Annotated in this window: 44 protein-coding genes (1 of these 44 running past the window's edge); 24 read left to right on the top strand and 20 right to left on the bottom strand. The window is 50.8% G+C overall.

Annotated elements, in window-relative coordinates; genetic code table 11:
* Together SE18_RS10425 and SE18_RS10420 are read left to right on the top strand one after the other, a co-directional pair.
* On the top strand, window positions 1-46 hold the 3' end of the coding sequence (locus tag SE18_RS10425; RefSeq protein ID WP_160319494.1) for a TetR/AcrR family transcriptional regulator. It extends 563 nt beyond the left edge of the window; the window shows 46 of its 609 coding nt (coding positions 564-609); its start codon lies off the left edge, out of view; it ends in the stop codon at window positions 44-46.
* Between the two features lie 59 nt (window positions 47-105).
* Entirely contained in the window at window positions 106-1059 is a 954-nt protein-coding gene (locus SE18_RS10420; RefSeq protein WP_054534395.1) for an NAD-dependent epimerase/dehydratase family protein, read from the top strand.
* 69 nt (window positions 1060-1128) lie between these two features.
* On the opposite strand, the gene SE18_RS10415 is transcribed toward SE18_RS10420, so the two are convergent.
* The gene (locus tag SE18_RS10415) at window positions 1129-3177 is read right to left on the bottom strand and encodes a S9 family peptidase (RefSeq protein ID WP_054534394.1); all 2049 of its coding nucleotides are present in this window, start codon (window positions 3175-3177) and stop codon (window positions 1129-1131) included.
* 240 nt (window positions 3178-3417) lie between these two features.
* On the opposite strand from SE18_RS10415, the gene SE18_RS10410 reads away from it, so the two are divergent.
* From SE18_RS10410 to SE18_RS10400, 3 genes are all read left to right on the top strand, one after another.
* A complete protein-coding gene (locus SE18_RS10410; protein WP_054534393.1) occupies window positions 3418-6828 on the top strand; it encodes a glycosyl hydrolase in 3411 nt (1136 codons plus the stop codon).
* Between the two features lie 152 nt (window positions 6829-6980).
* Window positions 6981-10463, top strand: a complete 3483-nt coding sequence (locus SE18_RS10405; protein ID WP_083469826.1) for an ATP-binding protein — start codon at window positions 6981-6983, stop codon at window positions 10461-10463.
* Between the two features lie 181 nt (window positions 10464-10644).
* Window positions 10645-12894 (top strand): glycoside hydrolase family 3 C-terminal domain-containing protein, encoded by a 2250-nt coding sequence (locus SE18_RS10400; protein WP_054534391.1) that lies wholly within the window; start codon window positions 10645-10647, stop codon window positions 12892-12894.
* Between the two features lie 139 nt (window positions 12895-13033).
* On the opposite strand, the gene SE18_RS27135 is transcribed toward SE18_RS10400, so the two are convergent.
* Window positions 13034-13327 carry a hypothetical protein gene (locus SE18_RS27135; RefSeq protein ID WP_152976607.1) on the bottom strand — a complete coding sequence of 98 codons (294 nt, stop codon included), beginning with the start codon at window positions 13325-13327 and terminating at the stop codon, window positions 13034-13036.
* A complete protein-coding gene (locus tag SE18_RS10395) occupies window positions 13324-13926 on the bottom strand; it encodes a DUF6896 domain-containing protein (RefSeq protein WP_054534390.1) in 603 nt (200 codons plus the stop codon). The genes SE18_RS27135 and SE18_RS10395 overlap by 4 nt, the downstream gene beginning before the upstream one ends.
* 759 nt (window positions 13927-14685) lie before the next feature.
* On the opposite strand from SE18_RS10395, the gene SE18_RS10390 reads away from it, so the two are divergent.
* Window positions 14686-16104: an aldehyde dehydrogenase family protein gene (locus tag SE18_RS10390; protein ID WP_054534389.1), complete on the top strand. Its 1419-nt coding sequence runs from the start codon at window positions 14686-14688 to the stop codon at window positions 16102-16104.
* 269 nt (window positions 16105-16373) lie between these two features.
* Here the strand turns inward: SE18_RS10390 and SE18_RS10385 are convergent, their stop codons facing one another.
* Both SE18_RS10385 and SE18_RS10380 read right to left on the bottom strand, forming a co-directional pair.
* Window positions 16374-19949 (bottom strand): PAS domain S-box protein, encoded by a 3576-nt coding sequence (locus SE18_RS10385; protein WP_054534388.1) that lies wholly within the window; start codon window positions 19947-19949, stop codon window positions 16374-16376.
* A gap of 232 nt (window positions 19950-20181) precedes the next feature.
* The gene (locus SE18_RS10380; protein ID WP_054534387.1) at window positions 20182-23340 is read right to left on the bottom strand and encodes a bifunctional cytochrome P450/NADPH--P450 reductase; all 3159 of its coding nucleotides are present in this window, start codon (window positions 23338-23340) and stop codon (window positions 20182-20184) included.
* Between the two features lie 176 nt (window positions 23341-23516).
* Here SE18_RS10380 and SE18_RS10375 point away from each other — a divergent pair, with 176 nt between their 5' ends.
* Window positions 23517-24119: a TetR/AcrR family transcriptional regulator gene (locus SE18_RS10375; RefSeq protein WP_054534386.1), complete on the top strand. Its 603-nt coding sequence runs from the start codon at window positions 23517-23519 to the stop codon at window positions 24117-24119.
* On the opposite strand, the gene galA is transcribed toward SE18_RS10375, so the two are convergent.
* Both galA and SE18_RS10365 read right to left on the bottom strand, forming a co-directional pair.
* Window positions 24116-26890 (bottom strand): beta-galactosidase GalA, encoded by a 2775-nt coding sequence (gene galA / locus SE18_RS10370; RefSeq protein WP_054534385.1) that lies wholly within the window; start codon window positions 26888-26890, stop codon window positions 24116-24118. The two genes, SE18_RS10375 and galA, sit on opposite strands and share 4 nt — an antisense overlap.
* Before the next feature lie 550 nt (window positions 26891-27440).
* Window positions 27441-28088, bottom strand: coding sequence for a class I SAM-dependent methyltransferase (locus SE18_RS10365; protein WP_054534384.1), 648 nt, complete (start codon window positions 28086-28088; stop codon window positions 27441-27443).
* A gap of 95 nt (window positions 28089-28183) precedes the next feature.
* Between SE18_RS10365 and SE18_RS10360 the strand changes: the two genes are divergently transcribed.
* Window positions 28184-29734 (top strand): glycoside hydrolase family 43 protein, encoded by a 1551-nt coding sequence (locus tag SE18_RS10360; protein WP_054534383.1) that lies wholly within the window; start codon window positions 28184-28186, stop codon window positions 29732-29734.
* Window positions 29735-29836: 102 nt separating this feature from the next.
* Window positions 29837-30778 carry a TrmH family RNA methyltransferase gene (locus SE18_RS10355; protein ID WP_054534382.1) on the top strand — a complete coding sequence of 314 codons (942 nt, stop codon included), beginning with the start codon at window positions 29837-29839 and terminating at the stop codon, window positions 30776-30778.
* A 237-nt stretch (window positions 30779-31015) separates the two neighbouring features.
* Here the strand turns inward: SE18_RS10355 and ruvA are convergent, their stop codons facing one another.
* The 3 genes from ruvA to SE18_RS10340 form a co-directional block, all read right to left on the bottom strand.
* On the bottom strand, window positions 31016-31609 hold the full coding sequence (gene ruvA / locus SE18_RS10350) for a Holliday junction branch migration protein RuvA (RefSeq protein WP_054534381.1): 594 nt from the start codon (window positions 31607-31609) through the stop codon (window positions 31016-31018).
* Between the two features lie 139 nt (window positions 31610-31748).
* A complete protein-coding gene (locus tag SE18_RS10345) occupies window positions 31749-32807 on the bottom strand; it encodes an LLM class flavin-dependent oxidoreductase (RefSeq protein ID WP_054534380.1) in 1059 nt (352 codons plus the stop codon).
* Window positions 32808-32922: 115 nt separating this feature from the next.
* On the bottom strand, window positions 32923-33168 hold the full coding sequence (locus tag SE18_RS10340) for a response regulator transcription factor (RefSeq protein WP_054534379.1): 246 nt from the start codon (window positions 33166-33168) through the stop codon (window positions 32923-32925).
* Between the two features lie 26 nt (window positions 33169-33194).
* Here SE18_RS10340 and SE18_RS28135 point away from each other — a divergent pair, with 26 nt between their 5' ends.
* Entirely contained in the window at window positions 33195-33326 is a 132-nt protein-coding gene (locus SE18_RS28135) for a hypothetical protein (protein ID WP_269083553.1), read from the top strand.
* 84 nt (window positions 33327-33410) lie between these two features.
* On the opposite strand, the gene SE18_RS10335 is transcribed toward SE18_RS28135, so the two are convergent.
* A complete protein-coding gene (locus SE18_RS10335) occupies window positions 33411-35324 on the bottom strand; it encodes a cellulose binding domain-containing protein (protein WP_054534378.1) in 1914 nt (637 codons plus the stop codon).
* A 167-nt stretch (window positions 35325-35491) separates the two neighbouring features.
* Window positions 35492-37903, bottom strand: coding sequence for a tetratricopeptide repeat protein (locus SE18_RS10330; protein ID WP_054534377.1), 2412 nt, complete (start codon window positions 37901-37903; stop codon window positions 35492-35494).
* Window positions 37904-38339: 436 nt separating this feature from the next.
* Here SE18_RS10330 and SE18_RS10325 point away from each other — a divergent pair, with 436 nt between their 5' ends.
* From SE18_RS10325 to SE18_RS10285, 9 genes are all read left to right on the top strand, one after another.
* Entirely contained in the window at window positions 38340-38807 is a 468-nt protein-coding gene (locus SE18_RS10325; protein WP_054534376.1) for a response regulator, read from the top strand.
* A 137-nt stretch (window positions 38808-38944) separates the two neighbouring features.
* Entirely contained in the window at window positions 38945-40531 is a 1587-nt protein-coding gene (locus SE18_RS10320) for an adenylate/guanylate cyclase domain-containing protein (protein WP_054534375.1), read from the top strand.
* A gap of 17 nt (window positions 40532-40548) precedes the next feature.
* Window positions 40549-40938: a hypothetical protein gene (locus tag SE18_RS10315; protein WP_054534374.1), complete on the top strand. Its 390-nt coding sequence runs from the start codon at window positions 40549-40551 to the stop codon at window positions 40936-40938.
* 63 nt (window positions 40939-41001) lie between these two features.
* Entirely contained in the window at window positions 41002-42006 is a 1005-nt protein-coding gene (gene mvaD / locus SE18_RS10310) for a diphosphomevalonate decarboxylase (RefSeq protein ID WP_054534373.1), read from the top strand.
* 11 nt (window positions 42007-42017) lie between these two features.
* On the top strand, window positions 42018-43082 hold the full coding sequence (locus SE18_RS10305) for a sortase (RefSeq protein ID WP_152976606.1): 1065 nt from the start codon (window positions 42018-42020) through the stop codon (window positions 43080-43082).
* Between the two features lie 7 nt (window positions 43083-43089).
* Window positions 43090-44256: a tetratricopeptide repeat protein gene (locus SE18_RS10300; protein ID WP_054534372.1), complete on the top strand. Its 1167-nt coding sequence runs from the start codon at window positions 43090-43092 to the stop codon at window positions 44254-44256.
* Window positions 44257-44329: 73 nt separating this feature from the next.
* Window positions 44330-45088, top strand: a complete 759-nt coding sequence (locus SE18_RS10295) for a class I SAM-dependent methyltransferase (protein WP_054534371.1) — start codon at window positions 44330-44332, stop codon at window positions 45086-45088.
* Window positions 45085-45594 carry a hypothetical protein gene (locus tag SE18_RS10290; RefSeq protein ID WP_054534370.1) on the top strand — a complete coding sequence of 170 codons (510 nt, stop codon included), beginning with the start codon at window positions 45085-45087 and terminating at the stop codon, window positions 45592-45594. The genes SE18_RS10295 and SE18_RS10290 overlap by 4 nt, the downstream gene beginning before the upstream one ends.
* Window positions 45595-45668: 74 nt before the next feature.
* Window positions 45669-46241 carry a hypothetical protein gene (locus tag SE18_RS10285; RefSeq protein WP_054534369.1) on the top strand — a complete coding sequence of 191 codons (573 nt, stop codon included), beginning with the start codon at window positions 45669-45671 and terminating at the stop codon, window positions 46239-46241.
* 99 nt (window positions 46242-46340) lie between these two features.
* On the opposite strand, the gene SE18_RS10280 is transcribed toward SE18_RS10285, so the two are convergent.
* Together SE18_RS10280 and SE18_RS10275 are read right to left on the bottom strand one after the other, a co-directional pair.
* Window positions 46341-47156: a TIGR02452 family protein gene (locus tag SE18_RS10280; protein ID WP_054534368.1), complete on the bottom strand. Its 816-nt coding sequence runs from the start codon at window positions 47154-47156 to the stop codon at window positions 46341-46343.
* Window positions 47153-47935, bottom strand: coding sequence for a GNAT family N-acetyltransferase (locus tag SE18_RS10275; protein WP_054534367.1), 783 nt, complete (start codon window positions 47933-47935; stop codon window positions 47153-47155). The genes SE18_RS10280 and SE18_RS10275 overlap by 4 nt, the downstream gene beginning before the upstream one ends.
* A 169-nt stretch (window positions 47936-48104) precedes the next feature.
* Here SE18_RS10275 and SE18_RS10270 point away from each other — a divergent pair, with 169 nt between their 5' ends.
* Window positions 48105-48557, top strand: a complete 453-nt coding sequence (locus tag SE18_RS10270; protein WP_054534366.1) for an Hsp20/alpha crystallin family protein — start codon at window positions 48105-48107, stop codon at window positions 48555-48557.
* Window positions 48558-48588: 31 nt separating this feature from the next.
* A complete protein-coding gene (gene lon / locus SE18_RS10265) occupies window positions 48589-51036 on the top strand; it encodes an endopeptidase La (RefSeq protein ID WP_054534365.1) in 2448 nt (815 codons plus the stop codon).
* Between the two features lie 56 nt (window positions 51037-51092).
* On the opposite strand, the gene SE18_RS10260 is transcribed toward lon, so the two are convergent.
* The 5 genes from SE18_RS10260 to SE18_RS10240 all read right to left on the bottom strand — a co-directional run bounded on the left by SE18_RS10260 (window position 51093) and on the right by SE18_RS10240 (window position 54703).
* Window positions 51093-51479, bottom strand: a complete 387-nt coding sequence (locus SE18_RS10260; RefSeq protein ID WP_054534364.1) for an STAS domain-containing protein — start codon at window positions 51477-51479, stop codon at window positions 51093-51095.
* A gap of 30 nt (window positions 51480-51509) precedes the next feature.
* Window positions 51510-51974, bottom strand: coding sequence for an ATP-binding protein (locus SE18_RS10255; RefSeq protein WP_054534363.1), 465 nt, complete (start codon window positions 51972-51974; stop codon window positions 51510-51512).
* 10 nt (window positions 51975-51984) lie between these two features.
* Window positions 51985-52449, bottom strand: coding sequence for an ATP-binding protein (locus tag SE18_RS10250; RefSeq protein WP_083469822.1), 465 nt, complete (start codon window positions 52447-52449; stop codon window positions 51985-51987).
* Window positions 52450-52622: 173 nt separating this feature from the next.
* A complete protein-coding gene (locus SE18_RS10245) occupies window positions 52623-53165 on the bottom strand; it encodes a YaeQ family protein (RefSeq protein WP_054534362.1) in 543 nt (180 codons plus the stop codon).
* A gap of 8 nt (window positions 53166-53173) precedes the next feature.
* Window positions 53174-54703 (bottom strand): hypothetical protein, encoded by a 1530-nt coding sequence (locus tag SE18_RS10240; protein ID WP_054534361.1) that lies wholly within the window; start codon window positions 54701-54703, stop codon window positions 53174-53176.
* A gap of 604 nt (window positions 54704-55307) precedes the next feature.
* Here SE18_RS10240 and SE18_RS10235 point away from each other — a divergent pair.
* Both SE18_RS10235 and SE18_RS10230 read left to right on the top strand, forming a co-directional pair.
* Entirely contained in the window at window positions 55308-56186 is an 879-nt protein-coding gene (locus tag SE18_RS10235) for a deoxyribonuclease IV (RefSeq protein ID WP_054534360.1), read from the top strand.
* Window positions 56187-56696 (top strand): DUF5679 domain-containing protein, encoded by a 510-nt coding sequence (locus SE18_RS10230; RefSeq protein ID WP_054534359.1) that lies wholly within the window; start codon window positions 56187-56189, stop codon window positions 56694-56696. It begins immediately after the preceding gene.
* A gap of 208 nt (window positions 56697-56904) precedes the next feature.
* On the opposite strand, the gene SE18_RS10225 is transcribed toward SE18_RS10230, so the two are convergent.
* Window positions 56905-57111: a type II toxin-antitoxin system HicB family antitoxin gene (locus SE18_RS10225; protein ID WP_054534358.1), complete on the bottom strand. Its 207-nt coding sequence runs from the start codon at window positions 57109-57111 to the stop codon at window positions 56905-56907.
* Between the two features lie 87 nt (window positions 57112-57198).
* Here SE18_RS10225 and SE18_RS10220 point away from each other — a divergent pair, with 87 nt between their 5' ends.
* Window positions 57199-57558, top strand: a complete 360-nt coding sequence (locus SE18_RS10220) for a hypothetical protein (protein WP_054534357.1) — start codon at window positions 57199-57201, stop codon at window positions 57556-57558.
* Window positions 57559-57671 lie beyond the last annotated feature (113 nt).

Below are 57671 nucleotides of genomic sequence, written 5' to 3'. Positions count from 1 at the left end.
CACAACCCAAGCCTTGTTACAGGGCTTATTAATGACCACCACCTAATTTTTTTGAGCCTTATCGAACAATGTTCGATTATTGAATAATGTACAAGGAGTGTTGAAATGAGTTCATTGCATGTTATTTTTGGGACTGGCCCAGCTGGGAGTAGCCTCGCCGAGGAATTGTTGCGCCAAGGCCAGCAGGTACGCTGTGTGAATCGGAGTGGCAAGGCCAATCTGCCAGCAGCGGTTGAGGTGGTTGCTGGCGATTTGTTGAATCAAGCCCAAATCAACGAATTGTGCCAAGGCGCGAATGTTATTTATCACTGCGCGAACGTTCATTATGCTGAACAGACCAAAATTATGCCGCAATTTCAGCAAACGATTATGCAGGCAGCAGCCACTGTTGGCGCGCGTTTGGTCGTGCTCGACACGCTCTACGTCTATGGTTCGAGCCAAGGCCGCCCATTGACTGAAGCCACGCCGTTTGCTCCACATACGCGCAAAGGCCGCATGCGCGCTGCGTTGGTCGAAACCTATTTGGCGGCGCAGCGGGCTGGCACGCTAGAGGTGACGATTGGGCGGGCAGCCGATTTCTTTGGTCCACAGGTTTTGAATTCAACCTTGGGCGATCGAGTGTTTCCAATGTTGTTGCAACATAAGCCAGCTCAATTGTTGGGCAACATCGATTTGCCGCATAGTTTTAGCTATATCGGCGATGTTGCGCGCGGCTTGGCATTGTTGGGTCAGCATCCGGCGGCCTTGGGCCAAGCATGGCATTTGCCAGTTGCGCCGCCATTAACCCAACGGGCGATGTTGCAAACAATTGGCCAATTGCTGGGCTACCCTGTGCGCAGCATTGCCCTGCCCAAAATGGCGATTCGGGCCTTTGGCCTGATGGATTCGTTTATGCGCGAGTTTGTTGAGATGTTTTATCAATATACCGAGCCGCAAATTGTCGATGCTCAAGCGATTGAGCGTGAGCTTGGCTTGGAGGCAACGCCGTTGGAGCAAGCGTTGCAAGCAACGATTGCCTGGTATCGCGGCCAACAAACCAAACAAAAAGCCGCTGCCTAAAGCTGGCAACGGCTGTGGATTAAATTATTTGGGCTGCGCTGATCGATTCAGATTAGCGCAGCTGTTGATCTATTGGGTGCTTTGCCATTCGCCTGCCACGCTGCGCCGAAATTGATCGGCGGGCGTGAGGTCGTGGCCTTGCAAATAGTGGCCGAACCAATCGAGAATGTATTCAATACGTGCGATGCGATGTAATGGCTCGCCGCTACGCGAAAGTTCGTGGCCTTCACGTGGGAAGCGCACAAAGCGCACAGGTTTGTCGAGCACTTTGAGCGCGGTATACAGCTGCTCTGCTTGCTCAACTGGGCAGCGATGGTCTTCATCTGAATGCAAAATTAACAATGGCGTATTAATTGAATTGACATAACGAATCGGTGAGCGTTCCATAAATTTATCGATATTAGCCCAAGGCTGGCCGCCAAATTCATCTTCGCCGAAGTACGGCCCAATATCCGATGTGCCGAAGAAACTCATCAGATTGGAGATACAGCGCTGGGTGTTGGCGGCAGCAAAACGGTCGGTATGGCTAATGATCCAGTTGGTCATGTAGCCGCCATACGAGCCACCGAGCACACCCATGCGTTTGCTGTCGATCCAATCCCAGCTTTCGGCCAAATCGGCGGCAGCCATGAGATCACGATAATCATCGCCGCCAAAATCTTGGCGTACCAAGGCGCGGAAGCGTTGACCATAGCCCGTGCCACCGCGCGGGTTGGTGTAAATCACGCCATAGCCAGCAGCGGCCAGCACTTGAAATTCGTGCATAAAATTATGGCCGTAGGCGCTGTGCGGGCCACCATGAATGTAGAGCAATGATGGATATTGCTGGCCTTCAGTAAAGCCAACTGGCTTGATTGCCCAACCTTCAATCTCCAAACCATCAAAACTGTTGTAGCTAAAGCGTTCTGGCTCGATCGTTTGCATGCTTGCCAGCAAGCTAGCGTTTGGATCATAGAGCAAATTAATGCTGCCATCCGCATCGCCCATATACAGGCATTCGAGTTGGGTGGCGGTGCCTGCGGTAAAGGCGGTGCGCTTATTTAACGATTGGCTGTAGCCTGAAATGCTGGGATTATCCTCAGGCGTGAGTTCATGCATTGTGCCGTCGCTGTAGCGATAGGCGCGGGTGCGGGCGGCGCGGGTTGCCAAACAATAAATGCCGTTATCGCGCCAATAGGGCCGATAGGGAAACCGCCCGATGCGGGCATCGCTGATGATGCTATTTTCTAGCCCATGCTCAAAGCCAACGCTCAGCAAACGGGCATCGCCGCCAGCTCGACTGACACACCACAAAGCCTCGTTTGAAGCGTTGCCTGTGTGTTGATCGTGGCCGATATAGGCGATTTGGCTGCCATCAGGCGACCATGTTGGGTGATAAACCGGCCCAAGCGCGTTGGTCAAGCAGCGTGATGTGCCAGTATCAACATTTAAAAGATACATATCTGCTTGGCGAGTGTGCTCTAATTCTGCCCGCGAAACCGTAATAAACGCCAATTCGCTGCCATCAGGCGACCATGCTGGATCGGCGTGATCAAAAGCTTGGTCGGTAATTTGGCGCGGTGCTTGGCCAAGCTCCACCAACCAAATTTGGGCATATTCTGGCTGCAAATAGCCAACGCCATCGAATTTAAACGGCAAGCGCTCGATGATTTTTTCGTCGCGCAAGCTTTCGACGTGCGGCTGTTCTTTGGCTTTGGCGCCGCGTGAAATGAAAGTTAAAGCTTGACTATCTGGCCGCCAGTTGATTTCGGCCACGCCATAGCCAAGGCTGGTGAGTTGCTGGGCCTCGCCACCACGAGCCAAATCGAGCACAAATAATTGGGCTACGCCTGCATCGCGGGTTGAGATAAAGGCCAATTTGCTGCCATCTGGCGACCAGCGCGGCGAGCTATCGCGGCCAGAAACGCTGAAGGTCATGCGTTGCGGCGTGCCACCATCGGCCTGAATCAGCATAATTGCCGAGCGATAATCGGGCTTGCGCGGGCCATTCTTGCTCGCGGTTTCCTCGATCCAAGTTTCAACAAACGCAATCTGCTCGCCATTGGGCGCAATTTGGGCATCGGAGATAAAACGTAACTCCAACAGACTCGTGGCCTGCCAGGTTTGCAACTCTGCCATGCGTGGTTCCTATTCTCTATATGCAATTCTGCGCATAGTAGCATAGAACGATTAACTATTTAACTAGCCTTTGGAAGCATTTGCCATTCTAAATGACTTATTTTAGTCATTGAATAATAGTTAGAAAAAAATTAAAATGGCAGTATATGGATTCTTTGATCGAAGGAGGTTGCTTGATTCATGCGACGAGGAGTTCATAACATTTCGGCTATCGACGTTGATTAGTACACGAGGATGTGCATGAATACACAACAGTTACCTAATCGCTCAAGACGATTACCATGGCTCGCAGGAACCCTGCTTACCTTTCTAACCACGAGTTTGTTCTTTTCTCCCACCCAACCTGTTGCCAACGCTGATCAAGCTGGGCTTGGCAGTTACACCACCAACTTGCCAGCGGGCGCGAAAGTTCCCGATGATTTTAATGGCAATCCTGTTTCGCCCAAACGCACTGCCAACGTTACTGGCGCAATGCCCACCAACGACTGGTGGAGTTCACTTGGCTGGCAGCGCTTCCCTGGCAATCCCTATTCGGAAAATATGACGGCCTTGCCGTTGATTGTCAAAGCCAAATCTGCTGGCTTGGGCGTAACTTTCCCCACGATTCCCGCAATTTCAACTGGCTCGCCCAACTACATTGGCGAATTTCATTATAACGCTTCCGAAGACCTGAACCTTGGTTTGGTAGGCTTGAACTCGCCCGATGCCAAAGTTGACGGCTACTCGGATTGGACGGTCACGGCCTATTGGAATGGTGGCGGTACACTGCGCGCAACCTTTGGCCATGGTATGCCATTCGTCTATTTGACCAAGAGCGGCGGCGATGCCTTGATTAGCGCGGCTGCTCCGCCAAGTGTCTGGACTGGCGCTGGCACCAATGCCCTTGGCATCACGGTCAACGGCCATCACTACGGTATTTTTGCCCCAACTGGCGCTACTTGGAGCCAATCGGGGAACAATTTTCAATCAAATTTGGCGGGCAAGGATTATTATTCGGTGGCGGTGCTGCCTGATAATAGCGTGGCAACCTTTAATTTCTTCAAAGCCCGCGCCTATGCGTTTGTAACCAACACCACCGCCAGCTGGAGCTACGACCAAGCGACGGCTAGCTTGAACACCACCTTCAGCGCCACCACGGTTGCCAAAGAAGGCTCAAATACCAACACCGTGTTGGGCTTGTATCGCCACCACGCGATCAACTCATCGACGGCGTTGACTAACTACAGCTACCCCACGGCGCGCGGCCAAATTCGCTTGCGCGATGGCAATTCGTTTACCACGTCAATGCGCTTCAACGGTGTGCTGCCAGCCTTGCCAGATGCAGGCGATTACAACCGCACCACGCTCAACAATCACTTGAATGATGTTGCTTTCGAAGCCAGTCACTTTGGCGGTGCTGATACCTACTACACTGGCAAGGCACTCTTACGGTTGGCCAATTTGATTCCGATTGCTGAACAATTGGGCAATACCAACGCCCGCAACTCGTTGATCACCGCCGTGCGCAACCGTTTGCAAGAATGGTTTACCGCCAGCGCTAATGACACCAACGGCCAGTTCTACTACAACAGCAATTGGGGCACGGTCATCGGCTATCCAGCTTCATTCGGCTCGGATACCGAATTGAACGACCACCACTTCCACTACGGCTACTACATCTACGCTGCGGCAATCTTAGCCCAATACGATCCAAACTGGGCGCTTGATAGCAACTGGGGTTCGATGGTCAAGTTGTTGATCAACGACGCTGCTAACATTAGCACCGCCAACGATCCACGCTTCCCCCGCTTGCGCACCTTCGACATCTACGAAGGCCACTCATGGGCTTCGGGCCACGCTGGCTTTGGCGCTGGGAACAACCACGAATCATCGTCAGAAGCGATGATGTTCAACACTGCTGTGTTGTTGTGGGGCGCAAACACTGGCAACACCCAATTACGCGACCTTGGGATCTTCATGTATACCCATGAAACCCATGCGATTGAGCAATATTGGTTCAATGTTGATAACGCTGTGTTCCCTGCTGGCTTCACCGCCAACAACAACCACCCAGCAGTGGGTATGGTTTGGGGCGATGGTGGCAGCTACGCAACTTGGTTCAGCGCCAACCCAGAAATGATCCATGGCATCAACTTCTTGCCATTCCACGGTGGTTCGTTGTACTTAGGCCGCAATCCAGCCTACGTCAACAAAAACTACAGCCAAATGCGCAACAACATTGGTGGCGCAGAACGCTATTGGCTCGATATTATTTGGCAATTCCAAGCTTTTGGTGATGCTGCAACCGCAGCAACCAAGTTCGATACCGTCCCCTTTACGCCAGAAGAAGGCGAAACCAAAGCCCACACCTACCACTGGATTCGCAACTTGAAGCAGTTGGGTTCGATCGATACCTCGATCACCGCCAACACGCCAACCTATGCTGTGTTCAACAAAAACGGGGTTCGTACCTATGTTGCTTGGAATCCAACTGGTAGCCCATTGAGCGTAACCTTCTCAAATGGTGTGGTGTTGAATAGCATTCCAGCGCGCAGCATGGCTCGCAGCACTGGCACAACTCCACCACCAACGGCAACGCCAGTCAATCCTAACCCAACGGCAACGCCAGTCAATCCGACGGCGACGCCAGTCAACCCAACAGCGACTCCTGTTCAACCAACTGCCACGCCAGTTGCAGGCTGTTCAGCAGTCAGCTTGGATGCCAATGCCTACTATCGCGTAACTGCTCGCCACAGTGGCAAAGCCTTGGATGTCGATGCAGTTTCAACCGCTGATGGTGCCAATGTGCATCAATGGAGCTATGTCGGTGGCTTAAACCAACAATGGCGCTTCGAAGGCGTTGGCAGCAATTACTTCAAAGTGACCGCTCGCCATAGTGGCAAGGCGCTTGATGTGGCTGGCGGCGTAACCGCAACTGGCAACGGAGTCAACATCCATCAATGGCCATATGGCAACACCAGCAACCAACAATGGTGTTTGCGTGATGTTGGCAACGGCTACTATGCGATTATTGCCCGCCATAGTGGCAAGGCGCTTGATGTGGCTGATGCTTCAACCGCCGATGGCGGCAACGTTCACCAATGGGAATATGTCGGCGCAACCAACCAACAATGGCAATTGACCAAGATCGATGCTGGTGGCGGTGGTAACACCTTGCACGTGATCGACGGCGCTGCCCAAAATGTGGCTGGTACGTTGAGCTTGAGCGCAGGCGCTGGAGCCAACAGCGACAGCATTCCATCAGCTGGCGGAGCCAATTACGACGGTACGCCAACCAACGCCTTGGTTTACACCATCTCAGGCTTGACCCGCAGCTACAACAGCCAAGCCACCCAATTCAAGTTGTTCGTCGATTCCAACACCGCTGTGGGCAACGGGGTTCAAGCTCGTATTTCCTACGACTGGACTGGCGATGGCAGCTATGATCGCACCGAAACCTACAACTACTTCCCAACCGATCCGGTGGCTGGCTTCGAGCAATATAGCCAAAGTTCTGGTCTCAAGAGCAGCAGTGGGGCTTGGGCCAACTTGAGCAATGGTCGGGTACGGATTGAAATTTGGAACGCAATTGGCAATGGCTCGGCGAGTGTTCGCACCAGCGCCACCAACGCCCAAGGCCAACAATCCACCATCACCTTGCCATTCAACTAGAATCCAATAGTTTTGGTTGCAAACCCGTCACTCGTGGATACGAGTGACGGGTTTTTGGCACTATTCAGATAAACTTCTAGTAAACATTTGTTTCAAAAAGAGTAAAATTAACGCTATAATGGGGCAATATTTTTGCGCCGAGTACACCGCCTATGCAATGTACAGAATGTCTCAACCTCAACCCTGCCAGCGCACGTTTTTGCTCGCAATGTGGCCGTATGTTGGCCGATGCGCCCTTGCCCCGTAGCGAACGGCGGCGGGTTACGGTGATGTTCGCCGATTTGGTGGGCTTTACCTCAATTGCTGAACAGCTCGACGCTGAGGCGGTACATCGCTTAATTAATACCTGTTTTGACCGTTTGGTGCCGATTATCGAGCACTACGGCGGAGTCGTCGATAAATTTATTGGCGATGCAATTATGGCGATTTTTGGCGCACCCCTCGCCCACGAAGATGATCCGATTCGCGCCGTGCACGCTGCAAGTGCCATGCTCGCTGCAATTGCTGAACTTAGCCAACAGGAAGGGCTTGAATTAGGCTTGCACATTGGCATCAACACTGGGGTGGTGATTGCTGGCGGCATTGGCTCGCTCGGGCGGCAGCAATATTCGGTCATCGGCGATGCAGTTAATTTGGCTGCGCGCTTGCAAGATTTGGCTAGCAATGCTGAGATTTTGGTTGGCCCAGAAACCCAACGCATGACTGCCCATGTCTTTGATTATGCAGCCCTCGGCGAAAAAGCTATCAAAGGGCGCTCTGAACATGTGGCGGTCTTCAAGTTGCGTGGCCTTAATCCGCGACCCTCATCTGGCCGTGGCATCAAAGGCCTGCAAAGCCCAATGGTTGGCCGCCATGGCGAACTCGAAAGTTTGTTGGCAGTCACCGCTGATCTCAGCAAACAGCGCGGACGGGTGGTGATGGCGGTTGGCGAAGCAGGAATTGGCAAAAGTCGGCTCTTGACCGAATGGCGTAATCAAAGTTTTGAGCAATTGCCCCAAGTTGTTTGGTACGAGGCCCGCTGCCTCTCCTACACTCAAGAAAGTGCCTACGCCTTGCTGCGCGATTTGGTCCGCTCATTAATTGGCGTTTCAATCAACGATGGTGAAGATGATATGGCAGCGGCCTTGCATCAAATCGCCACGGCACTGTTGTTAGATCAAGCTGATCAGGTGATTCCAGCGCTGAGCCATTTGTTGTTGCTGCCAGCTTCGCGCCGCTTCGATGAACTCAGCCCGCAAGCGTTGCAAGCCTTGTATATCAGCGCTGTGCGGCGTTTGGTGCTGGCCCAAGGCCAACATACGCCCGTCATTTGGTCGATTGAGGATATTCACTGGGCTGACGAGGCTTCGGTTGATGTGCTGCAAAACCTTTTACAATTGCACAACGACATTCCGCTCGTAATTTTGGCCACCTCACGGCCTGATCGCGAAGTGGTGGGCTGGCGCTTGGTCGAATCAGCGCGCGATTTAAGTGGCCTCGAATTGAATTTAGCGCCCTTGTCGTTGGCCAATGGCCGCGAACTAATCGCCAATTTGCTGCATTTTGATGGCTTGCCCGAGCATTTGCGCACGGCGATTCTCAACAAAGCCGATGGCAACCCCTTCTTTGTTGAGGAAGTGATTCGCACATTAATTGATCGCGAAGCGATTATGCACGATGGTAATAGTTGGGTGGCGCTGGAAGCAATTAATCACATTGAATTGCCTGATAGCGTGCATGGCTTGTTGGCGGCGCGAATCGATCGTTTGCCCAGCGAGTTGCGCCAGCTATTACACATTGCTGCGGTGATTGGGCGGCGCTTTGCGATTCGCGTGGTGGCCGAGGTGCTTGGCTCAACCGCCGAAAAAATGACCAATTCAATCGATTTGTTGGTCGATCGCGAGTTATTACGGCGTGATCGCACGAATCCCAATGGCTATTTGCGTTTTCGCCATGCTTTGGTCCATGAAGTGGTGTATAGTACGACCTTGCAAACCGAGCGGCGGCGTTTGCATGGCGTGGTTGGCGAAACCTTAGAAGCGTTGTATCCCTCACGGCGCGAGGAATTGGCAGCGGCCTTGGCCAACCACTTTATGCATGCAGAGCATCCCAAGGCCTTTGAATATGCCTTGCTTGCTGGCGACGTGGCCTATCGCCAATATGCCTTGCGCGAGGCAATTCGCCATTACGAACGCGCCCACGATTTGAGCCATCATTACGATTTGCCCTTGAGCGTGGTGCGCGGCTTGTATTTGAATTATGCGCGTGCTACCGAGTTAATTGGCGAAACCAAGCAAGCGCTCGATTTATACCAGCATGTGCTTGAGCGCTGCGAGAGCGAACATGATACCGAATCGTTGATTATTGTCTTGATTGAGCATGCACGTTTGTTGATGCTGCCAAGCCACCATCGCGACCTTGATCGTAGCCGCAGCGAAACCACGCGCGCCCTAGAACTGGCCACCCAACAAGGCGATCGCCAATCGGAGGCCCGTTGTTATTGGCTTTTGGCCTTGATCGAAGGCCACCTTAGCCGCTTTACTGCTGCCGAGCCGTGGGGTGAAAAAGCCCTGAGTTTGGCCCGCGAGTTGGGCATGCGCGAGCTGCAAGCCTATTGTCTCAACGATTTCCACCGCGTTGCAATCAACAATGGCCAGCCAGAATTGGCTGAACGCATGTTGCGCGAGGCGATTGAACTTTGGCGCTCGTTGAATAACCTGCCAATGTTGGCTGATAGCCTTTCGGGGATGGCCGATTTCTACTATTCGCGCCGCGATTTGGATCAAGCTGTGCGCTATGCCCGCGAGGCTGAGCGGTTGGCCTTGATGATTGGCAACGCCTGGAATTTGGGCTTTTCGCGCTCGGTGCTCGGTGGCATTGCGCTTGAAACTGGCGATATTCAACAAGCCTTGCATATGTTTCAATCGTCAATCGAGCAATCGAGCCTTTCAGGGCCGATTATGCTGAATATGTATGGGCGCACTGAGCTCATTCGGCTCTATCGCATGCTCGGCGATTATCAAGCGGCGCTGGATGTGCTGGAAGCTGGCGAAGCATACATTGAACAAGTTAACGATGAAGCGTTAATTGCATTGCGCCAATTGTTCATTGCCATGCGCTTGCTGATAACGATCGAGCAAACTAGCCAAGATCCAGCAGAGCTGAGCGAAACGATTCGGCATATTTTGAGCTTTGAACTTGGCGAGCAACAAGTTGTGGCTGGGGTCATGTTGCGGGTTATTCATATTGAATTGTGCCTGAAACTTGGCGACTATGGCCATGCAGAGCGCTTAGTTGCCGAAATTGTCGAGCAACTTTCGGCGTTGTGGTTTGGTGGCTCGTTGGTTTCCAACTATCGCGCCCGTTTGGCTGCGGCCCAAGGCAAATTGGCTGAAGCGATCGAATTTAGCGAGGTCTTGATCAACGAACAGCCAGCTGGTGATATTCATGATCTGTGGCGTTTTCGGGCGTGGCGCGCTGAATGGCTCGAAGCACAAGGCCAATTTACGTTGGCAGTAAGCGAACGCCAACATGCTCAACGCTTGATTCAGCATATTTCAGGCAACATTCTGCGCGATGAATTGCGCGAGCGCTTTTTGGGGCTTCCATTGGTTCAAGCGACGCTGCAAGAACCAAGCTCAAGCTTTATTATTTAGCAATTATTGGCTTACGATCGATAGTTTGAGAACAGGTGTGATAGCCTTTCTGATCAAGTGAATTAGGAATGCGACGCAACGGGGCGTTGGCTCATGGATGGGTATCCAATGCCCGTCCATGCTGCGCTGTTGCACTGGTTCTCGTAGATGCTGCATTTTGTAGCAAGGAAAGGTCGAATTCATGACCGCGAGCGATCAACAAATCAACGACTTGTTGACTCAAATGACGTTGGAAGAAAAAATTTCGCTGACCATTGGCCAAGATATGTGGAGCACGCACCCCGTCGAACGCTTGGGGCTTGGCTCGATTAACATGAACGACGGCCCGCATGGCTTGCGCAAACCCCCAGAAAATTCCTCAATTGGCATTGTCGATGCAATTCCTGCCACATGTTTTCCTACCGCCGCCGCTGTAGCCTCAACCTGGGATGTTGAGCTGGCGCGCGCGATTGGTGCAGCGATTGCCCAAGAATGCTTGGCCAACAACGTCCAAATTGTGCTTGGGCCTGGCATCAACCTCAAACGCACGCCGCTTGGTGGCCGCAACTTCGAATATTATTCCGAAGATCCGGTGTTGGCTGGCGAATTGGGTGTGGCGTTTGTGCAAGAAGTGCAAGAGCATGGCGTTGGCACATCACTCAAACATTTTGCCTGCAACAACCAAGAATTCGAGCGCATGACCATTAGCGCCGAGGTTGATCAACGCACGTTGCGCGAGTTGTATTTGCTGGCTTTCGAGCAAGTCGTTAAGCGTGCCCAGCCTTGGACAATTATGGCGGCCTACAATAAAATCAATGGCACCTACGCAACCGAACATCGCCAACTGCTGACTGAAATTCTGCGCGATGAATGGGGTTTTGAAGGAATTGTAGTTTCCGATTGGGGCGCGGTTAACGATAAAGCTGCTGCATTAAGCGCTGGCCTTGATTTGGAAATGCCCGGCCCAGCCTTGAATCATGTTGAATTGTTGGCCGATTTGGTGCGCAAGGAAACGCTTTCAGAGGCGGTAATCGATAAAGCTGCCCGCCGCATGCTCAAAATTATTTTGCGTGGGCTAGAACAACGCCAACCAGCAGCAAGCTACGATCGGGCAGCGCATCATGCCTTGGCGCGGCGCGCTGCCAGCGAATCGATGGTGCTGCTCAAGAATGATGGGATTTTGCCGTTGCTGCCAGTTGCTGGCAGCCGCGTGGCAGTGATTGGTAATTTCGCCCAAAAACCACGCTACCAGGGCGCTGGCAGCTCGGAAATTAATGCAACTCAGGTTGATACACCGCTTGAAGCCTTGCAAGCATGGCTGACCGAACACGCCGTTGAAGTGACCTTTGCGGCTGGCTACGATCACGACGGCAATACCAACGAAGCATTATTAAATGAAGCCTTGGCTACTGCCAAAGATGCAAGTGTGAGCTTGGTTTTGGTGGGCTTGCCCGATGCCTACGAAACTGAAGGCGCTGATCGTACTCACATCAACATGCCAGCTGGCCATAATCAAGTGCTCGAAGCGGTAGCTGCGGTTCAGCCACATACGGTGGCGATTTTGATCAACGGCTCGGCGGTCAGCATTCCATGGCTTGGCCAAGTGCGGGCGGTGCTTGAAGCTGGCTTGGCGGGGCAGGCTGTAGGCAGCGCCTTAGTTGATGTGTTGTCTGGCGCGGTCAATCCAAGTGGCAAATTGGCCGAAACCTTCCCCTACGATCTGGTTGATACCCCAGCCTACCTGAATTACCCAGGCGAGGCTGGGGTTGTACGCTACGGCGAAGGCCTGTTTATTGGCTATCGCTATTACGATGTGCGCAAAGTCAAGCCGCTATTCCCCTTTGGCTATGGCTTATCCTACACCACGTTCCGCTACGATCAGCTTGTACTGAGTGCCAGCAGCATTGATGAAACTACGCCCTTAACGGTGAGCGTAACCCTGACCAACACCGGCGACCGCGCAGGCAAAGAAGTGGTGCAGGTCTATGTCAAGCCAAACAAATCCAGTTATTTGCGCCCAGTTAAAGAACTGCGAGCCTTTGCCAAAGTTGAGTTGGCTGCTGGCGAAACCAAAACCGTCGAACTACGCCTTGCTGCGCGCGATTTCAGCGTGTACGACCAGCAACGAGCAGCGTGGCGCATGGAAGGCGGCGAGTACACAATTTTAGCTGGTGGCTGTAGCGACGATCTGCCGTTGGTCGCCGATCTGACCGTCAATGAAGATCCTCGTTCGGCCCGCAAAGTGCTGACCCGCATGAGTTCAATCAAGGAATTCTTGGACGATCCGATTGGGGCTGAGCTGTTGCAAGCAAGCGCTGGTGCCTTTATCGAAGGCCAAAGCGCCAGCACCCGCGCGATCTTCGAGCCAATTCCTTTGGCCAAGTTCGTTAATTTTGGCTTCTTCGAGGCCAGCCAAGTTGATGAACTTGTTGCCAAGGTCAATCAGGGCTAGGCAATGGTAAGGGGGATCAGTGGTAATCACTGATCCCTTTTTTGATCCACGAAGGACACGAAGGGCCACGAAGGATGGAAACCGCGAAGATCGCGAAGGTTAAGTTTTTTTGATCACAGATTGACACAGATTTTTAGGATTATGTTCTCGCCAGCCCAAAGCCATTATTCCTCTGCGCCGTTGCGTTAACAATGAGCTTTTTTTGCCACGAATTGCTCGAATGACACGAATAAGTATTTTTAGCCACAGATTGGCACAGATGTTGAGGATTAGGTTCTCGCCAGCCAAGAGCCAAGAGCCAAGAGCCAAGAGCCATTATTTCTCTGTGCCGCTGCGTTAAAGAATTGATCCACGAAGCTTTTTGCCATAGCTGATTAGGATGCGGCTTTTGATTTTTGACTTTTGATTTCTGCCTTTTGCCTTTTGTGCTCATTGCTTATCTTGCTTCAAGACCATGCGGTGGCAAACCATCATATCCCAAAAACCATGGGTATTAGGGTTGCCATCAGGTGCTGGCAGCTCGTAGCGCTGGCTGCCTTCGGGCGTAAAAACCAGTGCTTGTTCTAAAATCGGCTGTAAAGTAGGATCGGCCAATTCAATCAGTTTAGCTGTATAGAGTGGTTCGATTAAAGCATGGATCGCGTGGTAATCGCCAGAGAGTTCATCAAATGGCGCTGGTTTGTATGCAAGTTGGGCCTGTAATTCGGGATAATAGCCCCATGGTGCTTTGCTTGTCATAATAAATTGCAGCACGCTAAAGCTCGAAATGCAATCGGCGCGGCCACCAGGCCCAAACTCAATCCGCACAAAGCGCCCATCTTCTTGATTGCTAATATCGCATTCTAGGCCATGAAAAAAATAGCGCCATGCAGTGTCTACAATCATGCCCGCTTGAGCATGCTGTGAGCGCCAGTTATAGTACACCTCATTTGGCTGCATATCCCATGAAGCCGCTAATAGATTGATTAACTCAACTTGGCGCTGAACTGATTCACGATATGCTGCTAAAAACTCAGGATTGATTGAATGCATTAAAATCTGTCCTCATTGATCCACGAAGGACGCGAAGGGCAACGAAGGATGGAAACCGCGAAGATCGCGAAGAAACACGAAGGTTAAGTTTTTTGACCACAGATTGGCCTAGATTTTTAGGATTATGATTCCGCTAGCCCAAAGCCTATAGCCCATAGCCATTAATTCTCTGCGCCTCTGCGTTAAAGAAAAGTTTCTTAGTCACGAATTGCCCGAATACGTATTTTTAGCCACAGATTGCACAGATTGGCTCAGATTATTAATTTCCCCAATAGCCCTTCATCCTTCATCCCTTATCCTTCATAATTTCGTAACTCTGCGCCGCTGCGTTAAAAATTTGCTCCACGAAGGACACGAAGGGCTACGAAGGATGGAAACCGCGAAGATCGCGAAGATCGCGAAGGTTGCTTAGCCACAGCTTCCACACATGTATCCATTATTTTCTGATCGCTCGGCACCAGCCCCCAACGACCGAGCCCCGAACCCTAATCCCTAGCCCCTGGCCTCTTATCGCGTTTGGCTTCTGATTTTGGCTTCGGACTTCATCCTTTGGACTAGATTGAAATAGGAATTGTGGCGGTTTGGCTCGTTAGGTGGATCGTAAGCTTCAAGCCTGATACTACGATCAAATTCTTCCTCCTCTACACTCTTCTCTCCTGCAAGCGGCCCGACTGGGCCGTTTGTGGTTTTAGCAAGTTTCTATATGTTGCCGCCAAGCTGGCGTATAATAGCTTGCGATATGGTGTGTTGGAGGAATCAATGAACCTCATGCAAATTCATGGCCAATTTGCGGCCTTGCAGGCCAATCGCGGACGCATCGCTGCCAGCCGAGCAGCCGAGCGGCTTGGCTATTTACAGCAATTTAAACGGGCAATCGAACAAGCCCGCCCCGATATTTATGCAGCCTTGCAGGCTGATTTTGCGAAACCTGTGGCCGAAACCGAAGCCACCGAAATTCAACAGGTAATCGAGCAAATTAATTTTGCAATCAAACGCCTCGAAGGCTGGATGCAGCCCAAACGGGTCAAAACGCCCACTATGCTTGCTGGTAGCAAAAGCTGGATTCAATACGAGCCGCGCGGCGTGGTGCTGATTTTGGCTCCTTGGAATTATCCGCTTTCGCTGGCCTTGGCTCCCTTGGTTGGGGCAGTTGCCGCTGGCAATTGTGCAATTGTGCGGCCATCAGAGCGCACACCGCATACCGCTCAAGTGATTGCCAATATTATCGCCGCCGCCTTCAAGGCTGAGCATGTAACCACGGTTGTGGGCGATATTGATACAGCCGAAGCCTTGCTCGATTTACCATTTGAGCATATTTTCTTTACTGGCAGCCCACGCATTGGCCAATACGTGATGCAACGCGCTGCTGAACATTTTAGCTCGGTTACCTTGGAGCTCGGTGGCAAATCGCCAGCAATTGTTGATCGTTCGGCAGATTTGAAACGGGCGGCCCAATTGATTGTTTGGGGCAAGTTTGTCAATGCAGGCCAAACCTGTGTTGCACCTGATCATGTTTGGGTGCAGCGTGAGCAGGCCCAAGCGTTAACTCAATTAATTATCAAACAAATTGAGCGTAATTATGGCAAAGGCGATTATACCCGTTTGCAATCGCCTGATTTGGCGAATGTTATCGATGCCAATGCCACAGCTCGCTTGCGCGGCTTGCTCAATAACTCGGTTGCCCAAGGGGCATTAGTAGCCTTAGGTGGTCAATCAACCGATCATCCAGCGCGTTTTGCGCCAACCGTTTTGACCAATGTTAAGCCTGGCATGGCAATTATGCAAGAAGAAATTTTTGGGCCAATTTTGCCAATTTTGGTCTACGACCAGATTGATGAAGTAATTATGGCCACCCGTGCCAGTGGCAAGCCGCTAACAATGGCTATTTTCAGCGAAAATCAAGCAATTACCAATTGGCTGTTGCGCGAAATTCCAGCTGGCAGCAGCGTGATTAATGGCGTTTTGCTCAATCTGGCCAATCCGTATTTGCCATTTGGCGGCGTTGGCCAAAGTGGCTTGGGTAACTATTATGGCTTTTATAGCTTTAAAACCTTTTCGCATGAACGAGCGGTCTTTCAACAAGGCGGCCTGAATATGGTTAATCTGTTTCAACCGCCCTATCGGGGAGCTGCCAAGCGCTTGGTGGCATGGTCGCGGCGCATGCTCAACAAGCGCTAAACGATATTCGCCGCTATCCATAGGGGGGGATAGCGGCGAATGAGGATTTTTGAATCGTTCTGCGATGTGTGACCCCATCACAGGAGGGGTTTTGTCGGTCGATGGTTGAAGGTGATGAAGTTATCTCCTTCCAAGGTCTCGTCATCGTCACGATTGTTGATGCAGTTTCCTTGTACCGAGCGTGGTTTCCGAGAATGATATTATGCTACTTGGATGAGTAGCAGATGAGTTAAGGGTAAAGAACCGTTAAAAAATTTCAGCCGCCTTGGCTAGACGATTTGAGCCAAGGTATAGCCTAAATCTTCATAGGTGTGCGGCTTCAAAATTAACGAATGAATGCCTAAGGCTTGAGCACGTGCATAATCTTCTGGGCGCACATAGCCCGAGGTTAAAATAATCGGCAAATTGGGCTTAATCGCCTGCAATTGTTGGGCCAAATCAAAGCCCGACATATGGGGCATCGAAACATCGCTAATCACAATATCGGTGGCATTAGGGTCGTTCTGTATATACTCCAAGGCGTGTTGGGGATTGGTAAAACCTTGCACCGTATAGCCCAAGGTGGTCAGCATCTTAATGGCCAAGCTCACCAATGCTTGATCATCATCAATATAGACAATCTGGGCCGAGCCACTTTCGCTAAGCAACTGGCGTTTTGGTGGCTCCGGCGTTGGCAGTTCGTTGGTGGTTGGAAAATAGAGCCGAAAGGTTGAGCCTTTATTAATTTGACTATAGACCGTAATGGCGCCCTCATGGTTCTTCATAATCCCATCAACTACCGATAACCCCAGCCCAGTGCCCTCGCCAAGCGGCTTAGTTGTAAAGAAGGGATCGAAGATGCGTTTGATTGTTTCTGGTTCCATGCCGCAACCATTGTCGCTGACCGAGAGCCGCACATAATGGCCTGGTTGCAAGTTGGGGAGTGCGCGCAATAATTCAGCAGTCAGATGAATTAAATCAAGCCGAATTTCAATTAAACCGTGATTATTGCCAATCGCATGGGCTGCATTGGTCGCCAAATTCATAATAATCTGGAAAATTTGAGTTGGATCAGCAGCGGTCGCTGGAATTTGGCCTACGACATTAACCTGAATTTCAAGCATTGCTGGCAAGGTTGCGCGCAATAATTTGACTGCTTGCTCAACAATTGCTGGCAATAAAACAACCTCACGTTTAACTTCTTGTTGGCGGCTGAAGGTTAAAATTTGGCGCACTAAATCTGTTGCCCGCTCGCCTGCTTGTTCAATTTCACGTAAGTTATTCTGCACCGGATGCTGTGGATCGAGATCGAGCATTGCTAATTGGGTATTGCCAGTAATTGCTAGCAAAATATTATTAAAATCATGGGCAATTCCGCCAGCTAACGTGCCTAAGGCTTCCATTTTTTGGCTGCGTAATTGAGCATCCTCTGCTCGTTTGCGATCATCAATATCGTTGCTTGCGCCAAACCACTTAATAATTTCGTTTTGCTGATTAAAAAATGGTACAGCTTGGGTATCAAACCAGCGATATGTATTATCGTAGCGGCGAATCCTATATTCGCTCTGAAACTTTTGCCGCTGATTAAGGGCATTGTTCCATTCATTCAGGATTCTCGCCTGATCATCAGGATGAATTTGTTTGACCCAGGCTAAACCTAATTGTTCTGCTTCGGGAATTCCCGTATAGTGAACCCATTGTTGGCTTAAATAATCGCATGCTCCGGCTATAGTACAGGTCCAGATTAATTGTGGTAATGATTCGGTTAATGTTCGAAAGCGCAGCTCACTCTCTTGGAGTGCTTGGGTTGCTTGTTTATAAGCAGTAATATCACGATTAATCCCAACAGTTCCTTGAATGTGGCCTTGGATATTTTTAATTAGTGAAACACTACTGAGTATATGGAGTTTTTGGCCATTGCGCGTATATTGGTAGACCTCGCCTTGCCAAAATGATTGCTCGATTAAGCGAGCACTTGCTTGATTATGACTATCGTTGTAAATATATTCAGTTGGAATCAAATGGCCTAAGCGCTGGCCAATTGCTTCTTGGGCAGGCCAGCCATAAATTTCTTCGGCGGCACGGTTCCAGCTTTTAATTGTATAATTGCTATCAGTTGAAATAATTGCATCAGAAACATGGGCTAAGAGATTTGCTTGATATTGCAGTTTTTGTTCAACCCGTTTGCGTTTGGTAATATCAGTAATTGTCAAAAATGCAACCGTATGGCCATTTGAATCAATAACGGTTGCCCCACCATAGCAAAAGATGCGTTCCCAAACGATTGGCGTATTAATCCGCCGAATTTTTAATTCAGTTAGTTCTAAACGTTCGCCCCGAATCAGCCGCGCCATTGGCCATTCTTCAATAGCTAATATGCGATCATCAAGGGTGCTAATTTCATAAAAATCGTGAAAATCAGGCAAGCGTTCACGACATTCTTGCATACTTGCAAAGCCGTGCATCGCTAAAGCTGTACGATTCCAATGAAAAAGATTGCCCTCAAGATCTGATAAGACAATTCCTTCATTTAAATTTTCAATCACAATTTTTAAGCGTTCTTCGCTTTCTTGCAGTTTGCGTTCAAAGATTTTGCGATTATTGATATTATGAATAACCGTAAAGCTGCATAAATGATTATCCAAGACGAGCAAGGTCATTGAGCAAATAACAAAAATTGTTTGATTCGCTTTGCTTCGAATTTCTAATTCGTAATCGCTAACATAGCTTTGCTTTTTTAATAGGCGCACCATAGTAGTTCGATCATGCAAATTAACAAAAATATTAAGTTCTTGAATGGGTTGGTTGATTAATTGCTCATACTGATAACCAAGCAAACGAATAAAGCTTTGGTTAATATCTAAAATAATGCCATCTTGCAAACGAGTAATAATCATAGGGCTAGAACTCGTTTCAAAAATAGCATTAAAGCGTTGTTGCGATTCTTGCACTGCAACCGCTAATTTTTTATTGCTACTCAGATCGTTGATAAAACTGAAAAATCCTTGTACTTCGCCAGCAGCATTCAAATCTGGCTGATATTCAATTGCGACGCTATAAATCTGATCGTGGGCTAGCTCAATCACGGTTTCAAAACGTACAGTTTGGCCAAGCAAGGCTTGATGGATATGATCATAAAATTGCTGATAGGCGGCTTCGCCCCAAACCTCGCTTAGCGTCGCGCCAGTAATGTGCTGCAGTGGTCGTTGAAACCATTGTTGATAGGCCTGATTGTTGAAACGATAATAGCCTTGGCGATCAACGTAGCCGATGAGGGCGCCAAGCTGCTCGTGCTCAGACTGAAACTGCTTGTTTGGCTGTAAGCTCGGCGTAGATTGAGCGATTAAATGCAAAAATGAAGCTGTGCTTGTTTGACTAGCGACGCTTTTTTGTGGTTGGTTGCTGCTGTGGGTAATGCTGACCAGCACGCCAACAATGCTGCTGTGTTCTGCATAAATTGGGCTAAACGCCAGATCAACGGTTAATGTTTGATTGATTGTAACGGCCTTGAGGTTGCTGCTTTGGCCTGCGCTGGCCTGTTGGATAGCGTGTTGGAGCGCTGGATGGCTCAAGAAGTTGGTTTCAAGCTTCGCTTGGCTGAGGGTTTGGGAATTATCAGAACCAAGCACATTAAGATACTGATCATTATAAAACATTGTTTGGGTTGCCGACCAAATTAATGCCATGGGGATTGCAGCTGATAAAACCATGCTCAGCGCGGTTTGCAAGGCGCTTGGCCATTGCTCAATTGGCCCAAGTGCGTGCTCGCTCCAAGCGATCTGTTGTAAGCTTGCTCCAGCGATCCCGCCATTGCGCATCCATGCAGGAAGATTGGTTTGCTGTGATGAATCTTCAATATCAGGCATTGCGCCATCCTCATCAGGTTTTGCACAATTGATTGCAGAATTGGGCGGTTGTTGCGCTAGGGAGTCTGCGATATATTTTAGAGTAGAGGATACTCTCGCAGTATAACAGCCGTGTGTAGCTCATGCAATAAACAATTTCCATGTTTTCAAGCTAGAACAATCATTAATTAAGTAAATGCCGTTGGATGGATTTCCAACGGCATTTGTGCATAGTTGAAATTTAATCCCGAAGCTAGCCAAAAACATCGGCCACATAGCGGCCTGCTTGCTCCATTTCGCTAATCCATTCCATGGCTGCTGCTTGCTCGCTGCCAGTAGCTTCAGCATAGATTTTGGCAAGGGTTTCGCGCACTGCTGGAGCCATATAACGCCCATCACCACAGACCGCAATCACGGCACCTTGTTCGATTAAACTCCAGACCCGTTGGCGTTCTTGCCAGAGCCGATGTTGCACAAAGCTAACCTCGCCGATTGGCTGGCGATAGAATGCTGGATAAAATTCTAAGACTCCTGCTTGCTGCCAGGCCTGAATTTGCTCACGATACAACAGATCAACCTCGGGATGATCGCAACCGAAAAACAGGGCAGTTGGGCCAAGCAGCTCGCCTTGCTCGTGGCGAGCTACTCGTTCTTGGATAAAGCCACGAAATGGCGCTAAACCTGTGCCTGCGCAGATCATCAGCAATGGTTGGTTGTTATCAACTGGCGGTTGAAATGGAATATGTGGCTGGCGCAAGCTGATTGCGATGCGATCGCCAACCTGCAAGCGGGCCAAATAGCTTGAACATGTGCCATAAAACTGGCCTTTGCCCGACCACGCAGGCGCATCGACGACCGCGACAGTTAAGCTTGCTTGGTTGGCGTTGAGCAACGGCGATGATGAAATGGAGTATTGGCGTACCCGCATTGCTGGCAAAAGCGCCAAAAATTCGCCGAAATTCAGCACTGATGATGGATATTGCTCAAGCAAATCCACTACGCTGACCCGTTTTTGCAGAATCTCGTTGTTGTAACGCTCAGTATCTTGTGCCAAACTAGCTAAATGGATTTGATGCGGCGGACAAACATTCTTTGCTGCCAAAATTGCTAAATGATGCTGAGTCGCTGGCGTTGCCAATTCAACATGGCTTTTGAGCAACTCCCCAAGGCTCATGGGCTGCTCAAGTGGCAAGTTGGCGGCCCGATTGGCGTGCAAAACCACGCTTTGTTCTGGTTTAAGGCCAAAATGTTTGCAGACCCGCTCGATCAGGTTTGGATGATTTTCTGGCAGAATTGCCAAATAATCGCCAGCACGATACTGAATTTCAGCAGGCAAGCTGAATTCGAGATGGCGTTTTGAGCGACCTAAAGGCGAACTTAAATCCACTAGTTCGCGATTTTCGCGCACATTAGCAAACACCAAGCCGTTTTGTTGGGCTAGTTGGTTGCTGCTTGTTGGCAGTAGTTCAACCTCGTAGAGTGGTTTGGAATTGATTGTTGTGGTTTCGATTGCAAATGCTTGATTATGGGTTTGCCAAAATGGCGCATACCAGCGCTCAAAATCGCCAAAGAAATCGCTGCGGGCATCAGCTGCGCCACGTTCGAGCAAGCGTGTGGCTCCTGCTGCCTGCAATTGCTGATCAATTTGGCTTGGCACTGCTTGGTAGGTGCTTTGCCAATCGCGGTTGCCACAGCCAAACACGCTATAGCGCACGCCCTTGAGCGAGCCTGGCTCCACGTTGGCCAGCCATTGGCAAAAAGCTTGGGCATTATTGGCGGGCTGACCATTGTACGAAGCCGCAACGATGCTCACTGCACCTGTAGTTGGTAATTTATTGACATAATCATTGAGTGGCGCAACAGTTGCTTGGTAGCCTTGGGCTTCGCCATCGCTGGCAATGCGGCGGGCAAAAGCTTCCGACGAGCCAGAATTTGAGCCATAGAGCACCAACAATGGCGTGTTGTGCTGGGCTTGGTTGCTAGCTGGTTTAGGGGTAGTTGTTGGTTGCCCTGCATGGCTGGCCCGATTAATCGTTTTGCGCAGGCGAGCGCGCACGGTCAAGCCTTCTGGTTTGAGGGTCAAGGTTTCTTTGACATGCAGTTTGTAGGGCTGAGGTTGTGACAATTCAAAGCGTTGCAGCAGCATTGCCAGCACCAACGTGGCCTCTTGCATGGCAAATGAGCGGCCAATACAGGCGCGTTGACCATTGCCAAATGGCTTCCAGGCATGTTCAGGAATTTGTTCGCGGCTTTCGGGCGCAAAACGATCGGGATCAAACGCTTCAGGATTAGTCCACACTTTGGGGTCGCGGTGCAAAGTTGGCAACAGCGCAAGGAATTTTTCGCCTTGCTTAACTGGAAAGCCAGCAATCGTCGTATCATGCTTGGCATAGACGCCAAACACTGGTGCGGTTGGCCAAAGCCGCAGGGTTTCGCGCAAAATTTGGTCGAGATAGCCAAGTTTGGCTAAATCTTCGTAGCGCGGCAAGCGATCGCCCAGCACAGCATCGACAATGGTTTGGGCGCGTTGCAAAATTTCTGGTTGTTGCAATAAGAAATAGGTGGCGAACGAGAGCAATCCGCTGGTCGTTTCGTGGCCTGCAATCAAAAATGTCACCAGTTGATTGCGAATATTGGCATCATCTAAGCCTTCGCCAGTGATTGAATCTTTGGCATTGAGCATTAATCCCAATAAATCATTGGGCACTTCGTTGCTGGGGAGGTTGCGGCGTTTGGCGATCAATTCATCGGTAATGCTGTGCATATAGTGCATATCAGCTTCGTATTGACGCTGGGTCGAACGCATCAGTTTGGTTTGAATTGACAAACGGCGGGCGCGCGCACCTGCTTCGGCCAAGGCTCGCACCATTGCCTCAACAAATGGGTGCATTTCGCGTTGATAAAACGAATTGAAGCGATAGCCAAAGCCACACAAGGCAATCGTGTCCAGCGTCAGGCGGGTCATATTATCGGCAACATCGAAATCGGTTTCTGGCCCTTGGCGCTCCCATTTGGTAAACAATTGGTCGGCGATATCGAGCATGTCATCAAAATAATTGCGCATGCTTGCTGGCCCAAAGGCTGGCATCAACAAACGATGAGCCTTGCTCCAATTGGCTTCTTCGGTGTAGGCCGTAAACAAACCATCGCCAGCAAAATCGCGAATTTGAATCAACGGGCCATGCAATAATTTATCAAAACGCTCTTGATCGCTAATTTCGGCCACTAGCGCTGCTGAAGAAACCACCAATACCGAGCGATTGGGAAAACTCACCCGAAAAATTGGCCCATAATGCTGGGCTAGTTTCATCAAATTTTGCACCGGTGTTTCCATGCCAATATCTGGCACATTGCCAACAATCGGACGAGTTGGTGGTTGGGGAATAGCACGAATTGGGCTGGAAATACTCATACAACGAGCCTCGTTTATTGCAATGCTGGCCTGTGCAGGTCGCCGCGAATCATCAAAAAGAATATTTGGTACTATTGAGTACCAACACGATTTATGCTATCATTTGCTTCTGGTACTGTCAAGTACCAAGAAATTAAGCTAGTATGGGTGAGGAATGGCTCAACGACGAGGGTGGTATGACCGAACAAGTAAGCGAAACTGAATATCGTAGCCGCTTGATGGATGGCATGGCGGCGGCGGTGGCCGAAAAAGGCTATGCAGAAACGACAATTGCCGATATTGTGCGCTTGGCGCGGGTTTCCAAGCGGACGTTTTATGAGCATTTTGCGAGCAAAGAAGATTGTTTGTTGGCGCTCTATACCGCCGCCACCGACCAGCTGATCGAGGTTATTCGCCAAGCAATCGAGAGCGCGCACGATATGCATTCGCGGGTGCGCTGCGCCCATCGGGCCTATTTACAGCGCATCAAAGCCCATCCGTTGCTGATGCGGACGTTATTTATTGAGATTCTGGCCGCAGGCAGCAGGGGTTTGCAGGTGCGCCGCGCCGCCAATCAACGCTTTGCTGATTTGTTGCGGGCAACCGGAGCCGACCAACACTATGATTCGCCGCAGAAACGCCAAATCACGCCAGCTTTGGCGATGGCAATTGTGGGCGGGATTAACGAATTAATTTTGCAAGCCATGGAAAGCGATCAAATCGATCAATTATTATTAATCGAGGAGCCAGCAACTGCCTTGTTGGAAGCAGTGCTGGCTCGCACAGTTGCCGAAGATTAAAATGTCAGGCTTGCGCTGCTGAGTTCAGGGTTGTTTGCGCTGAGGCTAATTGGCTCAGTGCCGCCAGTGTGTTGCACAATTACTTGGGCTAAACCGTTGAAAGCGCGGCGTTGCCATGGTGCTGCTGGCTCGATAACTTGCACTACCCCAGGCTCACGATTGGGGAACGTCCATGGATTGGCTTTTTTGATCCAGCGCCCAGTTACTAGATAGCTGTTTTGGCCAGGCCGCACCAGATCGTGGCTCAATTCAAATACTTGGTCGCCCTGAGCCAGCGCAATCTCGCTGGCGATCAGTTGGCCATTGATATAAACGCTATAGTCGTGGGCGATGCTTTTGCTGAACAAACGAATGCTGCTCGCTTCGCTGTAGTTTGGTAGCTCAAAACTGCCATTGAAGACGATATAGGGTTGTGAATTGGCTTGTTGATCGTCGTTATGGTGCCAGAATGCTGGTTGCCAGCTTTGGGCTACTGCTCCGCGTGCCAACTCTAAGCCAGCGCTCAGATCAGCGGCGGTTTGCTCGCCAGTAATTTGAATTGGGCTAATGAGGTAGCGTTGGTGATATTGATCTGACTCGTGGCTGGAGGGATCGCCATTGCCAACGCCCAAAATCTTGGCCGAACCAGTTAATTGGAGATCAAGCAGGTGGTTGGCGGTTGGCACAATTTGGCCTTGCTCGTCGCAGACTTGCAGCGTAACGACCGCAAGATCGCCCACTTGCTTGAGTTGACCATAATCAAGCACAAGCTGAATCTGGCTGGCTGCTTGGCTGGTGCGCAGGCTCGCGCTGATCACTTCAACGCCATCGTTATAGCCGCGAGCCAGCAATTCGCCTGGTTGATAGGCGACTTCCCATTGTTGATGACCGTTTTTGGGCATTGCACGGCGGCCAAGGCTCACGCCATTGAGCCACAGCTCAACTTCTTGGCAATTGCTATAAATTGGAAAGCTTTTGACTTGACCGAGATCGTTCGGCCAATCCCAGTGATAGCCAAGGTGTAAAACTGGCTTTTGCCCCCACCAAGCCTTAGTGTAGTAGGCAATATCCTTGGGGAAACCGCAGAGATCGAAAAAGCCAAATTGGCTGGCGACCGCTGGCCATTCAAACGGCGTTGGTTCGCCGCGATAATCGAAGCCCGTCCAGAAGAATAGCCCAGCCAAGAATGGGCGTTGAGCATAAAATTGCCAGCTAAATTCGGTGTCGGCGTAGCCATCACCGCTGGGAGATGCCGCCAAGTGGCCGCGGCTAGCATCAGTTTGGTAAATGCCGCGGGTTCCATAGGTGTTGCTTTCCTCGGTGCCAACGCCAGCTTGCCAAGGAAATTTGGCGTGGTGCGCATCAATATCGCCATGCCAAATGTAGTTATAGCCAACCACATCAGTCACCGTGCCAATGCCTTTATCCCAGCCGCCGCTACAGGCAATCGTGAATAGGCGGGTATGATCGAATTGGCGGGCGAAACGTTGCATGGTGCTGGCGATGCGTGCGCCGATAATCGTGCCTTCAATCGCCCATTCTTCGTTGCCCAACGACCATAAAATGACCGATGGATGGTTGCGATCGCGCTTGATCAGTTGCTCGACATGGCGCAAATGCTCAGGATTGCTGCCCATCAAGCGGTTTTCATTCAAGACCAACATACCCAAGCGATCACAGGCATCAAGAAACTCAGGCGTTGGCGGGTTGTGTGAGGTGCGAATCGCGTTATGATTGAATTCCTGCAAGCGTTGAATGCGATATGTTTGTAAACTATCGGGCAGCGCCGTGCCAACTCCAGCATGATCTTGGTGCTGATTGCTGCCAACTAATTTGACCGAGCGCCCGTTCAAGAAAAAGCCCTGATCGGGATCAAAGCGAATGCTGCGCACCCCAAAGCTGGTTTCGTAGCTATCAACTACGTCATCGCCAAGTTGCACAGTGGTAGTAAGTTGATACAAATGAGGGCTGGTAAGATCCCAGAGTTGGGGATTGTTCAGCTGGTGCTGGTGGGTAAATTCGGCGCTTTGACCAGCAGCAAGTTGATAGATTGGGCTTTGGGCTTGCACGACGGGCGTTGCATCAGGTGCGTTGATGGTTTCGCGTAAGCTGAATTCCACTGGTTGCTGGCTTTGGTTGACAATTGTGGTTTGAATCGTTATCGTTGCGCTTGTCTCGTGGACTTCGCTCGTCACAAAGGTGCCATAGCGGGCGACATGCAGCGGCGCGGTTTTGCAGAGCCAGACATGGCGATAAATGCCAGCGCCTTCGTAAAACCACCCTTCCTCGGTGGTAGCATCGGCGCGCACAACAACCACATTCTGGCCGCCATAATTCAGATAATCGCTAATATCGTAGCTAAAACTGGTGTAGCCGCTTGGCTCGTTGCCAAGATAAAAGCCATTGATCCAAACCTTGGAATCGCGATGCACGCCATCGAATTCGAGGCTGATCCGTCGCCCAAGCTCGCTGGCGGCAATTTCAAAGCTTTTGCGATACCAGCCAACGCTGTTGGCGGGAAACTTGCGGCCAATTGCTTTGTAGCCATGGCTGTGGCTGGCATATTGATCGAATGGCAGTTCGACGCACCAATCGTGGGGCAAATCGACCACACGCCAAGCCCGATCGTCGAATTTGGGCGAGGCTGCACCATCGCCATAGCCAGCTTTGGCCAAAAACGAAAAATGGCTGCTATCAAGCTGAAAATCTTGGGCGGGGTCGAAGGCATGGCCGAGGGCAAAACGCCAGCCTTGATCGAACACTAGGCGTTCGCGGGGTGGGTTGCTAATCATCGCTGATCTCCATGCTGCTCTACATCGTTGTTTGCCAAGCAGCGCTTAGTTGCTCAAGGGTCGCGCCTTGCGTTTGGGCAAACGCATGCGAGCACGCCACGTTAACGAGCTAGTCTACAGGTGTTTTTACTAAAATTCTTCTAAAATATTGCTTGGATTTCAGCAGCAGCTAACCTTGTTGCGATGAACCACAAGCGATTTTAACAATTATTGATGATCACCACCCTTCCGTCCCGCCTCAAGGCGGGAGACGCAGGGGTTTTCATCCCCTGCATCCCTCATATTTGTGTTGCGGACTGTTATTATTGATGCTATACCCCAAAACTTGGCGATCTTGGTGCCCTTCGTGCGCTTCGCGGTTGCGGGGCGAGGGGTCGGGTGTTAGGGATCGGGGATCGGTATCCTGTGCAGTGCCAACTACCTGTCGCCAACTCCAATGATATTCCGAGAGCCACAAGCCTGTAGCCTTCGTGCCCTTCGTGCTCTTCGCGGTTCCTGAATCTCTCGCCTGATGCCGAACAACCGATCCCCACAACCGATCCCTAATTTCTCACTGCCAGCCAGCAAACAGGGCGACGCTGCCGATACGCTTAATTTCGTAGCGCTGAAAGGCCTGTTGGAGCATGGTTTCGAGGTTGGCAAGCGTGTCGGTTTGGTTGGCGAAAATTTGGCGCTGATTGTAGATACCCATCAAGCGCCGGGCAGTAGCGCTATGAAACGGCTCGCTAGCACTTAAAATTGTTGCGCCAAACAGCACACCGTTGGGCGTTAACCGCTCGTCCAAGCGTTGCAAGACTGCGCCTTTGACCTCAGGCGTGCCTGCAATACAATGCAAAATATAGCCCAAGCCAATCGATTCAAACTGCTCGCTGAGTGGCAAGGCTTGCATAATCGAAGCCCGAACAGCTTGCGGTTGCCATTGCGTGAGATTCGCACTGGCTTGGATTAAGCACTCAGGATTAACATCGAGCAGCAGCAGTTTATCTAAACTGTGTTGAGCGAGGGTTTCGCGCAGCAATAGGCCGCTGCCTGGCCCAATATCCAAATGCTGGGAGCGTAAATGCTGCCGATACCACGCAACTAAATTGGGCTTGGGGCAGCGCCAAATAAAACTATCAGAGATGCCGTGCACTAAAAAATCGTAAAACTTTAAGATGTGGTTGTTGTAGATTTGGGCGCTGGCTGGCAAATCGCTCATTGTTTGCTCCAAAAACACGAAACTTTCAATTGCATCTTAACAAATTTCTGCTAAAAAAGAACCAACATATAACCCTTCCATGTGTGAGGAACACTATGCAACGCCGCTTTCACAATCCAATTATGACGGGCTTTTATCCTGATCCAGCGATTTGTCGGGTGGGTGAAGATTATTATCTAATTCATTCGACCTTTGAATATTTTCCAGGCGTGCCAATTCACCATAGCCGCGATCTGGTGCATTGGCAGCAAATTGGCCATATTTTAGATCGTCCATCGCAACTGAATCTCGACGAAATTCATCCATCAGCAGGAATTTTTGCCCCAACGATTAGCTATCACGATGGCACGTTTTATATGATTACGACCTTGATTGCAGGCAAAGAGCGCCATGGCAACTTTATTGTGACCGCTGAATCGCCAGCTGGGCCATGGTCAGACCCCTATTGGCTCGATGCTGATGGAATCGATCCCTCGCTCTTTTTTGAGGATGGTCGGGCGTGGTATGTGGGCAATCGTGGCAAAGCCAACCCCGAATACGAAGGCCAATGCGAAATTTGGCTGCAAGAGCTTGATCTGAGCACGATGCAATTGATTGGCGAGCAATCGGTGTTGTGGCGGGGCGCGCTCAACGGTGTGGTTTGGACTGAAGGCCCACATCTTTACAAAATTGATGGTTGGTATTATTTGCTGATTGCCGAGGCTGGCACGGAATATAATCATGCGGTAACGATTGCCCGCAGCAGCGAATTAACCAAAGGCTATGGAGGCTATCCGGCCAATCCTATTTTGACCCATCGCCAGCTTGGCCGCGATTACCCGGTGATGGGTACTGGCCATTCTGATCTGGTGCAAACCCAAAACGGTGAATGGTGGTTGGTGCTGCTCGCGATGCGCCCCTATGGTGGCGGTTTTTACAATCTTGGCCGTGAAACCTTCTTAGCTCCGGTTGAATGGGAACAAGGCTGGCCCTTGATCAGCCCTAGCACGGGTAAAGTTGAATCCAGCTATCCTGCGCCCAATTTGCCACTGCAACGCTGGCCAGTGCAAGCTGCATGCGACCATTTTGATGGCGATACGTTGGCCATGTATTGGATGTTTTTGCGCACGCCACGCTCAGAATGGTGGAGCTTAAGCGAGCGACAAGGTTGGCTGCGCATGCAATTACGGCCTGAGCAAATTAATCAAATGGCCAACCCCAGTTTTGTTGGGCGCCGCCAGCAGCATATGAACTTTTTGGCCCAAACTGTGCTGGAATTTCAGCCGCAGCAAGTGCATGAAGTTGCAGGCTTAGTCTTGATTCAAAACCATAAATATCAAGTCCAATTTGTGATTACTGGTGAGCAGCAAGCCAGCTTAATTGTTAGCCGCAATGGCGAGGAAGAAACCTTGGCCAGCGTGCCAGTCAGCGGCCAGCGCCAGTATTTGCGGATTGTGGCCTATGGTCAAGACTATAGCTTTTTCGTGGCCGAGCAGCCCGATGCATGGCAACCAGTGCTGGAAAATCTCGATGGACGCTTTTTGAGCACACCGATTGCTGGTGGGTTTGTGGGCACAGTGATTGGCTTGTATGCAAGCAGCCAAGGCCAAACAAGCCAATCAGTGGCCGATTTTGATTGGTTTGAATATCGCGAAGTAGCCGAATAAGCAGTTTGGTTGATCTCGGCGTTTGGCAGGTGACGGTTTTTTGGTTAAAATACTTTCCCCAGTGGATGCTTATACTGCTGCTGTGGGAGAAAGTAGCGTATCATGCCACGCAAACCAACCAAACCAAATCGCCAGCCAGCTAGCCAACAACGGCCTGCGCGCCCGCCTGCCAAACGCACCGATCGAGATGAACGTTCGAATTATGGTCGTAAACCATCAACTCAAGCCCAAAAGCCTGCGCCAGTTTTTGAGCAAACTGTTTTGCCCGACATCGTTAAAGAAATTCGCCAATTGCGCTCGCGCGATGCCCGTGATCGCACTGGAACCTACTATATTGAAGGTGCGCGGATCGTTGCCCAAGCGATTAATGCTGGCTTACCAATTGAAATTGGCGCGATTTCGCTGGAGTTGCTTTCGCGCACCGAGCATTCTAACGAGACCGTCAGTGCCTTGCGCAAAGCTGCCAAACAAATGGTTGAACTTTCGATTAGCGCTTTTTCGGGCATCTCATTCAAAGAAAATCTCCAAGGCATTGGAGCCGTGGTTAAACTGGAGCAAGAGCCATTAAGCAATGTGCAATTGACTGATCGGCCTTGGGTTGCCTTGAATGGGGTTGGTAATCCAGGCAATTTGGGTGCAATTATGCGCACCTGTGATGCAGTTGGCTGCGAAGGCTTGATTTTGATTGGCGACACGACCGATCCCTATCATCCAGCGGCGATTCGGGCAAGCATGGGTTCGTTGTTTGCCTTGCGCATGGTGCGCACAACCTTCGAAGAATTTGGCCAATGGAAAAACGCCAACGGCTATCATGTGATTGGCACCACACCCGATGTTGAGCAAGAATATCACACGATCAGCTACCCAAGCCCTGCGATTTTGTTGATGGGCAGCGAGCGGCTTGGGCTTTCGGTCGTTGAGCAAAGCATCTGCGATACCTTAGTGCGGATTCCGATGGCTGGCACCTGCGATTCGCTCAATTTGGGCGTTGCCACCAGCATTGTGCTGTATGAAATGTTTCGCCAACAGCGCTTAGCCCAATAGTTTATTGCTTGTGCGATCGGCCAACTGAGGTTGCTCAGTTGGTCGTTTTTGTATTGAGCTAAAACTACAAACGGCCCAGTTGGGCCGCTTGTAGGAGAGAAGAGTGTGTGTGAGGAGGAAGGATTTGAACCTAGTATGCCAGTGCTAGCTTACGGCCATCCTAACGAGAATCCTGCATAGTAGTCCTATTATGCAGCTACCCGCATGGCCTAAATCGCAGCTGACTTATGGGCCAAGCTATACGCCACCAAAATATTGCAGAGCCAAGCGTAGGCGCTCTTCGGTGTCGGCGGGAGCATCTGCTGGCAAGGCATTGAGCGCTGCTTGGGCCTCGGTGCTGCTATAGCCAAGGCTGGTCAAAATATCAATCAGCTCGGTGTTGATTGCGAGCAAGCCTGGGTTGCTGCTGAGTTGATGGCTAATTGTGCTTACGCCAAATTTGCCTTTCAGTTCAAGCACTAAGCGGGCAGCGGTTTTTTTGCCTATACCTGGCACCTTTGAGAGCATAGTTGTATCTTCGCGAGCAATCGCCTGTTGCAATTCTTCGGGGCTGGCGGCGGAAAGCAGCGCCAACGCAACCTTCGGGCCGATGCCACTCACGCCTAAGAGCAACTCGAATAAGGCCCGTTGAGCTGGCGAGTTGAATCCGAATAAGGCCAACATATCTTCGCGCACATGCAAGTGGGTATACAACTGGGCACTATCGCCAATTGCTCCGATGGTTGCCAAAACCGTGCGCGGCACAGCAATCGCCAAACCCACGCCATGCACGTCAATAATTACCTGATCCAGACCAATAAATTGCACAACACCTCGTACCGATGCGATCATCGCGATCTCCCTGCTAAGCTAGGCTTGGGCTTATTATACAGGTTTGGGCTGGCTTACGCGAAAAGCGGCTGCTTTGCAATAGCAAGCAGCCGCTTTGGAGTTTAGCGGATTAGAATTCTCTTGCGTATACAGCTGGAAATTATGAGTGGGCTAGGCGTTTGGCGTTGATCCGATCGCGGGCGGCGGCCACAATCTCAAATGAGCGTTTGCGCGCTGCTTGATCGTAAATATTGGCGCTAACCATAATTTCGTCGGCAGCAGTTTCTTTGATAATCTGGCTTAGGCGTTGTTCCAAGGTATCAACCGTGCCAATCGCGGTGTAGGCCAACATTGGGCTTTGAGCAAAAGCGAAATCTAGCGCTTGGCGTTTGACTGGATCATTGGTTGGAGCCGGAATTGGCCGCGGCGTACCGCGCTGAATATCTATAAAGGCTTGTTGAATGCTGGTAAACAAATATTGGGCTTCTGCATCGGTTTCCGCGCCAATCACGTTGATTGCAACCATGCTATAGGGCTTGGCGAGCTGGGCCGATGGCTGAAAGTGCTGATGATACAATTGCAAGGCATCAAACAAATGGGTTGGGGCAAAATGGGCAGCGAAGGCAAATGGTAAGCCTAATTTGGCCGCCAACTGCGCGCTAAACGTGCTTGAGCCAAGCAACCACAATGGCACATGCAAGCCAGCCCCGGGAATTGCCCGCAAATATTGGCCTGGGCTAGGCTCGGCAAAATATGCTTGCAGTTCGCGCACATCATCGGGGAAGCGCTCGGCGCTGGCCATCATATCGCGGCGCAACGCCATAGCAGTGCGGCCATCGGTGCCCGGCGCTCGGCCTAAGCCTAAGTCGATTCGGCCTGGATAGATCGATTCAAGTGTGCCAAATTGTTCAGCAATGACCAATGGCGAGTGATTGGGCAACATAACCCCGCCAGAACCAACCCGAATCCGCTTGGTGCCTGCGGCAACATGGCCAATGACCACAGCAGTGGCAGCGCTGGCAACATTCGCCATATTATGATGCTCGGCCAGCCAAAAGCGTGTAAAATTGAGCTGCTCTGCATGTTGCGCCAGGGCTAAACTATTCTTAAACGCATCAGCAGGCGTGCTACCTTCGAAAACGGTGGCTAAATCGAGCACCGAAAATGCTATTTCGCGGCTTGCTTGGGCAGGGCTAGTTTGACCAACTGTGGCTTCCATGAGTACTCCATCATGTTAAAAACGCTGAAATGCTGTTGCTCAGCGTTATTCTAGCCCTATTTTACCCCCAGTTTAAGTGATTAATCTAGTAATTGCTAGCTTAATCTAACAGGATTCATATACGCGAACTATTTTCGCTCGACGGCAATGGCTGACCAGCATTGGTTAATTGGAGGTAGACCAAAGCAGCCCGCACCCGATTTTCCACTCCTAATTTGACATAAATTCGGTGTAAGCTGGTTTCAACGCTGCCAGTGGTTAGATTTAAGGTTACAGCAATCGCTTTATTGGTCTGACCTTGAATCAGAAGCTGCATAATACGCTGTTCGCTGGTTGAAAGTGGTCGTTTTTGCTTGCTCATAGCCTAAAATCTCCTTGAACGAATTATTGCTTAGTCTACCTACGCCAATGCCCCTGCTGCAAGCCCCAAAAACTGGCGAGCAACGCCTTGCAACGCGCCGCTTTAGCTTCGATATGAAGCTGAAGCGCCCGCCAATTCATGGCACGCTTGCCTTTTAAAAAGGAAGGGTAACGGCGCTTTTTAAAAGGCAGAACCCCCTCATTCAATCAGAACGAGGGGGTTAGTCGCAGGAGTGTTGATCCTTAGTTGTAGGCGGCGATCTCCCACAGCGAGTAGCCCCATTCGGTGGCGCGTTGGGTTGCGTACACCCGCAGGTAGCGCCCGCTGCCGTTGACATTCAGCGTATCCGTGCCGCCATCGCCGTTGCTGACTGTGCTCAGGGTGCGCCATGTGCTAGCATCATCGGAAACTTGCACTTGATAGACGCGGGCATAGGCTGCTTCCCAATTCAGCACGACTTTGCTCAGGTTTTTGCTGCTGCCCAAATCAACTTGAATCCATTGCGGATCGCTGTAGCTGCTGGCCCAGCGGGTGTTGCTATTGCCGTCGGTGGCGTTCGCTCCGCCTAGCGCGCTGGTTTCTGCTGAAGAAACTTGGACTGGTCGTCCGAGTGCCAGATTTTGGCTGGTTGTGCCGCCGCTACAGCTTTGGCCATTGACAATACAGTTGCTGGGATTGACCCATGCGCCGCTGTAGCTACCACTAAAGCCAAATTCGCGCGTTTGACCAACCTCGATCCGCTGATTCCAGCCTAGGTTGCCAGCGGTGTAGCGGTTGCCATTTTTAGCTTGGGTCGCATCCCACCAGCTAGCAATTGTGGCGTTGCTTGGCAAATCAAAGCTGAGCGTCCAACCATCGACCGCGCTGCTGCCATTGTTGGTGATGCGATACACCCCAACGTAGCCATTGCCCCAATCTGAGGTTTTGACAAAGGTGGCTTGTAAGCCGTTGCCGCTCGTTGGTGGGTTGTTGGTAGTAACGCTCAAGCTGTTGCTGTTGGCCGAGCGATTGCCCGCTGCATCACGGGCCTTGACCGCAAAGCTATAGGCGGTGCTCGGATTCAAGCCATTGATTGTAATATTGGTGCTGCTGCTGCTAGCAACTGGATTGCTGCCGCCATTTTGATAAATATCATAGCCAACCACGCCAACATTATCGGTTGCAGCATTCCAACTCAAATTCACGCTGTTATGGGTTTTGCTGGCTGCTTGCAGGTTGCTTGGCGCACTTGGCGCAACCGTATCACTTGGGATATCGCCTTGAGGCGTGAATCGCAACCAATCGATATCGAGCGAACGGGTTGCCCGAGGTGGGTTGGTGGCGTTGGCACAGCATTCTGGCGTCCAGTTGGGATGATGCCACAAATTGACCATAAAGGCCGCTGGATTTTGCGGAATGCGTGCGCTTGGCCCGCGATAATCCCAGAGCACAATTTTTTGGCCATTGCTTGGATTAACAACCCACAAGGTCACGTTGCTGGCAGTCCAATTGAAGCCATATTCGTAGAACGCGGTGGCCGAATTGTAGCCAGGAATCGCCTGCACCGTGGTGGGCTGATTTTCGCCTTGGCTATTCGATAAATCGGTGTAACTTCCGCCGAAGGTTGTGGCATAGCGGGTATATTCAACCGTGCCAGTTGCCACATTGATCTTGCGGTAGACCCGGCGGCTGATCGCGGTTGGGTCGTTGTAATCAGTCCAAATGGTAATTAAAATTGATTGTGGCTCGGCACACAGCCATTCAATATCAATTTCGCTGTTATCAGGCAAGCCATTGCCATTGCTATCGCTGCCATCATTAAAATAGGTGAAAAAGCCATTGATTACGCCTTCGTCGCTGGCGCAGTTGGCGGTTTTCATGCGGCCTTCGTAAGTGCCATAATGATACATTTGGCGTGAAACTAAGTTCGAGCCTTGGCCTGGGTAGGCAGCTTGATTCGCGCCAATCGAAAGCCGCATAATTTTGCCATCTTGGGCTTGGCTATCGCTGATGTTGGCTGTGCCAGTCGCCATGCTAGAGTTGCTGTACCAGCTGAACATGCTCGAATTGCTGATTGGCTGGTTAAACTGCTCGGTACTGCTGGCCGCACTGGTGACGAGCGGCAAAAAGACCAAAAACGCGACAATAAGTTTGAGCATTGGTTTATAAACTTTCATCATGTACCCCGTTCTAGATGATGCGTCGCTCCTGCGCTGCATTCCCTCAGTTTGCTGGGCGCGTGGCCTCCTTCGTTGACTAGCAGCTGTATTAGACCAAACGCCGCTAGCCAACAGAAGGATAAAAACCGGGGTAAAAGCGGGGTATTTTTAAATAAATTTAAGAATTATACCTGTGCTAAAAGCGTTTCAATCAGGTTAGCCAAACCTAAACTTTGGCTATCAAACCAGATTTGCTGCCATTGAGCCGAGCCTAGTTGCTGCTTACAATTGGCAATGGTTGGCTGTAAACGTTGTTGCTCAGCCTCAAATAACGGCACGGCCAATTCAGCGCGCAATTGCTGGGCTTTGCTCCACGCTTGAATTGCCAATTCCGCCTGACCTTGCCTGCTTAATAATTCAGCAAAGCGTTCCAAATTCCATGCCAAGCCATCATAATCGTGCAAGTTCCAGCGAATTTGCAGGCTAGCTTTGATTGCTGCCAGTGCGGCGCTTAATTGCTCTTGCTGCACCAACACCGGCGTGAGCGCATTCAAGGCCGAAGCGATGCCTCGTTGATCATCAAGGCTGCGCCAAATTGCCAACGCTTGTTCATGCGCCGCTTGAGCTTCTGTAAAATTCGTTTGATAGAGCGCAATCATGCCTAAATAATTCAGGCTAAATGCAAGGCTGGGCAAAATGTGCTGCTGCTGCCAATAAGCCAGGCTTTGTTGCAAAAGCTGTTGGGCAAGCTTCAATTGGCCTTGACGAACCAAAACCATTGCTTGGCAATCGTGCATGGCAAACACTGCCTCCTGATCGCCAAGCTGCTCATACAAATTACAAGCATTGCGATAATGCTCAAGCGCTTGGGCATAATAGCCTTGCTCCATCGTAATTTCGCCCAATTTTGCCATATTTTCAGCAATTGCTGCTGGTTGTTGCAAAGCTTGGCGTTGGGCCAACGCTTGTTGATACCAGGCTTGGCCAGCGCGATATTGGCTTTGCAAAAAAGCCGCAATATAGCCTTGCATTTCGCTGCAACGGGCGTGCATAGTTGGTGTAAGCTGCTGAGCACTTAGCCAATCAAGCCATGTTTGCAACTCTTCGCTTGCTCCATAACGATACCAAAATTCAGCTAACGGCACGATACATGCGCTGGCTGCTGACCAATTCTGCGTGCTGATTGCCCAATTAATTGCAGCCCGAATATTCTCGCGCTCGGCTAAAAGGGCTTGACGCTGCTCCAACACTTGCTCGCTCAGCGATTCGCAATACATGACATAATATTCAAGGTGACGTTGGGCAAGCGTGTTTAATTCGCCATGGTCGTGCAATTGCTGGGCCGCAAATTCCTGAATCAAGCTGAGCATGCGAAAGCGCTGTGGTTGCTCTGGTTCGGCCTGCATCGTTAACAAACTATGATCAATCAACCTCGCCAATTGATCAAGCAACTCAAGTTGGGACTGATTGGGTACGATTGCCTGAATTGCATCAAGCGTACAGCCAGCCTGAAAAATTGCCAATTGGCGGAGTAGCTGCTGTTGTTGAGGCGAAATTTGTTGGTAGCCCCATTTGATTGCGTTGTGCATGCTTTGGTGGCGGGCTGGCGCAGTTGGATCGTTGGTTGTCAACAGGGCCAATGGTGGTTGTAAATAGGCCAACAAGGCTTCAGGTGTGAGCAAGCGCGTGCGTGCTGCCGCCAATTCCAAGGCCAAAGGCAAGCCATCGACCTGCCAACAAATGTGTTTGATGGCCTCGGCGTTGGCGCTGGTTAGGCTAAATTGTGGGTTCAAAGTTTGGGCTCGTTGCACAAATAATTGCACCGCAGGATTGGTTTTGAGTTCGCTAAGCGTAGCGCTGGTAGTTGGCAACCGCAACGGCGCAAGCGGCAACGCATATTCACCAGCGCAATGCAGCAAAGCCCGACTGGTCAACAATAATTTGAGGCCAGTGGTGTGATCGAGCAGCCAGCGCAAGACTGCGGTAGCACTCAACAATTGCTCAAGATTATCGAGAATTAATAAGATGCGGGCGTGCTGAAAATGCAGCTGCATTTGGCGTTGCCAGCTATATTTGCTACTTGGCAAATTGAGGGCTTGGCTCAGGGCTAAACCAAGGTCGGCGACGCTGGTAGCTTGGGCCAAATCGACGAAATACACGCCATCAGGGAAATATTTTGGGCTTTGTTGGGCAATTTGCAAGGCCAAGCGGGTTTTGCCCACGCCGCCCGGCCCAGTCAACGTGATCATGCGAATATGCTCAGCATTGAGATACTGGTGTAAGGTTGCAACCTCGCTTTGGCGATTGATTAATTTACTGGCAGTTAGTGGCAAGCCGCTTGGCGTTGACGTTTGCTTGGCTTCAGCTGTGCCAACCATACGCGCTTGAGCACAAAAGAGCTGGCTTTGTTCGCTGGATAAATGCAAAATTGTGGCTAAACGGGCAGCCAAACTGCGTGATGGACGCTGGCGATTGGCTTCCATCTTGCGAATACTCTCGACCGCGCAGCCAACTTCCTCGGCCAAAGCAGCTTGGGTGAGTTGGCGTTGGTGGCGATAGTCGCGTAATTGCTGGCCAAATGATCGTGGTTCTGGCATAAACGCGAGCGACTCCTTGTGAGCGATAGCAAGTTGCTTGGCGCTGAAATCTGGTTAATAGGCGATGCGCCAGTTGCTATCCCTACGGTACACTAGCCAACCAAATCAGGCAATGGCCGTGCACGCTAGTCCTTTCAAGCAGCTTACAGCCGCAGAGTGAACAAGCGCCAGCATCCAGCGCCGTTGGTCTTACTACAAATGATCGTAGCTTTAGATGAAGCTTGGCTAAATTTAAGCCCAAATTTCTTAACCCAAAGTTGATATTTGGGCGTCAAAATTCAGGTACACTACACCAGTACCTTGGGTATACGCTCGATGACCCAAAAGGGCTACCTTCTAGGATGACTCGTATCGAGCACTATCATGAGCACTAACCAGCAAGGCATCGACGGCTGCTGCTGAGCAATGGTTACTGTGTTCGTTTTGGAGCAAGTCCATGTATCCGGTTGTTCGACCGAGCACTTCGCCCATCGTTGTTGCCAGCCGTGCGAAAGTGATGGTCATCGAAGATAACGTTGACAGCATGAATTTAACCTTACGGATTCTGCGCGAGCAGATTGGGGTTGCTTACTGCAATGCGCGACCTTCTGGCGATGCCTTCTTTAGTTGGCTCAATTCGCCGCAGGTGCGCCAAAACCCAATCCTGAGCTTTCTTGATTTAATTTTGCTTGATATTCGGATTCCACGCGAAAATGGCCATATTGTGTTTCAGAAACTGCGGGCCTTGCCTGAACTCAAGCGTACCAAAGTTGTCGCCATGACCGCCAATGGCTCGCGTGACGAAGCAGAACGAGCGCGGGTTTCTGGTTTCGATGGTTTTATTGCCAAGCCAATTTCGCTCAAAACCTTTCCCGACCAAATTGCCCGCGTGCTGAGCGGTGAGTTGGTGTGGGATATTGGCTAAAGCTGCATCTAAATTCTTATTTAAGGGCTGACAGGGTGGCGCTGTCGGCCTTTTTTTGTGCTATTCGACCACCCAGAGTTCATGCTATACTGACGCTGTTAATCAGCGTTTTGCCTGCTCAAGGAGGTGCTGCACGTATGCCCGAACAATTAAAGCATGAACTCTCGTTGTGCCATCGAGAGCTACGGGCGATTTACGATCTCGATGCTCTCCGCGACACAACCGATTCGACCGAAACCTTTTTAAATGGCTGCGCGACGATTATTCGGGGCGTGCTTCAGCCAGATTTACTCCAATTAATTACCCTTGATTTAGAAGATTGCCCCGCCCAAAATATTACGATCGAACGCTGGCGGCCAAATGATGCTGCTGGCTTGATGTTGGCCTTAACCAATGCCTTGGCTGGCGGTGAAACCACCAGTTTGCAGGAGGGCGATGCGGAAATTATTGTGCGTTCGCTCTCGGTCAAAGGCGAACGCTTGGGTGTGTTGGTGCTTGGCTCCGCAGACCACCATTGGTCGGTTGATGATCGACGCTTGATTGATGCGATGTGCTCGCAAATTGATTCGGCCATGGCTGGGCTGCGTTTGTTCCAACAGGTGCAATCGCGCAACCGCGAGCTAGAAACAATTTATCGTTTAGATCGGTTGATTGATGCTACACCTGATTTTGACCAAGGCTTAGGTGCGGCCTTGGGCCTGCTCTCCGAGACGATTGGCGCAACTTGGAGCTTTATTATGCTCTATACCGCCGAGGAGCATGAGCTAGAGTTTCGCGCTGCTTCGCACGACGATTTGGCCGACCCTAACTCGCAAGTCTCGCAGGTGCTGCGCGATTTAGCGCGCAACACGGTTGATCAAGGCAAAATGGTGCGTCGCGAACAAATCGATCAAACGATTGGCTCATATATTGGCGTGCCCTTGATTTTGAAAAATCAAATTATTGGCGTGTTTGGCGGGGCTAATCCACCAGGCATGCGGGGGTTTAGCATTCACGAAGTTAAAATGTTGAACGCCATTGCTTCACAAATGGATACGGCGCTGTTTGAAGATCGTCAACAACGCCATATTCGCGAGACCTTTGCTCGCTATGTTAGCCCAGATGTGGTTGATTTGATGTTGCGCACGCCTGGCAACGACTACATGAATGTCCATCGCCAACAATTATCGATGCTTTTTTCGGATATGCGCGGCTTTACGACGGTTTCCGAGCAGCTGCCTGCCGATGTGGTGGCGCGCATGCTCAACGAACATCTTTCGGCCATGACCACGATTATTCGCAATGCTGGCGGCACGGTCGATAAATTTGTGGGCGATGAAATTGTAGCCTTCTTTGGCGCACCCTTGCCCTACGAGCAACACCCGTTGTTGGCCGTCCAAACCGCCTTGTTGATGCAAACCCGCCATACTCAATTGATGGACGAATGGCAAAGCCAAGGCTTGCCAGCAGTAGCGATTGGCATCGGGATTGCTAGCGGCGAGGTGGTGGTGGGCAATATTGGTTCGGCCCAAATGATGAACTACACGGCGATTGGCCCTGATATGAATTTGGCTGCCCGTTTGTGTAGCGCTGCCCTGCCCAACCAAATTTTGGTCAGTCAAGCAACCTATGATGCAGTGCAGCAGCATGTGCAGGCTGTGCCAGTTGCGCCATTAAGTTTGCGCCATATCTCGCAGTTGGTGCAGGCCTATAGTATTGAAGCGGTGCTGAGCACCAAAGCCTAGTTTAGTAGAGGACAACGATGTCTGAGCTGTTTGAAGTTAGCGAAGTGCAAAATTATGGCGGGTTTTTTGGCGGCGATACGGTGACGCTTGACGTGATGGCGATTGCTGACCACAACGATTGGCGGCCATTGGTGATCGATGCTAAAGCCTTGGCAAACATTCCAGAACGCCACAATTTATTGGCCGGAATGGTCTTGACCCTCGAATTTAGCGGCGAACGGGTTGATCGGGCGGTGTTGATTGCGGCGCGTGACTACGACGAATTACGCACAGCACTCGGGGTGAATCAACTGCCAACCAGCGGCGCTGAACCAATTAAACTAAGTGGTTGTTGTACTCAATGCCAGCGCTGGCTGCCAGCCCAACATCTGCATGCTCAAGGCTGCGTGGTGTGTACGCCAGCCTAAATTTGCCTGATGATCTGCTACAATACAACGACTGAATTTGTTTATTTGTACGTGAGGAATGGTATGAAACAGCTTTCGCATGCGGCAACGGCAGTGGCTTGTGCCAACATTGCGTTTATCAAGTATTGGGGCCAGCGCGACGCGCATCTGACTCTTCCAACCAATGGCTCGATCTCCATGAATCTTGATGGCTGTCTAACCGAGACAACCGTACAATGTTTGCCCGAAGCCGTGGAAGATAGCGTTTGGCTGGCCTTGAGCGGCGGCGAAGAAATTCAGGCCAAAGGTCGCCAGTTTGAGCGCGTCATCCAACAGATTGAGCGTTTGCGCCAATTGGCGGGAGTTACTGAGCGGGTCGAAGTGCGCTCACGCAATAATTTCCCTTCTGATGCAGGCATTGCCTCATCGGCTGCGGCCTTTGCTGCATTAACTCGGGCTGCGGCCTCGGCCTTTCGTTTAGAGCTTGATGAAGCAGAATTATCACGCCTAACGCGACTTTCTGGCTCTGGCTCGGCCTGCCGTTCGATTCCTGCTGGCTTTGTCGAATGGTTTGATGATGGCAGCCATGCAGGCTCGTATGCAGCCCAAATTGCGCCACCAGAGCACTGGAATTTAGTTGATATTGTGGCCGTGATTAGCACTGAAGCCAAACATGTTGCTTCAACCAGCGGCCATAGTGTTGCCACCACTAGCCCCTATTTTCCGGTACGTTTAGAAGGTATTGAACAACGTTTGGCTGATGTGCGCCAAGGCATTCTTGAGCGTGATATTCAGCGTTTGGGCCAAGCCTCGGAAGCAGATGCTATGTCGATGCATGTGATTGCCATGACTGCCCAACCAGCAACAATGTATTGGTTGCCTGGAACCTTGGCTGTGATGCAGGCAGTGCAACGCTGGCGGGTGCAAGATAATTTGCAAAGCTATTGGACGATTGATGCAGGCCCGAATGTGCATGTGATTTGCGAAGCCAAAGATGCGCCTGAAGTCGAAGCGCGGCTCTGCGAGTTGGATGCTGTCCAGTGGACGATCGTTAATGGTGCTGGCCCTGAAGCGCGTTTAGTTGGATAACAGGTGAGCCTATGTTGCGCCGATTACGAAGCTATCTCTTAATTGTTGGCTTGTTGACGCTGACCGTAAGCGTTGGCTCCGCAGAAACTGCTGCGGGCCAGCCACGTTATTTTGCCGAAACCGGCCATACCTTAGCCTACAATTTTCGGCTGTTTTGGGAGCGTAACGGCGGCTTGGCGATCTTTGGTTATCCCATCACAGAGGTATTCGTTGAAAATGGTCGTCCGGTGCAATACTTTGAGCGAGCACGCTTAGAGTGGCATGCAACAATTGGCTGGACGTTAGCAGGCCATCTTGGGCGTTGGGCCGCCGAAAGCTCTGCCGACCAACCAGCTTTCAAACCACGCAGTGAGGCCGCCTACCCTGGCCAAATGTTCTTCCCCGAATCCAAACATACGTTGGGCGGGCTATTTCGCCACTATTGGGAGCGCAACGGCGGCTTGCAAGCCTTTGGCTACCCGCTATCGGAAGAATTTCTAGAGCGCAACCAACAAGATGGCCAGATTTATACGGTGCAATATTTTGAGCGAACGCGCTTTGAATACCACCCAGAGCTGCCAGCAGCCTATCAAGTATCGTTGGGTCACTTGGGCCGCCAATATTTGGATGCGACGAATGCTGCGCCTGAATGGGCTAAACGCAAGGTCAATAATGCAGAGGCTGCTTGGCAAGCCCTGCGCCCAACGCGCATCAGTATGCCGCGAATTGGCCTTGATAGTCCAGTTATCGAAGCTGGCTTTTCGCTTGGCACATGGGATGTACCAACTGATGCTGCGGCGCATTATTGGCCAGTCGCTGGCTTTCCAACAACAGCTGGGAATATAGTCCTAGCAGGGCATGTCGGCTATCGTGGTATTATCTTCAGTCAGTTACCCAACGCAGTTGTCGGCGATAGCTTGCTATTAACTGTCGATGGCACAGAGCGTCGCTACCAAGTGACTGAGATTCGTACCGTGACCCCCGACCAAACATGGGTGATGGACCCAACCGCTGAAGAAACGGTTACCTTGATCACCTGTGTGCCGATTGGTGTCTATTCGCATCGCTTGATTGTGCGTGCGAAGCCCCAACCGTAGGAGTTGTATGTCAGCACCTGTTCAACAATTAATTCAACAAGGCATTCAAGCAGCGCGGAGTGGCAACCATGCAGAGGCCCGACTCATCCTGCGCCAAGCGCTAAGCGCTGATTCAAGCAACGAGCAAGCATGGCTTTGGCTAAGCGCTGTTGAAGCAACCAACAGCGAAAAAATCGCCGCCTTAAAACAGGTTTTGGCGCTTAATCCAGCCAATGCTGCTGCCAAACGTGGCCTTGAGTTACTTAAACCAGCCCAGATTGATTTTGCTAATTTGGGCCAGACCAGCACTGCCGCTCCGGCGAAAGCCAGTTTTTCGCCACCGCCAGCCCGCGCCGCAGGCAACAGCAGTTTATTACAGCCACGGCCTAATTTCGAGCCAAGCCCAGCAGCGCCAGCACCCAATCCCAGCCTGAATGCAGCGGCTCCTAGCATGCCAACACCTGTGGCACAGCCCCAAGCAGTAGCTGCGCTTGAGCCAGCAATAGACGAAGCCACGCCAACACCAGAGCCAGAAAACGCCGTGAATTATGCCAATGATTTGGTTGGTTCGCTGCGCCCTGCAATTGCCAAAGGCCCCAAAAAACGTTCAGTGTTGCCCACCAAAAGTGAATTGATCATTTCCGCTATTCTTCTTGTCTTACTGGTTGGCGGCTTTAATCTGGTACGGTCGGCCTTAGCTGGGCAGCTTTCTGGCTCGCTTGATCCGAACGATGTGAGTGCGAGCGAGCGGGCAACCAGTCAAGCGTTACTAGGCTGGAATACTGGTCAAGCAACGCCGGTTATCGAGGTTGTAATTGATCCTGATCAGCCCAATCCTGTCCAACCAGTTGAGCCAGTGGCGAGCGGTAGTGTTCACCAATCGCGCAGTTATTTTTTAACCATTGGCGAGCTAGTTCTAGCTGGTGATGCTAAACAGGTAACGATTAATGTGACACTCCAAAACCCTACAAGCCGCCCAGTGAGCTTTCGGGTTGCCGATTTTACCATCCAAACCAATCTTGGTACGTTGCCAATTACAGCCCAATCAACAGTGTTGGGTTCGCTGACAATTCCTGCGAACAATACAGTTGCTGGAACCTTGGTAGCTCAAACCAATACTGGGGAAATTAAATCGGTCCAGTTGGTTTGGCGCCCAACCAGTGGCGGTATTTCCAAAACGATTAAATTACGCTAACTCAATTTCAAGCATGCCATGGTTGCTTGCTCACCAAGAGCGCAGCCATGGCGTTGCTATGTAAGGAACTTGGATGTTTGATCAGTTTGTACCCTATTACGATGCAGATTATGGCGATTTTCAGGATGACATATTGTTCTATCGCGAGCATGCGCGCATGGCTGGAGGCAGCGTTTTAGAGCTGATGTGTGGCACTGGTCGGGTGGCAATTCCGCTGGCTCAAGCTAAACTGAATGTGGTGGGCATTGATATTGCTCCTGCGATGATTGAACGGGCCAAGGCTGCTGCTGATAGCGCTGGCGTTGCGGCACAGCTAAAATTGGCAGTGGCCGATGTGACCGATTTTCAGCTTGATCAGCAATTTGGCATGGCTTTTGTGGCGATTAATTCGTTTATGCACTTGGAAACAACCAAGGATCAGATCGCAGCCTTGCATTCAATTAAGCGCCATTTAAAACCCAATGGTCTGTTATTGCTCGATTTGTTTAATCCCGAGCCAAGCCAACTAAGCGCGGTTGATGGCCTGATGGTGCTTGATAAAAGTTTTCGGGCCAGCAATGGTAATTTGGTGCAGAAATTTGTCTATCGTAGCGTCGATTTAGCAGCTCAGCACCAGCAGGTTCAATTCTGCTACGATGAAATTCAGCCTGATGGCCAGGTGCGGCGCTGTGTCTTACCCTTTGGCATGCGTTGGCTCTATCGCTATGAAGCCGAGCATTTGCTGGCTCGTTGTGGCTTTGAATTGCAGGCAGTCTATGGCTCGTATGAGCTTGATCCATATACAAGTGAATCAGAACGAATGTTGATTGTGGCACGAGGAATTTCCCAATGAGCATGCTTGATCCCTATGAGGTTGAACGGCTCGAACGTTCGCGTAAACGGGCAACCCGCTTGTTGACGCTGGTGATGGGCTTGGCAACTCTGTTTTGCGGCGCCTTGTTTGTATACATTATCAGTCCGCCCGCTCGCACCTATACGCTTGGGCCGGTAAGCCAATTTCCGCTTGGCCAGACGGTGCAGGTTTCGGTTAAACAATTAGTTGCCTCAGAAACGATTGCTAGTCGGCCTGAAGTCAGCGATGATCCGTTGCTGGTGACACGGCTCAGCGCCGACCAATGGCGAGTATTTTTGGCTTGGGATAGCCTAAGCGGTTGTATTGTGATTTATGAGCAATCCAACCAAACTTATCGTGATCAATGTTCAGATCGGGTGTATGATGAACAGGGGTTCTTGATTAGCGAGAATCGGCGCTTGCGTTTGGGCCAACTACCAGTCACCGTAGTTGATGAACAGGTTCAAATTCGTGATGAACTGTTACCTGATCCTCGGCAAGAATAGCTTGACAATAGTCTATAATTGTTTGTGGGGATAGAGGTTGGTTGGCCGTTGAATTTTGCAAAGAAGGAGGGCATGTGCATCGCTTTGAGCGATCTGCCCCATTGGTGGTGGAAGAATTTGCAGACCCAGGTATCGATCGGCGCGAAGGCCCACCATTAAGTTTAGGCAGTGCCTATTTAATGTTGGGAATGGTCGCTGGAGATGAGTGTCCGCCGGAAATTCTGAATGTGCTTGATCAGCTTAGCCCTGAGAAATGGTATCACGGCCAGTTGTTTGAAACCATGATGAATTATTTTGAAGATCGTGATCCCGCCTTATTGATGGAAATTGGCCGCGGGATTTACTACTCGTTGGCGGCGAAGTTTCGCGAAATGGGCCTGAACACGCCAACCGCAATGTTGGCGGCAATGCCCGACGTTTGGCATACAGCAACTCGGGGCGCGAGTGGCGAATGGCGTACTACAATTGTCGCGCCGTATCATGCTCGGGTCGAATTAAAACAACCCTATAACTGTATGTTCGAACAAGCAGCGATGGAAGGGGTGTTACAAGGTTTGGGCGCCCGCGATGTTCGCATCATCCACGACCCATGCATGCGTAATGGCGCTCCTGCTTGTGTGTTTACAATTCGCTGGACGGAAGTTTAACTAACAGCCCTTGGATATGTGTTTGATGCTTGCCTGTTATGCCAAGGCATAACCATGTTGCTCGCTCCTCATCGAACCCATTAACCAAGGGCTGTTGGTTTAATTCTGAAGAATTTCGGCAAATAAGCCGACGTTGGTTTGGCGAGGGCTTGGGTCGTAGATGGCAAATTCAATTTGCTCAAATGGCCATGGCTGTTGGCCAATACCTTCTTTGAATAAGCGCGCGATTAGCGCTGGATCGTTGCCAAAGACCCCGCAACCCCACGCCCCCAAAATCAAGCATTCGATTGGCTGCGTGGCGCAAAACGCCAGGAGCCGCTGCATCCGTTGACGCATAGCTGGCTCAACCGCGTTGCTTTGGCCAGTGTGGTTTTGGCGAATTGCCCCAGCATTGACCGCCGCCATGGTAATCACATCGACCAAATAAGGCTGATCAAGCCAATTGCCAGCATCATCACAGACTACTGGCACCTGCGGCGACCAAATGAGCGCATCGGAATAGAGCAAATCATTTTGCTGTTTATGGTAGCGGTAAAATTCACTGCACTTGGTCAAACAAGGATACAACCCCGACGAACGGGCGATACTTTCCTCTTGGGCTTGGCTGCCACCTAAAAAACCACCACCTGGATTTTTGGCCGAAGCAAAATTTAAAATGCCAACGCGTTGGCCTGCTTGGGCGGCGCGTTGGGCAGCCTCCAAGGTTGTAGCAGCATAAACCTTGATGCTTGGTTGTTGGCTGGCGCTGCGGCTTGCTGCCAAAGCGGTATCAGGCCAAATAATGCTGCTTGCATGCTCAGCAGCAGCTTGGGCAGTTGCAATGCTGACCCATTGATCGGCCTGATTGACATAGCCTCCAGCGCTCAAACAAGCGAGCGTGCGTTGGGCGATGCTTTTGCGTTCTTCTCGTTTCATCGTAACCGTGCGGTTGCCTCCCAAAAACTGCCAACCGGCTGATAGCCAAGCGGCTCATAGATTTGGCGGGTTGCAAAATCGTTGCTTTTTACATCGTGAATAATATTGGTATAACCTTGATCAAACAAACTTTGGGTCAGATGGGCAATGATCGTGCGTACATAGCCATTGCCGCGCAAGGCTGGATCGGTGTAGACGTTGCCAATCGTCGCCAAGTGATCGCGGCTATTGACCAAGTGGGTGCCGCCAACTGCAACCAAGGCTCCATGGCGGCGCACGCCATAGTATAACCCGCCATGCAACTGATCTGGGCTAAACGTTGGCACATCGTTCATGGTGTAGAACGCCGAAAGCTCACCAAGATGCTGATCTTCTAGTTGCTCAAGCTGGGTGCCATTCGGCAGATCGCTAAGCTGACCAGCCTCAATCGCAATCCGAATAATCGCTTGTTCGTTGCTGAAGCGGTAGCGCTTGCCTAACATATGGCGATAGTTTCCATTCATATTGGCCACAATACATGCTTTAGGCCATTCGTTTTTGGCTACCAAGATCGCGTTAATACCTTGGGCGGCGCCATAGGGAATTAATGCGGTAAATGTGCTGGTGCGATACCAGAGCAAAATTGCCCATTGTGCGCCATTCTGGGCAAGGCTAAATTGCGAGCGTTCGCGGAAGGGCGGTTGCAAATCGCCCAATGCATAGGCTGATTCAAGCCGATTTTGGCCTAGTAAGTCGTGCAATGTTTGGTCGGATGGAGTGAAATCAACCTGCCAAGTCATGGAAACGTCCTGTCTTTGGGTTTGCTGAAGGGATGCCGCTGCTTAAATTATAGACCTTCAGCATGAGATTACAAGATTAACACTTTGCCAACGCAGCGTCACTACTGTGTTAATGGAGCAGTGCTATGCTTTTTCTAGCAGTTCTTTTTTGTAGTGGAGGTCCAAATCGATGGCTAAGTTTCTTGTGGTTCGCCAATTGCCGCGCCTCCACACCCAACGGAGCGCCTTTGAACGCGATTGGCAAACCCCATGGCCGCGAACCAGCAGCGCCCGCGCGTTGATCTGGCGACCGCAAGCAGATGTTCATGAGTACGCCGAGCAATTTGTGATTAAGGTTGAACTGGCAGGCATGCGCGACGCTGCAATCGAAGTAACGCTTCACGATGGCGTGTTGTATGTCAGCGGCCAACGCGAAGAGCATTGCCCAAGCCACGGTGTTCACATCCATGAATTGGGGATTAATTATGGCCATTTTGAGCTAGAGTTTGCGCTGCGCGCTCCAATCGACGAGGCCGCAATTAGTGCTCGCTACGACGATGGCATGTTGCTGATCACGTTGCCCAAGCGCAATCCAGCCCAAGCTGAACCACGGCGGATCACGATTGAACAAACCAACGTCTAACTCGCATTGGTGCTAAAAAAGGGGTTTATAGATGTCAGATTTTGAACGAACAACCACGATTCCAGATGAAATCGCGATTTTGCCATTATTAGGAACGGTTGCTTATCCTCAAACCATCGTGCCATTGGCCGTTGGCCAGCCAGAGTCGATTCGCTTGATCGACGATTTGATGGCTGGGCAGCGAATTGTTGGCTTGGTGGCGCTGAAAAACGAAGATGAACGGCCCAATCCAGTTACGCCTGAAGATTTTTATCAACTTGGCAGCGCTGCGGTTGTGCATAAATTGATGAAATTGCCCGATGGCACCTTGCGCGTGGCGATGCAAGTGCTTGAGCGGATCGAGATTGTTGAAATTATTCAAACCGAGCCATATTACCGCGCCAAAATTCGGGTTGTGCCCGACCAAGTGATCGAGAGCGAAGAGCTTGAAGTTATCGCTTTGATGCGCTCGATTGGCACAATTGCCAGCCAAATTGCGCCCTTGATTCCACAATTTCCCACCGAGTTGTTGAATTCGGTGCTGAGCGAAGAAGATCCACGCCGTTTGGCCTATTTGGTAGCTTCGTATGCCCGTATGAGCGTGACCGATCGCCAAGCGGTTTTGAGCGAGCCAAGCATCAAGCAAAAATTGCTCAAATTGAACGAAGTGCTCACCCGCGAGCTGAATGTGTTGCAAATTGGTCAGCAAATTCAATCGCAGGTGCAAGACGAGCTTGGCAAATCGCAGCGCGAATATGTGTTGCGCGAACAACTCAAAGCAATTCGCAAAGAACTGGGCGAAACCAACGAACAAGAAGTTGAAGTTGATCGTTTGGCTGAGCAAATCGAAGCTGCTGGCATGAGCGCCGAAGCCCACGAGCAAGCCATGCGCGAGCTTGATCGGCTGCGCCAAATGCCTGCTGCTGCTGCCGAATATAGCGTTATTCGCAGCTATTTGGAAACCTTGATTGCCTTGCCATGGCAAAAACGTAGCGACGACACGATTGATGTGACCCAAGCTGCCGAAATTCTCGATGCCGACCATTATGGCTTGGCTGAAATCAAAGAGCGGATTTTGGATTACTTGGCGGTGCGCGAATTGCGCCGCAAGCGTTCGCCAGAGCGTGATCCAGGCCGTGGCGCAATTCTGTGTTTCGTTGGCCCTCCAGGCGTTGGCAAAACCAGCCTTGGCCGTTCGATTGCCAAAGCTATGAATCGCGAATTTGTGCGTTTGTCGTTGGGCGGCGTGCACGACGAGGCCGAAATTCGCGGCCATCGCCGTACCTATATCGGTGCAATGCCCGGTAGCTTAATTCAAGCGATTCGCCGCAGTGGAGTCAACAATCCGGTTGTGCTGCTCGACGAAATGGATAAGCTCAGCTCAGATCATCGTGGCGACCCAACCTCGGCCATGCTTGAGGTGCTTGATCCAGCCCAAAACGCCAATTTCCGCGACCACTATTTGGATGTGGCTTGGGATTTGTCGCCAGTAATGTTTATTGCAACCGCCAATAGCTTGCAAACCATTCCTGGGCCATTGCGCGATCGCTTGGAAATTATTCAACTTGGCAGCTATACTACTCGCGAAAAGTACGAAATTGCCCAGCGCTATTTGGTGCCAGAACAACGCGAGCAACATAGCCTTGAGCAAAGCGAAGTTGAAATTCAGCCAGCTGCCTTGTTGGTAGCGATTGAAGAATATACCCGCGAGGCTGGCGTGCGTAATTTGGAGCAACACATTGGCACGGTGATGCGCAAAGCAGCGCGTCAAGTTGCGCTTGGTTCGGCCACGCCAATTGTGATTGACCCAGCCAAAACCCGTGAATATTTGGGCAAGCAACGTTACTTCTCGGAAATTCACGAGCGCACCGATCGGCCTGGGATTGTGACAGGTTTGGTTTGGACTCCGGTTGGTGGCGATATTATCTTTATCGAAGCCACCAAAATGACCGGACGCGGCAACTTTGCCCTCAGCGGTCAGTTGGGCGATGTGATGAAGGAATCGGCGCGAGCAGCATTAAGTTGGGTGCGGGCTGAAGGCGAAAACTACGGCATCGACCCACATTTTGCCCAGCATTTCGATTTACACGTGCACGTACCAGCAGGTGCGCAACCAAAAGATGGCCCATCGGCGGGGATTGCCATGGCCACGGCTTTGGTTTCGTTGCTCACAGGCCGCGCCTTGCGCGACGATGTGGCGATGACTGGCGAAATTACTTTGCGCGGCAAAGTGCTACCAATCGGCGGCGTGCGCGAAAAAGTGTTGGCAGCCCATCGCGCAGGCATTCGCACCATCATTCTGCCACAGCGGAATGTCGCTGATTTGGATGAAATTCCAGCAGAAGTGTTGGCCGAAATGGAATTCCACGGCGTTGAGCATGTTGGCCAAGTGATTGAGCTAGCCTTGCGCAAAGAGCCGAGCGAAGCGCCAGTCAGCGTGCCAGAATCAGCAGTGATGGAAAATTTAATCCCATCAGATGTCGAAGTCTTGGTTCATTAAACTTAAACAGCGCCGTTGGAATTGCTCCAACGGCGCTGTTTCGTTAAGCAGCTGAATTATTGTTTGGTTGGTTCGCTAGCGGCTTTTTGATGGCGTTGCATCGCGGCGATAGCCTCTTCTTCGGTGGCGAAGATATCGGCATATTGGGCGAGGCCGACCATGCGGAAAATCTTTTGGAAGTGGGGGCTAAGGCCGCTAATTGCCAGCTTTTGGGCTTGGCGATTGACCTCGGTGACCACCCCAATTAAAATAGCAATCCCCGCGCTGTTGATATAATCGCTTTGGCGCGAGTTGATAATAATATACTTAGCGCCATCTTTGCTAACGCCTTCGTATGCACCCGTAATGGCCTCTTCGGCAAATGTCGTGACATCGCCTTCGAGATCAATAATCCAAATCCCGTCACGTTGACGGGTGGTAACTTTCAATTCATCATCAATCATAGGTCCAAAACTCCTTGACCAAGGATCGCGCTAGGCTGTGGCTGATCCATGCCGTCGTGGTGGATTATACATCGCTAATCGAAAACGATTGCCTTGTCCGGGCCGTGACGGTAGAAAGCCGCACTCATCAACAAGTTGTTCAATGAGCATTAAGCCCATCCCTCGCGCCGATGCCAGCCCAGCAAGTTTTTGCTCGATGGTTGCTGTTTCGATCTCTTGGGAGGGGTGAAAACGAAGACCTTCATCGCTAATAACCAACACCAGCCGATTGCGTGAAATCGTGCAGGTGATATGGATGCGGCGTTGGGTTTGGCGCTGATTGCCATGTTCGATGGCATTGATACAGGCCTCGCTCAGCGCCGTGCGTAAATCCTCAACGCGCGTTGGGTCAAACCCCATATTCCGTGCGAGCGTACCAATTGCTTCACGGGCGATTTTTTCATAGCCAAGCTGGCTGGGAAATATCAGTTCGATGGTGGCTTGGGTTTGCGCCATGTTCTTCAACTCAACGATCTAGGTGGATAACCATCCGTAATTTATTGCCGCCTGATGGTGCGACCGAAAACTGGACCTCATCCATCAGTTCTTTAATTAACCAGATTCCCCAACCACCTTTATCGTCGCTATGCAATACTTGGTGAATGTCGGGTGTACGCTCAGTGATGGTCTGATCAAGAATTTTACGCCCTTGATCGGCTACATCAACAATCAACCCGTCATCGCTGCCAGTAAAGACCACCACGACTTTCATTGCTGAATCGTGTTGATTGCCATGTTCAATTGCATTCGTTACTGCTTCGCTGACGGCAGTGCGTAGCGAATCAACGCGATCATGAGAGAAGCCCATCCGTTTCGCCATTGCACTGGCGGTATCCATGGCGACTTTCTCGTACCCCAGCCTGCTTGGCAAGTGGAGTTCAATCACCCGTTCTTCATCGCCACTAGGGGCCATGTATTGTGGATTGGACATTTGGAAACCTCACGTCGCTCGCAATGACGATGCTAGCCCTCAATATACCATAGGCGAATAAGCGTATGCAAGCTTGATTTTGCCGCTGCTAGCACTTGCGCGCAGGCTACGTTTCTGCCGAGTATAACAAAGGTTGCTAGCTGCTTCAAGACCTACAGTTATAATTATCGTTGCTAGTTATTAATCCGATGTTCTTCAATTTGGCTGTTGAGGCTTTGGCCTGCAATTTCTACATAAATTTGTTGTTCAGTCACCGAAATGCCTAAATCGCAGCGACGTTCGATCAAATTGGCAACGTTTTCAATAAAGCGTCGATCAAAGGCATAGACTGGAATTTGCTCTGCTTGATAGATGCTTTTGCCGCTGAAATTGCCCAACACTTGGGTGACATCGCGATGGGTATAGACCGCCGCGCGCCCAGCCCGTTTGCTGCCGCGATGCAAACGCTCTGCATCAGGTGCGCCAACTTCAAACCAGCCAGTCACTTGCCCCGTCAAATCGCGAATCCAAACGGCTGGTTCGTCGCCAGCAGCCACGCCTTGGGTAAAGGCAATGCCGTCGGTGTATTCCAAACAATAGGCCAAAATCCGCATCAACATATATTCTGCTGATTCTGATGGCTGGCGGGCTACGCGCAGCTCTAATTGCTCGTAGACATTGCGGTCAACATTCGCCAAATCAACATTAATCGTATAAATGGTTGCACTGAGTGCCATGAATGCTCCTAATCGTGTAATTTTTGATAAATTGCTAGCTCGAATGGGTTGCCATTGCTATTGACCCCATGATACTGCTTGAGCAAACGAAACTGGGCGGGGTTTTCCAACAAAGTGCGCGGCGTTTGCCATTGTAGCGTCCAGGCAAAGCGCGAATCCCAAACCACAATGCTGCCAACTGGCGCTTGAGCAACGGCGCTTGGTGTAATCGGCTGATACTTGGTTGGATCATAGGGATCGATGCCTGTGCCATAGGCAAACCATGGAATCGCCGCCAAAACTAGTTGCTGGCGATACTCGCTTTGCTGAAACCACGCAGTGCTATTGAGCACTTGCTGGTCGCTATCTTGAATGATAAAGGGCTGGACGCGGATGAATAACCCCAATAGCCCGATGACGATGCTTGCGCCAACCAAGCGCTGATACCACAGCGTTTTGAGGGTTGGCAGCATCAGCAACGCCACCAAACCAATACTGAGCAGCGCATCGTAGAGCACAATTCCCCGGGTTCGCCAGCGAATCCACGTCATGCCGAGCAGGCCAATGATCACCAACCCCAAGGCTGCGCGCATCGCCCAACGCTGCCAATTGATGGTTATAGGTTGACGTAATGCATGCAGTCCATAGGCGCTAAAAGTGCCAATAATCGGCGCTAAAATGGCTAAATGGCGATCGTAGCCAGCAATTTGGGTCGCAGGAATTTTCCAATAACTGATTGCCAAAATTGCGATATAGCCAACCGTCCACGAGTGCAGGGTGTTCCAGCGCATGCGCAAAAAACCATAGACCGCCAGCGCAAACGGCACGCTACCAAAGGCCACTGGCAAGCGCGTAATGTAATGCCACCACGGGCCAGTGCCATAAAATGCCACGCTGCCGCCTTTTTGAAACAACACCCGATCAAGTGGAAATAACAGGTTGGTCCAATCGTTGAGCCGCAGCGCCCAAAAGCCATTCCAAATTAACATTGGCAAGGCCATCAGGCCAAGTTGCCAGTAGCGTCGCTCTTTGACAAGGCTGAAAGCGAAAAAGATTAATAGTGGCAATGTTTCATAACGGGCTAAGGGAATAAAGCCTGCGAACAAGGCCATGAATGTCCAGTGTTGGCGGCGCTGGGCCAGCAAGGCTGCTGCCAAGTAGGCGGCGCAGGGCAATTCAGTTAATGCAGCAAAGCTTAGGCGCGCAAATTCTGGCTGAATGCCAGTGAAGATTGCTGCCAACCAATACCACTCAACCGCAAATTCTGCTGCCAGATAGGCGGCTAAGCCACAGATAATTGCTGCAAGTATGGCGCTTTGCATGTGCACTGCGGTCAAGCCAAACTGGCTGATCAACGCATAAGGGATGGTAAAGCCAGGCCGTCCCCAAACATCGAGCAATAACTCAGGGTGCTTGAAACTCCACCGCGCAATTAACAAATGCTGAATTGAATCATCGCTATAGGTGCCACTAGAGCGCAATCCATAGCTAACAAAAATTAATAGCAACAGGCCACAGCTTAGCCAGAGCCATTTGCTTGAACGACGCAAAAATCCCACCACACATTCCTCGTTGGCTCATTCGAACGTCTGGCAGTATACCACTGGTCGCGAGGTGGGGATCGGTCGTTGGGGTCTGGGGATGGGGAACCGCGAAGAGCGCGAAGGACACGAAGATGTTTTAGCCACGAATTGCACAAATTGCACGAAGGGGAAATAGACATACACCAACAATCCTACACGTGAATATTTGGGGGGGCAGGGGGCTGAAAACCCCCTGCGTTTCCCTCCGGCGGAGGGACGGAAGGGTGGCGAAACGCTGATTGGGGATTGGTTGTTGGGGGCTGGGGATTGGGAACCGCGAAGAGCGCGAAGGACACGAAGATGTTTTAGCCACGAATTGCACAAATTGCACGAAGGGGAAATAGACATACACCAACAATCCTACACGTGAATATTTGGGGGGGCAGGGGGCTGAAAACCCCCTGCGTTTCCCTCCGGCGGAGGGACGGAAGGGTGGTGATCATTCATTCTGTTTTGATAAATGTCTATTTTGAATTATAGTCTGCTTTGAAGAATAAATAATTGCTGCCAAGTCCTAATCTCAAGCATAGCTTGAAAGTGCTATAATTGCAGGCGACACTTGTTTGGAGCGAGAAACCCCATGCCCAATTTAGGAGCGCATGTTTCAACCGTTGGTGGTTTGCACACAGCCTTTGAGCGCGCGCATGCCACAACCTGTCATGTGATTCAAATTTTTACCAAAAGCCAACGCCAATGGAATGCCAAGCCATTAAGTGCCGCTGATTGTGCCAATTTTCAGGCGGCGCACCGTGATGCTGGCATGCCACCCTTGATTGCCCACGATTCATACTTGATCAATTTGGGCAGTCCCGACGATAGCTTATGGGAAAAATCGATCGCAGCGTTTCGGGTGGAGCTTGAACGTTGTCAGCAGTTGGGGGTTGGCGCGTTGGTCACCCACCCCGGCGCGCATGTTGGCTCAGGCGAGGATGCGGGTTTGGAACGGGTTGGCGCGGCATTGCGCCGTTTATTGGCCGAAAATGCTGGCGAAACCCAGATTTTGCTCGAAATTACCGCTGGCCAAGGCACTGCTTTAGGCCATAGCTTTGAGCACCTAGCCCGCTTGATCGAGCTATGCGATGGTCATCCAAGGCTTGGAATTTGCTTTGATACCTGCCATGGTTTGGCTGCTGGCTACGATTTTCGCACTGCCGAAGGCTACCAACGCACGTTTGAGCATTTTGATCGTTTAATCGGCATCGATCGCTTGCGTGCCTTCCATCTCAACGATTCCAAGAACGATCTTGGCAGCCGAGTTGACCGTCATACCCATATTGGTGAGGGATTTGTGGGTTTGAGCGGTTTCGAGTTAATTATGAACGATCCTCGCTTTCAAACGATTCCGATGGCCTTAGAGACCCCGAAAGAACCAGATGAAAGCGCAGATATTCGCAATTTAGCAACGCTGCGTGGTTTGCGCCGCTCAGTTGTTAGCTCAGCACCACAAAGCGAGGTATAAATGGGAAACCAACCAAAAAGCAAACGCCGGTTGTGGGTGTCGTTGTTGTTGGGCTTGGCCGCTGTGGTGGTGATTGTGCGGCGCAAGCTGCAACCAATCGATTCGGCTCCAATTTTGCCACCACCACCGCCGCCACCATCCGATCCGCCGCGGATCGTCTTGCCAACCGATATTTTAACCACGGAAATTGCGACCAGCGCTCCCGAAGTCGAAGCCGATCCGGTTGCCATTGAGCCAGAGCCAGTTGCTGATGAAGCACCATTGTTGGAACGCGAAGTTGGCGGCAATGACGCTGCAAGCGCTGAAACCACTGAGCCAGTTGCTGAAGCTGAAACCCCAGCCGAGGATGATGACGATGATGAGTTGCGCAGCTACTGCGTCTCATGTCGTGCCAAGCAGCCAATGATCGATGCTCATGAAGAGTTGACCGAAAATGGCCGCCGTGCCTTGCGCGGAACCTGCGAAGTCTGTGGCGCTGGCATGTTCCGCTTTTTGCCCAACAAAGATTAAAATCTGTATTTAATGATGGTTGTTCGCTCATCTCTGTTTCCATAAATTGAAGTTTAGGGGGTACAGGGGGATTAAAGCCCCCTGTGTTTCCCTCCGGCGGCGGGACGGAAGGGTGGCGAACCATGAAGATTAACTAAATCTTGTAAACATGGTTGTCGGTTTAAAGCACTCTTGGTAGCTTAGGCCTACTGGGAGTACTTTATTTTAATCATGAAGCTTCTGGCTCAAATTCAATATAATCAACGAAGGTGGTCGCTGGCGGAATCTCTTCGCCTTCCAAATGCATAACAATCGCTTCTTGCAACAGTTGTTTAACTTCTTCTGGCGTTTCACCAGTGGCAACACAGCCTAAAACATCGAGAATATAGCCCGAATAGTTATTTGGAGCTTTTTCAATCACAATTGCATAGCGCATAAGCATTCTCCTTTGCAAAGATTGATTGCGCTAGTATAGCAAATTAAATATAATTTGGCTGCTAATCAGTGCGAGGGAGAGAAGCTGATGAATTATGGACGTATCGCAACAGTATTCATGGTATTAGGTTTGATGCTCGTGCTTGCTGCCTGCGGTGATGCCGCACCCTCGGCTGCATGTTATCCCTTGAATGAGATTGAACAACGTGCGGAAGTTGCCTTTCTTCCAGCTGATACGGTTCTCTTGCATTATGAGGCGAGTAATGATGAAAACCATCAAGAAAGCCCATATCGTGGAGTGATTGAATCGGTGATGGGCAGTAATCAAGATACAAAAGCATTCTTCCAAACCTATACCACCTATCTTCAGCGGCAAGGATGGTCGCAAGACATCGCACATGCTGATGAAATTATGTGGTCTAAAGAGGCACTAATAGGCTCTGTCTGATAATTCAGGATACCGATGTCGCTGGTGCAAGGATACGCACCAAGCGTTGAATCATCGCCAGATGGACGAATCCGAGATAGTTCAGGGCCAGTTTCTCAAATCGCGTGGCCACC

Origin of the sequence: Herpetosiphon geysericola, from assembly GCF_001306135.1 — a bacterium.
GTDB classification, from domain to species: Bacteria; Chloroflexota; Chloroflexia; order Chloroflexales; family Herpetosiphonaceae; genus Herpetosiphon; species Herpetosiphon geysericola.
The sequence above is the reverse complement of the archived record's forward strand: the minus strand, read 5'-3'. Positions and strand labels throughout refer to the sequence as shown.

Bases quoted from the DNA above. Each gene is read 5' to 3' on its own strand.
- SE18_RS10360 (WP_054534383.1), top strand. From the start codon at position 28,184: ATGCAACGCCGCTTTCACAATCCAATTATGACGGGCTTTTATCCTGAT.
- SE18_RS10325 (WP_054534376.1), top strand. From the start codon at position 38,340: ATGTATCCGGTTGTTCGACCGAGCACTTCGCCCATCGTTGTTGCCAGC.
- SE18_RS10415 (WP_054534394.1), bottom strand. From the start codon at position 3,177: ATGGCAGAGTTGCAAACCTGGCAGGCCACGAGTCTGTTGGAGTTACGT.
- SE18_RS10280 (WP_054534368.1), bottom strand. From the start codon at position 47,156: ATGAAACGAGAAGAACGCAAAAGCATCGCCCAACGCACGCTCGCTTGT.
- SE18_RS10260 (WP_054534364.1), bottom strand. From the start codon at position 51,479: ATGATTGATGATGAATTGAAAGTTACCACCCGTCAACGTGACGGGATT.
- SE18_RS10405 (WP_083469826.1), top strand. From the start codon at position 6,981: ATGCAATGTACAGAATGTCTCAACCTCAACCCTGCCAGCGCACGTTTT.
- SE18_RS10375 (WP_054534386.1), top strand. From the start codon at position 23,517: ATGACCGAACAAGTAAGCGAAACTGAATATCGTAGCCGCTTGATGGAT.
- SE18_RS10255 (WP_054534363.1), bottom strand. From the start codon at position 51,974: ATGGCGCAAACCCAAGCCACCATCGAACTGATATTTCCCAGCCAGCTT.
- SE18_RS10385 (WP_054534388.1), bottom strand. From the start codon at position 19,949: ATGCCTGATATTGAAGATTCATCACAGCAAACCAATCTTCCTGCATGG.
- SE18_RS10345 (WP_054534380.1), bottom strand. From the start codon at position 32,807: ATGGAAGCCACAGTTGGTCAAACTAGCCCTGCCCAAGCAAGCCGCGAA.
- ruvA (WP_054534381.1), bottom strand. From the start codon at position 31,609: ATGATCGCATCGGTACGAGGTGTTGTGCAATTTATTGGTCTGGATCAG.
- mvaD (WP_054534373.1), top strand. From the start codon at position 41,002: ATGAAACAGCTTTCGCATGCGGCAACGGCAGTGGCTTGTGCCAACATT.
- SE18_RS10315 (WP_054534374.1), top strand. From the start codon at position 40,549: ATGTCTGAGCTGTTTGAAGTTAGCGAAGTGCAAAATTATGGCGGGTTT.
- SE18_RS10340 (WP_054534379.1), bottom strand. From the start codon at position 33,168: ATGAGCAAGCAAAAACGACCACTTTCAACCAGCGAACAGCGTATTATG.
- SE18_RS10420 (WP_054534395.1), top strand. From the start codon at position 106: ATGAGTTCATTGCATGTTATTTTTGGGACTGGCCCAGCTGGGAGTAGC.
- SE18_RS10410 (WP_054534393.1), top strand. From the start codon at position 3,418: ATGAATACACAACAGTTACCTAATCGCTCAAGACGATTACCATGGCTC.
- SE18_RS10320 (WP_054534375.1), top strand. From the start codon at position 38,945: ATGCCCGAACAATTAAAGCATGAACTCTCGTTGTGCCATCGAGAGCTA.
- SE18_RS10390 (WP_054534389.1), top strand. From the start codon at position 14,686: ATGAACCTCATGCAAATTCATGGCCAATTTGCGGCCTTGCAGGCCAAT.
- SE18_RS10270 (WP_054534366.1), top strand. From the start codon at position 48,105: ATGGCTAAGTTTCTTGTGGTTCGCCAATTGCCGCGCCTCCACACCCAA.
- SE18_RS10305 (WP_152976606.1), top strand. From the start codon at position 42,018: ATGTTGCGCCGATTACGAAGCTATCTCTTAATTGTTGGCTTGTTGACG.
- SE18_RS10395 (WP_054534390.1), bottom strand. From the start codon at position 13,926: ATGCATTCAATCAATCCTGAGTTTTTAGCAGCATATCGTGAATCAGTT.
- SE18_RS10250 (WP_083469822.1), bottom strand. From the start codon at position 52,449: ATGTCCAATCCACAATACATGGCCCCTAGTGGCGATGAAGAACGGGTG.
- SE18_RS10295 (WP_054534371.1), top strand. From the start codon at position 44,330: ATGTTTGATCAGTTTGTACCCTATTACGATGCAGATTATGGCGATTTT.
- SE18_RS10225 (WP_054534358.1), bottom strand. From the start codon at position 57,111: ATGCGCTATGCAATTGTGATTGAAAAAGCTCCAAATAACTATTCGGGC.
- SE18_RS10330 (WP_054534377.1), bottom strand. From the start codon at position 37,903: ATGCCAGAACCACGATCATTTGGCCAGCAATTACGCGACTATCGCCAC.
- SE18_RS10355 (WP_054534382.1), top strand. From the start codon at position 29,837: ATGCCACGCAAACCAACCAAACCAAATCGCCAGCCAGCTAGCCAACAA.
- SE18_RS10230 (WP_054534359.1), top strand. From the start codon at position 56,187: ATGGGAAACCAACCAAAAAGCAAACGCCGGTTGTGGGTGTCGTTGTTG.
- SE18_RS10335 (WP_054534378.1), bottom strand. From the start codon at position 35,324: ATGAAAGTTTATAAACCAATGCTCAAACTTATTGTCGCGTTTTTGGTC.
- SE18_RS10290 (WP_054534370.1), top strand. From the start codon at position 45,085: ATGAGCATGCTTGATCCCTATGAGGTTGAACGGCTCGAACGTTCGCGT.
- SE18_RS10275 (WP_054534367.1), bottom strand. From the start codon at position 47,935: ATGACTTGGCAGGTTGATTTCACTCCATCCGACCAAACATTGCACGAC.
- galA (WP_054534385.1), bottom strand. From the start codon at position 26,890: ATGATTAGCAACCCACCCCGCGAACGCCTAGTGTTCGATCAAGGCTGG.
- lon (WP_054534365.1), top strand. From the start codon at position 48,589: ATGTCAGATTTTGAACGAACAACCACGATTCCAGATGAAATCGCGATT.
- SE18_RS10380 (WP_054534387.1), bottom strand. From the start codon at position 23,340: ATGAGTATTTCCAGCCCAATTCGTGCTATTCCCCAACCACCAACTCGT.
- SE18_RS10365 (WP_054534384.1), bottom strand. From the start codon at position 28,088: ATGAGCGATTTGCCAGCCAGCGCCCAAATCTACAACAACCACATCTTA.
- SE18_RS10400 (WP_054534391.1), top strand. From the start codon at position 10,645: ATGACCGCGAGCGATCAACAAATCAACGACTTGTTGACTCAAATGACG.
- SE18_RS10300 (WP_054534372.1), top strand. From the start codon at position 43,090: ATGTCAGCACCTGTTCAACAATTAATTCAACAAGGCATTCAAGCAGCG.
- SE18_RS10220 (WP_054534357.1), top strand. From the start codon at position 57,199: ATGAATTATGGACGTATCGCAACAGTATTCATGGTATTAGGTTTGATG.
- SE18_RS10235 (WP_054534360.1), top strand. From the start codon at position 55,308: ATGCCCAATTTAGGAGCGCATGTTTCAACCGTTGGTGGTTTGCACACA.
- SE18_RS27135 (WP_152976607.1), bottom strand. From the start codon at position 13,327: ATGAGCACAAAAGGCAAAAGGCAGAAATCAAAAGTCAAAAATCAAAAG.
- SE18_RS10245 (WP_054534362.1), bottom strand. From the start codon at position 53,165: ATGGCACTCAGTGCAACCATTTATACGATTAATGTTGATTTGGCGAAT.